Raw genomic sequence first — 57,671 nt, forward strand, 5'->3', positions numbered from 1 at the left:
AGATCAGAAAAGACAGAACTGAATTCTGAGTCTTGGCTGATTTTTTTGCAACAGCCCCCTAATTAGTATGATTTGTTATCAAAGAGCAGCAGGTTGTGGCATTTTAAGTCTCTTTAATTGTAATACTAGATTATTTGTTTTTTAGCGCTGAGTTCTAGAATACTACCTCGTTTACTGCTCATTTTACCCCTATAACACCACACCCATATCGCTCTGCTATCTTTATCAATCCCGATTTTTTTCGTTAATGTCGATCTAATTTTCGAGCAAAAAAGCTAAGAAATCATGATCATCATTTTCCCATACTCCGGTGTCTTTTACGTTTTACGTTTTGGCTTATCGCGCCAGGTTGATTCAAATACGAGATACATGTTAACCAAACATAATACTATGTCGTCCATGTAATAATAATTACTTTAAATTCAACTATTAATGTCAATTGTTTTGAGTTTTTGTTAGTTATTGTTCGGTTATAAATTGTGACTCAACGCATGAGTATTTCCGAGTCGTCTCAGAAAGTTGAACTTGTTACAAAAGGTCAATGGCAATTTGAAAGGCAGTGAATATAGACAACCTAAAAAAAATCAAAAACTCATGAACTAAGACGCGGTAATCCAAGTGTAGGAATTAGTCTGAAATAGGCTAATCGTGTTCTGAGCCTAAATCAGTGATGAAAGTGGAAACCGATAGGTTGAAGTGGATCACTTGTATGATTATTTATTGGCTTGATAGTAGGATCGTCGTCACGCATTTGGGTTATTGTACTACAAATGACGATTCGGAATAACTATAGTGAAGGTGCGGATAAAACTTAAATAAAAAAGGTCTTAAGATGGAACTCAATACTATTATTGTTGGCGTCTACTTCCTATTCTTGATTGCAATAGGTTGGATGTTTAGAACGTTTACAAGTACAACAAGTGATTACTTCCGTGGGGGAGGTAACATGTTGTGGTGGATGGTTGGTGCAACAGCGTTTATGACACAGTTTAGTGCATGGACATTCACCGGTGCAGCGGGTAAAGCTTACAACGATGGCTTTGCGGTTGCGGTAATCTTCGTAGCTAACGCATTTGGCTACTTCATGAACTACGCATACTTCGCTCCAAAGTTCCGTCAACTTCGAGTTGTTACGGTAATTGAAGCGATTCGCATGCGTTTCGGTGCAACGAACGAACAAGTATTTACTTGGTCTTCAATGCCTAACTCTGTTGTATCTGCGGGTGTGTGGCTGAACGCATTGGCAATCATCGCATCGGGCATCTTCGGTTTCGATATGAACATGACTATCTGGGTTACTGGCCTAGTGGTATTGGCGATGTCTGTAACGGGTGGTTCATGGGCGGTAATCGCATCTGACTTCATGCAGATGGTTATCATCATGGCGGTTACGGTAACGTGTGCAGTTGTTGCTGTTGTACAAGGTGGCGGTGTTGGCGAGATTGTTAATAACTTCCCTGTACAAGATGGTGGTTCGTTCCTTTGGGGCAATAACATTAACTACCTAAGCATCTTCACAATTTGGGCATTCTTCATCTTCGTTAAGCAGTTCTCTATTACTAACAACATGCTTAACTCTTACCGTTACCTAGCGGCAAAAGATTCAAAAAATGCTAAAAAAGCAGCACTACTTGCTTGTGTTCTAATGCTGGCGGGCGTATTCATTTGGTTCATGCCATCTTGGTACATTGCTGGTCAAGGTGTTGATTTAGCAGCAGCTTACCCAGATGCAGGTAAAAAAGCAGCTGACTTCGCTTATCTATACTTCGTACAAGAGTACATGCCAGCAGGTATGGTTGGTCTACTTGTAGCCGCGATGTTCGCAGCAACAATGTCTTCAATGGATTCAGGTCTTAACCGTAACTCAGGTATCTTTGTTAAGAACTTCTACGAACCAATCGTTCGTAAAGGTGAAGCTTCTGAGAAAGAGCTAGTAACAGTATCTAAGATCACTTCTGCTGTATTTGGTATTGCTATCATCCTTATCGCACAATTCATCAACTCACTAAAAGGCCTGAGCCTGTTTGATACGATGATGTATGTGGGTGCGTTGATTGGCTTCCCTATGACAATTCCTGCTTTCCTTGGCTTCTTCATTAAGAAGACTCCGGACTGGGCTGGTTGGGGTACACTAATTGTTGGTGGTATCGTTTCTTATGTTGTTGGTTTCGTTATCGATGCAGAAATGGTTTCAGCGGTATTTGGTATGGAAGAGCTAACTAAACGTGAATGGTCTGATGTGAAAGTAGCGATTGGTCTAATTTCTCACATCACGCTAACGGGTGGCTTCTTCATGGCTTCTACATTGTTCTACAAGCCACTGACGGCTGAACGTCAAGCGGACGTAGACAAGTTCTTTGGCAACCTTTCTACGCCATTAGTTGCTGAGTCTGCTGAGCAGAAACAACTAGATAACAAGCAGCGTCAAATGCTTGGTAAACTTATCGCAGTGGCGGGTGTTGGTATCTGTACGATGGCATTGCTAACAAACCCAATGTGGGGACGTCTAGTCTTTGTTCTATGTGGTATTATTGTCGGCGGTGTTGGTGTTCTACTGGTTAAAGCGGTTGATGAAAATACGGACTCTAACGAGTTAGCATCTAACGGCTAAATCGAGTATCACGTAAATCTAAGTACTTATTAGAGTTGAAAGCAGAAGCCTAACCGCTTCTGCTTTTTTTGGTTTACGGACAGGGAAAGCCGCAGTGAAAGATGTTGTATAAATAAGCAATGTCGGTGACAAATTAGACCTAACGCCCGAAATTGTCATAATTTTTTCGTAACCTGAGTGTATAAGTTTGAGCTTTGGTTTACTCTAATGTCAGTTTGAGGTTTGGATGTATTGGGAGACAGTCATGTCCAATGAGTGGGACGACTTCGCTGAAACGTGGGAGCAGAACCCTGCTACCGCGGTATTCGCAGAGCGTGCATTTAATGAGTTAAACAAACTTGTTAGTTTGAAAGGATTAAAAGTTCTTGATTTTGGGTGCGGCACAGGATTGCTGGCTCAACAATTATCACCGATAGTGAAAGAGATCGTGGCTCTGGATACCTCAGAGCAAATGATTGAACAGCTAGACGCGAAAGAACTGCCTAATGTAGAACCTGTAGTAGATAGCCTTAGCCGCGGCCTTGTCGCTTATCATCCTGCATTCCGCAGCCAGTTTGATTTGATAGTCGCATCTTCAGTATGTGGCTTTGTTGATGATTATGAGGAAATTGCTAAGGTAGCGAATTCACTACTCAATGAAGGCGGTTTGTTTGTTCACTGGGATTGGCTCGCTGAAAATAATAAAGCGGGCTCTGGTTTAACAGTGAAGCGCTCTCAGAAAGCCCTTGATGGTGCTCTGTTCAGTTCTGTTGATGTGAATACGCCATTTACCGTTGAAACAGAAAATGGTGAGTTGACGGTATTAATGGGCGTGGCCCAAAAGTAATGAAACCGAGTTGATTTAACCGCGAAAGGCGAGCAGGTAGCTCGCTTTTTTATTGGCTGTCGATTATAGGTTCAATCCATACTTTTGGTACAAATTGGTGATAAACCCATCTCGGTGCATGCTGACCATAGCAAGCTTGAGTTGCAGTATTTTGTTCTTGCTGATGTCGAGATTACACGCCAAGCCACTTAGTGACGTATAAAACACTAACTTGGGCTTGAGCATCATCTGGTCATTGAGCATGTAGTGCTCGGCGTTGATTAGCTCAGAAGCCCATAATCCCACCCGTTTTTTTTGTAATTTCCAAAAACTCTGTTGATTTGTTGACGACGTTTCAACGGTAAATCCATGGCTAGTTAAATAGTCACTAATCCCCGCGCCTCGATAGCTGCCTACTACATAGTGCTTTGCATCTTCCATGGTTTCGATCTTGATATCATCGTCTGGGTGTGCAAACAAGCCAAAACGAGAAACCAGCACGGGGCTTATCCATTGATATTTGGCTTCTCGTTCTTGAGATCGGGCTAGCGGAATGATGCATTGGGTGTCATTACGCTCTACGGACAACAGCGCTCGCTTTAGAGGGACAAATTTCAGTTCGTAGTTGATATTAGTACGAGAAAACATTTCATGAACAATTTCAACTAATAAGCCGGTTATGGCGTCACCGTGCTTTACGGCAAAAGGAGGCGCTTCATAGGTTAAGACTTGGATCGTCTTGGCTCCACTGCAAGGGTACGAAGTGATGACAAGCAGCAGGAAGATAGCTTTCCAGTTACCGCCAAGCATTGATGGCCTCCTCAAACGTTTTCGTTATGCCTTTAACGGTTTTGTTGTTCTGGGGTTTTGGTGAGCCGGGCTGATTTAGCCAGTATTCAGGTTTTCGTATGCCATTGAGTTCTGGGCTACACGGATGCGAATGACTCATGGAAAGGGACAGCAAGTGATTGTCTACATCGTAAGCAAAGTCATCTAGCCCTTGTTGTGTGGTTGTTTGACCTTCTATAATTTTGGATATGTTCTTCCACCACATATTAGAGAGGCCGGGATAGTCAGGAACGTTGGTGCCCGTTGGCGTCCATACGTCTCGTGCGGTGCTTCGGTAAAACTCAACGAGGCCACCCAAAAACGGGGCCTGCTCGGTCATAAATACCGAGTCAATGTCAGATTTTCGTATTGGGGTTAAACCAACCAGCGTTTTACGTAGTGACACGGTTTTTGAAACAACAAATTGCGCATATAGCCAAGCAGCTTGTTGTCGTTTTAGTGGTGTATTTTTTAGTAACGTCCAAGCACCAGTGTCCTGGTATCCTGATTTCATTCCTTTCTGCCAGTATTTTCCCAAAGGAGAGGGGGCAACGCGCCATTTAGGTGTGCCATCGACATTTACAACCGGCAAACTGGGGTGAGTTAAATCGGATACAAAAGCGGTATACCAAAATATTTGTTGGGCGATCACGCCTTTAGCTGGCCATTCGCCAGCTTGGCTAAAATTCAGGTTTACCGCTTCATCCGGAGCGTATTGTAACCATTCTATATATTTATCAATGGCGTAAACGGCAGCAGGACTATTGAGAGCACCGCCACGAGCCACGCTAGCACCCGCTGGGCGGCATCCATTAACGCGGATACCCCATTCATCGACGGGCAAGCCGTTAGGTAAACCTGTATCGCCAACCCCCGCCATTGACAGCCAAGCATCAGACAACCGCCAGCCCAGAGAAGGGTCAGTTTTGGCATAATCCATATGGCCATAGATCCTCTGTCCGTCAATCTCGGCAATGTCTTCTGAAAAGAAAGCGGCAATGTCTTCATAAGCTTGCCAATTTTGTGGAACTCCAAGCTCGTAGCCGTAGATCTCCCTAAACCTGTCTTTAAAATCTTTGCGATTAAACCAATCGTGGCGATACCAATAAAGATTGGCAAATTGCTGGTCAGGCAACTGATACAGCTCGCCATCTGGGGCTGTGGTAAATTTTAGGCCGATAAAATCATTTAGGTCAAGCGTGGGGGAGGTGACGGACTTGCCCTCATTAGCCATAAATTGAGTCAGAGACACGATATGCCCGGAACGGAAGTGAGTACCAATTAAATCGCTGTCGTTGATGTAAGCGTCATATAAATTGTGCTTAGTGATTTCTTGCGCCGTGAGTTTTTTCAACACATCGTCTTCACCAGTCAATTCATGGATGACTTTAATCCCCGTGATATCATAGAAAGCTTTGGCTAGCACACTGGCTTCATACCAATGCGTGGTAATACGTTCAGATGTTACTCTGATTTCCATCCCTTTATAGGGTTTTGCCGCATTGGAAAACCAGCGTAATTCTTGCCTTTGCTCTTCTCTTGATAGAGTGGAAGGGTAGAATTCGTTTAACCAAGGATCTATTGAGGCATCAAGGGCGTCGCTCGCAAACAGCCATAACGGACTGAGCGCGAAGCACATTACAAAGAATTGGCGCCATTTCAACATTAACGATTAACCTATAGATATTATTAGTAATAACTATGGCTCACTATTTTTGATATCGCCAATTGTTATGCTCTTCAGTGAGCTAACACACCTTGGCCTCCCCTAGATGTTTCGATGCTATGTCAATCCAGTAAGGTATGATGCTTTTGTTACATGGTGACTTAACTTGAATTGAGCTTAAATGATGACTATTTTCATAAGTTAAATTGAAATTACTTTAATTACCCTCTATTAGGAGGATTTAAATAATAAAGAAAACACGTTATACCTATAAATTGATCTGTTTTTGTTATTAACAATGAAACGTTTCAAAATTATGAATGACTTTCATGAATAAATGAAAAAAATGCTCAACAAATCTAAACCTCACGTGATTAGTTTCATCTTAACTCATGAAATGAAACCGATTACAGATTCGAGTTTTCAATTTTAATTTAATTAAGTTATTGATTTTAATTTGTTATTGTTATTGTTTTTATTTTCTATTTGTTTCATGGATGAATTTCTTGTCACTCGATGTGAGCCGCATCTGACCTTTCAATCGTTTCAAAAATTACTATAAATCTCGAACCAATAATAAGTGTTTACCTACAAATCGGATTTATAGGAATAAATATGAAAAATTTTAAAATTGTCCCTCTTTCGCTTGCAGTGGCTGCAGCCGTTACGTCTCTGTCTACATTTGCTGCGGATGCAGATATTGATGCATTGACCAAACGAATTCAAGAGCTTGAAACTAAGTTAGAGACAGATTATGTCTATGATCAGCAGCAAGCGATATTAACACCTGATACTGAAGTGCCTCTTGGTCTGGTTTTTTCTGGCTATGCTCGTTACGGTGCACACCATGCCAGTGGCGATAATCGTTACGTACAAGTGGGAAGCTCTGGTGCCGCAGTCGGTCGTTTAGGTAACGAAGCAAACGGTGGTGAAATCCAATTTGCTAAAGCATTTAAAACGGATGCAGGTGCAATTTGGGATGTGGTCTTCATGCTTGATCAATGGGGTGTTGATCAGTGGAGTTCACCTGGCGGCGTTAACTTGAAAAAAGCCTATGCAGGCGTGACGAATGTATTTGCAAGCCAACCAGATGTTTACATGTGGGCTGGTCGTGACTTCCATCAGCGTCCACAACAAGGTCTGAACGACTATTTTTGGATGAGTCATGATGGTCAGGGTGGTGGTTTCCACAACTTTAACTTTGGCGGCGCAAAATTTGATTTAGCCTTTGTTGCTCAAGTGGATTCAGGTGATGGTGGCGCACTCGGTAATGATAACGGCAGATATGCAATTACTTCGAAGCTGCACAGTATTGATGCAGGGATCGGAAATCTAGATATCTACGCGAACTACGGGTTTGCATCAACTGAAGCAGATACGGCAGAAAGCTATGAGTGGGTGTTTAACGACACAACTGGAGCTCCGGAAAAGAAAATCACCGCAGCGACTAAAGTGAGCGACAAAAACACTTGGCAGATTGGTGCAACTCTTGGCTTAGGCTCATCAAACAAGTTGGTTATGAAATACACCGACGGTGGTGATAACTCTGCGTTTGATTTAGCGGGTGACAAAAAAGTGGGTTACGTAAGTATTGAAGGTGGCATTAACCCAAGCGATAGAATGGCGGTTGATTACCTTGCTTCATACAAAACGTTTTCTGGCGAAGATACTGACGACAAAAACGAATACTCTGCAATCGTACGTCCAATGTATAACTGGGATGACGTTCATTCTACTTGGTTAGAAGCAGGTTACGCGATGGAAGATTTTGCAAATGGCGATGAGAAAAATGGTTGGAAGGTGACACTTTCTCAAAATATCTCTATGGGTGGGCTTCCATGGAGCCGCCCAATGCTTCGTTTCTACGCAACCGTGGGTGACGTACAAAGTAAAACTGGCTCAGTTACCGGAAAGAAACAAGACACAGTTAGTGTAGGCGCAATGTGGGAAGCGTGGTGGTAATTAGCGATTAGTTTCTCTGACAGAGTTATAAAATATCTTCACTGTTTTACATCGTTATGGGTGTCCCCCACCCATATGATTATGTCTACTGACATCGTTGAAAGCTCAAGGCAGTAGGGGAATAAAGCTTTCATTAAGTCTCCATTATTTGTGGCCACATTATGTGGCCATTTTTTTGTTTGAAATAAAACAATTTTCACATGGGTGTTGTTATTTTCATTCTTCATAACTAGCAGACCCAAATCCCAAGCCAAATTAGTCGAAATAAGTTCAGTTCCATGAAACAGTTTCATGGCTAATGCTGAATGTACCAGACGACTCAAGCTTTGAATAATTGCGTTTTTTTTGCCAATTTGACTGTGACATGCCTCGCACTATTTCCCACTTAACTCTCTAGAATAAGTTGCATGAAAGCGATTTCGAAAAATCATTCTGAACTGAGATAGGGGGGAACATGTCAACGATTAAAGATGTATCTGATTACGCTGGCGTGTCTCAAGCTACTGTTTCTCGTGTGATAAATGGTACTTGCCGTGTCAGCCATCATAAAAAATTGAAAGTAGAAGCGGCAATTAAAGACCTTGGCTATCAGCCCAACTCTATTGCGCAGGCTTTAGCGTCTCGTCGCACTGGCTCCATCGGCATTGTTGTTCCTGAACTGGGCGGTTCTTTTTATTCAGGTCTATTGCAGTGCACAGAAGAGCAATTGAGAAAGTTGGGTTATCACATTGTCGTCACCGCTGGTTCGAACTCAGAACAAGGACAAATAGACGCGATTGAATTCCTAATGGGACGTCGAGTCGATGGTTTGTTATTGCACACTCAACAAGTGAGTGATGATTATCTGACCAAGCTACACGAAAAAGGCATGCCTTTTGTCGCCTTCAATCGCTTTATTCCTGAAGTGGCTCATAGCTGTATTGATATTGATAACGAGCTTGGAGGCATGTTAGCCACTGAGCACTTAATTGAGAATGGCCATACAAACATCGCCTGCATTACGGGACCTTTAAGTAAATCAGATGCAAGAGCAAGGCTGCAGGGTTACCGGATCGCTTTAGAAAATGCAGGAATTGAATACAACGAATCCATTGTGGTTGAAGCCGGTTTCACGGAAGAAACAGGCGCTTTAGCCATAAATAAATTGATTAAGCGAAATGCGAAGTTCAGTGCCATTTTCTCATCTAATGATGACATGGCGTTTGGCGCATACGAGCAGCTAGGCCGACAAAACTATTCGGTACCTGAAGACATTTCATTGGTAGGTTTCGATAACATCCTTTTCACACGTTATCTCACACCTGCATTAACCACCATAGATTTTCCCGTTGAGCGAATGAGTGCGGAGGCCGTACAACTTCTTGTTCAAAAGCTTAATAAGAAAAAGGAAGACGTGAGATTCAAACTCTCACCTTCACTAGTCATTCGTGATTCTGTACTGAACACCCGGAATGAACTTATATAACAACAAAGGACTATTAACATGAACCTTAAGACTATGACTATTTCAGGAGCGGTTGCTCTTGGTCTTGCTGCAAGTGCTGGCGCTGCGGATTCTTCAATTCGCTTTGATGGCTTCCCTGACTTTGATAGCAGCCTGAAAGTGCTACTGCCTGAATTTGAAAAAGAGTCGGGCATCAAAGTGGATTACCTCATGAACAACCATGGTGATCATCATACTAAATTGACAACCAACCTAGCGACAGGCTCTGGTGCTGGTGATGTCATTGTTGTGGATGTTGAAAAAATAGGTCCATTCGTTGGCTCTGGCGGTTTGGTTAACCTATCAAAGCAGTACGGTGTTGATAAATACGAACAAGATTTTGCCCCGTACGCATGGGCACAAGGTAAAGGCGGCGACGGCGACATGTATGGTATCCCGGTGGATTTAGGCCCTGGTGTTATGTACTACCGTACCGATATTTTTGAAAATGCTGGCATTGACGTAAAAGAAGCCATCAAGGATTGGGATTCATACATTAAAGCAGGTGAAGAGCTTAAAAAACACAACGTACAACTGATTGCATCGGCGGCAGACGTAGCACAAGCCATTATCTTTACAACCGTTCCTGAAGGTGAAGGTCTGTACTTCGATGATAAAGGCAACCCGGTTGTGACATCCGAACGTTTTGTACATGCATTTGAAGTGGCGAAAGAAATCCGTGAGAAAGGACTTGATGGACGCATTCTTGCTTGGTCTAACGAATGGTACGAAGGTTTCCGTACTGGCACGCTGGCGACTCAATTGTCGGGCGCATGGTTACTTGGTCACTTAAATAACTGGATTGCCCCAGATACAAAAGGCAAATGGGCGGTTTCTAACCTACCAGATGGTATCTACGGTAGTTGGGGCGGTTCATTCCTTTCTATTCCAAAGCAATCTAAGCACCAAGACGAAGCGTGGAAGCTGATTGAATACATGACAACCAATGGTGATGTACAGCTTAAGAGCTTTGAAACCATTGCTGCTTTCCCTGCTAACACAACAACGTACGGTGATGACCTGTTCAATGAAGAAGTTGAATTCTTAGGTGGTCAAAAAGCTCGCCAACTATTTGCTGAAGTGGCGAAAAACATTAAACCCGTTCAACCAAGTAAAGGCGACCACGTTGCTCGCTCTATCATCTTGGAAAATGCTCTGATGGAAGTTCTTGATGAAGGTAAAGACATCAAAACAGCACTTAAAGATGCAGAACGTATGATCAAGCGCCGTACACGTAAACTTTAATTCTTTGCTTGTAGTTTGGAGGCACGTTCAGTGCCTCCTGTTTAAGAGGTCGTTATTATGAATCAGGCTACCGACAACGCTATGCAAGTCCCAGCGCGTGAGCCGCTTTTTTCTTTGCAAAATTTGAAAGCGCTTACACCGTACGGGTTCTTATTGCCGTTCTTAGCTATTTTTTCTGTTTTTGGGATTTTCCCGTTACTGTTTTCTGTATTTTTGTCATTCCATGAATGGAACCCGGTCGAAGGCGTTGGTGCCATGGAGTTCGTAGGGTTAGAAAACTACGCTCTGGCTCTGACTGACCCGTGGTTATGGCGCTCGCTCAAAAATACATTCTGGTTAGCCATTACATCGGGTGTTGCGCAGCACTTAGTTGCCATACCTGTAGCGTATATTCTAGTTTCGATGAGTGACCGCTTACGTCATTGGTTGACGTCGGCGTACTTTTTACCGTTCATCACATCAACGGTTGCAGCGTCGCTTATCTTTTTCAATATGTATTCACCAAGCTCGGGCATCATCAACCAAACTTTAATGGCCTTAGCTGACAGCAGTCTATTTGGTTGGGCTTTCTCTTGGGTTAATGATTATCAGCCAATTCGCTGGCTAGATGATGCAGATTTAATCAAACCTTCTATCGCCATCATGGTTTTTTGGAAGTACACCGGTTTCAACATTGTACTTTATACAACAGGGCTCATGACGATTCCGAAAGACATTCTAGAAGCCGCTCGTATGGATGGAGCTAACGCATTCCGTCGTTTCTGGAATATATCGTTACCTATGATTCGTCCATTTGTTTTCTTCGCTATTACCATGACGATCATCGGCAACTTGCAGTTATTTGAAGAACCGTTTGTATTAACTCGTGGTACGGGTGGTACGGGTCAGTCAGGTCTTACGATTTCAATGTACCTCTACAAAGTGGGTTGGGAATGGCTAGAAATGGGTACGGCATCTGCTATTTCATGGTTGCTGTTTGCGTTGATTGCAACTTGTACAACGATTCAATTCTTCTTCTTTGGTAAGAAAGGGTTAGGGGAGTAATACCATGAGTCTTCATGCACTTAAGCCTAATGATAAGGCGATAGAAATTTTAACGAAAGTGGCAATGGCGCTGCTGGCTGCGGTATTGATTACATCAGCGTTAATTACTGTCTTTCCATTTTTTTGGTCTGCGTTACTTTCAACTCGCGATCGTACGGAAATTTTTGGTACAGGCATTAGCTTTGCTATTGGTGACAGCCTTGCGATCAACTATGAAAAATTGCTGCAAATCATGCCATTTTGGCAAGCGATGTTTAACTCGATTTACGTGGCGTTTTTAGGCACGACGATTTCACTACTGTTTTGCAGCATGGGCGGCTATGCGTTCGCGGTATTCCAGTTTAAAGGCAAAAACGTCCTGTTCGGAATGTTGGTTGGCTCAATGATGATCCCACCGGTATTGAGCTTGATCCCTTACTTCATGATCGTGAAATTCTTAGGCTTGATGGATAACCACATTGCGGTGTGGCTGCCGTTCACCGCGACGCCATTTGGTATTTTCTTGATGCGCCAACACGTGATTGCATCAATACCAAAAGAGCTGCTAGAAGCGTCGAAATTAGACGGAGCGGGTGAGTTTAGAACGTACTGGAGTGTGGTTCTACCATTAATGAAACCCGCACTGGCGACGTTGGCTATCGTGCAATTCGTTTTCTTCTGGAACAGCTTTATGAATCCATTGGTTGTGTTAACCACACCAGAAAACTACGTGATCACGCAGGCACTTCGAAGTGTGCAGGGCATACCAAATACCCCTTGGGGCGCGGTAATGCTGGGAACCACGATTTCGATAATGCCATTGGTTGTCACCTATTTATTTGCCTCTAAACAAATGATCAGCGGGTTAACCTCTGGCGCAGTAAAAGGATAGAGATAATGCAAAAGTATCAACTTCCACAAGATTCAAAAATGTTGACGTCCGAGTTTGTGTTTGGCGTAGCAACGTCTTCTTATCAAATTGAAGGTGGCGCAAGCCTGGGCGGGAGAACAGATTCCATTTGGGATACTTTCTGTCGTAAGCCAGGAGCGGTAGCTAACTTCGAAAACGGTGATGTCGCTTGTGATCATTACCATCTTTGGAAACAAGACATCGAGATGATTCATAGCATGGGTGTCGATGCGTACCGTTTGTCTTTGGCATGGCCTCGTATCATGCCAGCAGAAGGCGAAGTGAACCCTGAAGGGTTAGCTTTCTATCAAAACATCATTGACGAGTGCCATGCCAAAGGCATGAAAGTTTACGTTACTTTGTACCACTGGGATTTACCGCAATACCTTGAAGATCGAGGTGGTTGGTTAAATCGTGAAACCGCTTACAAATTTGCTGAGTATGCAGAGGTATTAAGTAAACACTTCGGTGACAGCATTGATGTGTACACCACGTTAAATGAGCCCTTTGTTTCCGCGTTTCTTGGCTACCGCTGGGGCGAGCATGCTCCGGGTATTAAAGGTGAAAAAGAAGGCTTTCAAGCTTCTCACCACCTAATGCTTGGCCACGGGTTAGCCATGCCAATCATGCGCAAAAACGCACCGAAATCACTGCATGGCATCGTGGTGAACGCAACGCCAGCTTACCCTGAGTCTGAAAAAGACATTGGTGCGGCAAAGTATTGCGAAGCAGAGAACTTCCATTGGTTTATCGACCCAGTATTAATGGGGCAATATCCTGCGGTGGTGCTGGAACGTCAAGCGCACAATATGCCACTTATTCTAGCGGGTGATCTGGATATCATCAGCGCTCCAGTGGACTACATTGGCATTAACTACTACACACGCACAGTGGCGCGATTTAATGAAAATGGCGACATTGAACGAGTGCCGCAAACCAACCAAGATCACACGTACATTGGCTGGGAAATCTATCCTCGAGGGTTAACCGATTTGCTCGTTCGTTTCAAAGAACGCTACAGCAACTTGCCGCCGCTTTACATTACTGAAAATGGCGCTGCAGGGGACGATAAATTGGTCGATGGCGTTGTTAATGATGAACAACGAGTGCGTTATTTCCAAGGCCACCTTAATGCGGTTGACCAAGCGATTCGTTTGGGCGTTCGCGTAGACGGTTATTTTGCGTGGAGCTTGATGGATAACTTTGAATGGGCGTTCGGTTACTGCCAACGTTTTGGCATGGTACATGTCGACTATACAACTCAAAAAAGAACCTTAAAAAACAGTGCGATTGCATACCAAAACATGTTGATTGAACGCGCTGAGGAGATGAAATAATGGCTAAAGTAGAATTTAAGCAAATCAAAAAATCATACGGTGACGTAGAAGTTGTTAAGCACTTTGATTTTACTGTAGAAGATGGTGAATTCGTTGTATTTCTTGGTCCATCAGGTTGTGGTAAGTCGACAACGCTGCGCATGTTAGCCGGTTTAGAAAGCATCACAGGCGGTGAGATTTACGTTGGTGGTAAGTTGATGAACAAGATCGACGCCAAAGATCGAGATCTGGCCATGGTGTTCCAAAGTTATGCACTTTACCCCCATATGACAGTATACGAAAATATCGCTTTTGCTTTGAAACTGAAAGGCATGTCTAAGCCAGATATTGATGTAGAAGTGCGCAAAGCAACCAAGATGCTAGAGCTTGATCCCCTGTTGGACCGTAAGCCAAAGGAACTTTCTGGTGGTCAACGTCAGCGTGTTGCGATGGGGCGTGCGATGGTTCGTACACCTAAAGTATTCCTATTTGATGAGCCCCTATCAAACTTGGACGCAAAATTACGTGGTGTGATGCGAGAAGAGATTAAACAGCTTCACCGTGAACTAAAAACCACCACAATTTACGTAACGCACGATCAAATCGAAGCCATGACGTTGGCGGATCGCATAGTGATTCTAAAAGATGGCTATGTTGCACAAGTAGGCACGCCAACGGAAGTGTTCCAACGTCCTGCCAACAAATTTGTTGCTCAGTTCATTGGTAACCCATCGATGAACATGTTGGATGCAACCTTAATCGGCGAGCAGGGTAACTGGCAGATTGAATTAGGCGACATTCGCATTCCACTGCCTGAGCGCTTCCACAAATTGGCGTCTAAAAATCTGGCTTTGCATTTTGGCATCAGGCCGACCGACATTCATTTGCGTGCTGAACAGGTTGACCATGACCGCGTGCTACCTATCCCGGTCAGTATCAAAGACAAAGAACTGCTCGGTGCCAGCATCCTATTGAGAACCAACATTGCAGGACAGCCTTTGATGGTTGAAAGCCAAGCAACGGAAATTGCGCAAAATGACGCAACCTTGTTCTTAGATTTAGATGCCATTCACCTATTTGATGCCCTGAGTGAAAACTCACTAGCGAGCTAAATTGAAGGACGGTTTGTCACAACCGTACCTTATTTAAGACATGTCGGATGATAACGCCTTAACGGAATGTAAGGCGTTTAAGGAACAACAATGAAATTTGGATACTTTGACGATAGCAACAAAGAGTATGTTGCAACCACACCCATCACGCCTATCAAGTGGTGTAATTACGTTGGCACGCTGGATTTTGGTGGTCTAGTTGATAGCAATGGAGGCGTATTAATTTGCAAAGGTGATCCTGCGCTTAATCGCATTACTAAGTACGTCGCCCAGTTGCCTAACTCGGATTTTAAGGGCTCGACGCTTTACTTAAAGGTCACCAATAAACAAGGTGATGTAGAGGTTTTCTCACCGTTTTATACACCTACACTCAAGCCGTTAGACAAGTTTGAAAACCATACCGGTCTTTCTTACACGAACATCATTTCAGAAGCCTTTGGTGTGCGTTGTGAAGCGACGTTCTTTGTGCCAAAGAATCAGCCTGTCTTGCTACAAGACATTAAGATCACCAATATTTCGGATGAAGAACTTCATGTAGACGTAGTACCTGTGTACGAATTCACTCACTTCGATGCGCTAAAACAACTACTCAATGCTGATTGGGTACCGCAGACTATGATGGTGCAGCCGCACACTGAAGAAAGCGGGCACATTGTGCTTGAGCAGTACGCCTTTATGAAGCGAGATTTTGCGGTAAACCTAATGACAGCCGACCGAGTGGCGACGTCTTTTGATGGGGACCGTCAGCAATTTCTAGGTGACTTTGGTTTTGGCAGTTGGGCCGCACCGCAAGCCCTCAACAATCCTGAACTGGGTAACACCGACTGCTTGCGTGGCGATAATATTGGTGCGCTGAATTTACGTCTAGGATGGCTTGCTACTGGTGATACAGAGCGTACAGTGGTTCAGCTTACTCAAATGGAAAGCCTAGAAGCGGCGAAACCATTAATGGCCAAGTATCGCGACCACGCTGAAGTAGACGCGGCGTTTAAGGAATTAGCAGAAGGTTGGGATAGCTACTTAGACATTCTTCAAGTAGACACTCCGGATCCAAGCATGAACTCGATGCTGAATGTACACAACCCTCGTCAGTGTCATACAACCAAAAACTGGTCACGTTACCTCTCGTTATACCAATTGGGTTACGGCGCTCGTGGTATTGGTTTCCGTGACTCTTCTCAGGATACCTTGGGTGTTATCGCTCATATGCCAGAAGAAGCCAGAGAATTCATCGAACGCTTACTGTCAGTGCAAAAGGCCGATGGTTCTGCCATGCACCAGTTCTTTCCATCGACCATGGAAGCCAATGAGGGCGATTCTCGTGAAGAAGAAGATCGTCCGAACTATTACGGCGACGATCATCTGTGGATCATCTATGCCGTAACGCAGTACGTTAAAGAAACAGGCAACGCTGCGTTCTTAGATAAAGAGATTCCATTTTACGAAAAAGACGCCGATGGTGAGCCTGTATCTGCGGCGAGCGTTTGGGATCACTTGTGTCGTTCAATTCATTTCACGTACACCAATACTGGCGCGCACGGCCTGCCGTTACTGGGCTTTGCGGATTGGAATGACACAGTAAACTTACCGACTGGCGCAGAATCTATGATGGTCGCTAACATGTACGGTAAAGCGCTATTGGATATGCTGGACTTATGCGAACTTCGTGATGACGTTGTATTGAGCGAAAAATTTGCCGAGCAATACCAGCAGATGAAAGACGTCGTTAATACTCAAGGTTGGGACGGAGCTTGGTATGTACGTTATTTCGATGAAGCAGGGGCACCTATTGGTTCTCATACTAACGAACAAGGTCAAATTTACACCAACGGTCAAAGCTGGCCTGTAATTTCTGGTTTTGCAACCCAAGAGCGTGCTGCAACGGCGTTGAATTCTGTTTATAGCAAACTGAACACCGCCAATGGAATTAAACTTTCTACGCCAGGATACAACGGGTTTGATCCTAAGCTTGGTGGCGTTTCGACTTACCCTCCAGGTGCGAAAGAAAACGGTGGGATTTTCCTCCACTCGAACCCTTGGGTGATGATTGCCGAAGCCCAAATGGGCAATGGCGACCGTGCCTACGAGTACTATAAGCAAATTAATCCGGCGTCAAAAAATGACAGCTTGGATGTATTCCAGTCGGAACCGTATTGCTACCCTCAAAATATCTTGGGCGATGAGCACAAGCAGTTTGGTTTAGGTCGAAATGCTTGGTTGTCAGGCACTTCTTCCTGGACATACGTCGCGGGTACGCAGTGGATTTTGGGTATTCGTCCAGAAATTGATGGTTTGGTGGTGGATCCGTGTATCCCGGCTAAGTGGCCCGAGTTTAGTGTTCGTCGTCAGTTCCGAGGAGCCACGTATAATATCCGCGTTTCTAACCCACGAAATGTGTGTAAAGGCGTGGCGCAAATGCGAGTGAACGGCGAGGTGATTGTCGGCAATAAAGCCCCTGCCTTTACTTCCGGCGAACATACAATTGAGGTGGTATTAGGCTAACGAAAACGGTGCAGCTTTTGGGCTGCACCTTTCGTTTGGAGCGTTTTCGTTTGAACAATGAATCAACAAGATAAAGCATTAATCGTGATAACGGCCCAAGCATTGCCATTCGAATTCTAGGGTTTGTTTAGGGCTAAGTTCCAGCAAGCCAATGCCATTATTAAAGGCATCCGCAGGGCAAGTCATGGGTTCGATAGCGAGGCTTGATTCTGAACTTGGGGTATACAGCTGAACAAATGGGTAAGCGGAAGATTGCTGAAAATGCAATGAGGCGGAACCGTTTGAACGTGCAAGTGAGATGGTGGTTGGCTCGATACTTTCAAAGACAAAGCAGTCATTGAAGGTGCGGTCATGAAGCGAAATCGGTTGAACAAACTCATCACAATGAGCAAGTTCGCCATTGGGTAGGTCATCACTATGTAGCACTTGCTGGCAAGCTGGCATGCTAAGCAAGCAATCTGATAGCGAGGCATCAAGGGAAAAATAAGGATGCCAAGCATCGCCGAATGGAAAAGTGGTATCACCGGTATTTTCAACGCTTGTCTTGCAGCGCAACGTACCATCAAGCGAAACGTGGTATTCAATGTCTAAACGAAATGAAAATGGAAAACCGTCGCATAGCATTTTATTAGGTAAGGTTGACGTATCGAAACGCAGTCGAACCGAAGCCGAATGAGCGTCTGAATTTTGGGCGATGACTTCAAATGGTTGGTTGTACAGTAAGCCATGAACGGCGTGTTCAGACCAAGTAAAATTAGCCGGTAGCGAGTAGGTTTTCCCAAGGTAGTCGTATTCGCCTTTATTAAGACGATTTGGAAATGGGAATAGTTTTGCAGAGCGAGAAAAAAATGGGTTTTTACTGAGCAGTTCTTCTGCGCTGTGATAGCCAGCAATAAAAGAAAATGGGCTTTGGTTAACAATGTACTTATTGATGATAGCGCCAAAGCCGTGAAGAATTTGAACTTCGATACCATTTTCAATATTTTTTAATGTGATGCAGTCGATATTTCCAAATGTATTTTTAATTATTTTGAACATGTTAATACTCCAGTTGGAGTTATTATTAACAAAACAAAATTATAATTCAATCATAGGATTTAATTATGAGTAATAATATTCCTTACACAAGTTTTTCAGGAAAGTCACAATACTTGTGTGAGCAAGGGAATGCTGTTGAATTTATTCAGCCATGGTACATGCCAATATCAACCACACCAGAAAATACGGGGATGGCGATTGGTGGAATAGGAAATACGTTCACGTTAACAGCATTGGGAAATACCCCTAACTTTAGTTTTATCCCTGGCATATTCATAGATAACAACCAAAACACGATTAATTTTAATGATTTCTATGTTGCCGTGAGCGATGAGCATCAATTAGACGATCTGGCGATTTCCGATTTAGATGGTATGCATGAGTTCATGCGTTTTTATCCAGCCATTTTTGATGGAAGTGAGTTGGAGTTTAATGTAGAACTTACACCGAGTGAGCGAGCGAATTGCGTGTTGACCGCCATCACTCGAGCATTGAGTAGCGGTCAGTTTTATGGTCAAAATCAGGTCAATTTTGTTCGCTGGGACGTTGAATTTACCGGCAATACGCTGCGCAGCATTCAAGCGGACCCTACCTCTATCCGTACTCAAATTTTGGTTGCCCTCGATTTCTTTAACGGGCTTCTCGTTAACTCTACGACTAAAGCGATGTCGCTGACAGCACTGAAGCGCGTAAGTCTTGATGAATACAATATCGAATCTATCGATGCTGAAAACATCGACTACCAAGCCCTATACCCGATGGCGGAGTATCGATATGTGGGTATGCAAGGTATTGAAATTAAGCGAAAAGTGGTAAGCCCCATCGTAAGGGGGGATAAAAAACTGTGCTCGCTTCCCGTTCACTGGAATGACTTTACCGTTAAGAATAACAGCGCTAAAACTCAGTTAGTTACCTTAGTTCAGCCATTACGAAACCTACTTGGTTCTACGTACCAAAAGAGCCGCTCAGGTGTTCAAGATTCATGCTGCGTGTTGTCTGAAAATCCGATAAAACAAGTGCATAGCCATTTAGAGCTGCAAACTGAAGAGTCGGTTTTTACTGGTGTTAGGCTCGGCACAGATTCACCGTATTCCAGCGATATCGATGGTGAAATTGCTTATGGTATTCAAGTCAATCGCCACCTGACGGAACAAGGAAAACTGAGCTGCTCAGTGAAGCCTATGGTCTATCGATCTAATGAGCAAAAATCTGTTTATCAAACCTTGCACACTGGCCGATCAAACGGCTTGTTTGATGCAGGGATTTACACGCAACGCGAAGCCATGTCGGCCATGGTGTCGGTCCAAATAGAGTTGGCAGCTAATGAATCGATAGACGTGCGTTTTGTGCAGGTAATGGATCATAGCAAGATCATGCTTAAAGACTGGCTGAGTCAGAAAGCGTATGCCCAGTTTTATGACAAACAAGATCGTGTGGTGAACATACTTAACGATGTGTTGCCACAAATTGAATCCATTGAAGCGGCGATCGTCTCACAACAAAGCGAATTTCATGCACATTCACAAGCCAATATAGAATCAGACCAGTCGGCATCTCAATATTCTACTATGGCGATGAATACCTTATCATTTCTTGCAGAATCAACCGTTTGGGACGTAGAAGATAAGTTTCTAGTTAAAGAGTGTGTCGATTACCCATTCTTTAACTCGTTAGATGTGTATTTCTACGGATCTTATTCTTTACTGTATTTACTGCCAGAGTTGGATGGCTGTGTCATGCGTCATTTTGCGAAAGCAATTCTGGACTCAGACGAGACAACGCGCCGTTTTTGGGAATACGAAGACAAACCAAGCGCAGAATTAGTCGATGCCAAATACGAGGGCATTCGTGCTATTCGTGGTGCTGTGATCCACGATTTAGGCAGCCCTTTTGACATCCAACCCGACGCTTACAGTTGGCACAATGTGAAAGAATGGAAGGACTTAGCACCGAAGTACATTCTAATGGTATACCGCCACTACCAACAAACCGGTGATGTAAGCGTGATTGTTGATTGCTGGCAGGCTATTGAAGAAAGCTTACAGTATTTGCAAAGCCTTGTGGCAGAGGGCGATGCATTACCGCTGACTCGTGGCACCGACGATACCTTTGATAACTTGGCTTCCCACGGCATTTCTATTTACTGTGCGAGCTTATGGGCGGCGGGTTTGAAAGTCGCGGCTAAGATGGCAAAAATTGTTGAGCTAGACAATCTCGCGAGCCAATACCAACAACAATCAAAAGACGCGTTACAAGAACTTGAAGAAAGCTTGTGGGACGAAGAGAAAGGGTACTTTCACTTTTTCGTTACGCCTATTCAAACCAAGCATTTAACGGGTATTGGGTTTGAGATCCTGACTCAATTTGGTGTTATTTTAACTGGCGACAAAATTGCCGACAAAAACACGTTGAATCATTACCTAAATCAGGTGGACCCGAATCAAGAACTAGGTAAGTTGGAACAGCGTTTGTTGAAAAAACGCCAGCTCGTGGAAGCCGCGCCGTTGGCCTTTACGCCTGAGTATCAAGAAATACTTGTGCTGGATTCCGACAATAGCTTTGGTGATGCCTTGCTAGCAGACAGTTACCTAAAGTTGCTTGGTGATAACGGCCTGTTTAGCGAAGACAAAATCAGCCGAGCGTTAGACTATGTGTATCAGCAGAATTTTAAAGTCAATAGCCCACGCTTAGGTGTTGCAAACATGACACTTGCCGACGGGAACCCACACGAGGCATTTCAAGCACAAGATGTTTGGATAGGAGTGCAGTTCAGCGTGGCGACGGCTTTACGTTTGGCGGGTAAAGTTGATATGGCGATTAGCTTGATGGACACGGTGTACGATGCGTTGTATCAATGTGCCAAGATCCCGTTCGCTGCGCCAGAAGGCTTTAACAGTTCGGTTGCGGTTACTCAGTCTGATGTGATGGTTGCACTCAACATAAATTCAACCACTGCGAACGCTTGCTTGCAAGCATTGATCTCTAATCAAGATTTGTTGGTAGACGGACGCGTTTCACCGAACCTCAGTGACGATTTTTCTGTTTTCAGTGAGCTGCTATTGAAATCCTCTCCTCAACTAGAGTTAACTCAGGAAGATGCGAGATCGTTGCATGATCTGTTGCTGACCACCGGGTTGAAGTACACAGCAGGGCGCTACTTTAGGCCAGGCATGATTTTCGCTTACCTACCGAATACCTTGTGATGTAAAAATAACGAACAAGAACGCAAAAATAGCCACTAAGCAGTGGCTATTTTTTTGTCTCTATTTTGATTAAGTTAGGCTAGGTGCTCGAAGCAGCTCTTACATTATCTATATAAGTTTTATGTTATCGATACAGGGATTTGGTCGACTGCCTAACAATGAGATCAATCGGCGGTACGCGTGCATCATGGCGATCACCACTGAGTAAGTTGAGAATGGAGTTAGCGCATATGGTGCCAATCTCTTCTACTGGTTGGCGCAAGGTCGTTAATGCTGGGGTAAAGTATTGAGAAACAGGTAAGTCATCAAATCCGATGACAGAAACTTGTTCTGGTACTTTAATACCGTGTTCGGTTAACGCTTTTATTGCGCCGTATGCGGTGAGGTCATTAGCTGCAAAAATCGCGCTAAAATGAACGTTAGACTCAATTAACTCAACGGTTTTTTGGTAGCCCAGTTCTGAGCTGAAATCTCCCTCTTTGACCAACTTAGGGTTCACTTTGATCCCTGCTTCTTTGAGCGCTTTCTTATAGCCATTAAAGCGGCTACTTGAATCTGGTTGTGATGCTAAGCCTTTGATGTGAGCGATAGAGACATGGCCCATTTGCAGTAAGTGCAAAGAAGCGATGTAACCGCCTAATTGGTTATCAATACTGATGGATCGAACGTTCTCGCTTTCGATATCATAGCCAACGGCTATGGTCGGGATCCGCTCTCCAAATTCCAAGATTTGTTGCTTGGTAAGGTTGCCCGTAACGATGATGACCCCGTCAACGCTGCTTTTTTCTAAGTAATCTAATGCGTGAGCTTCTAAGCGTTTGTCCCAATTCCCGGTGGCGATGACAGTAGAATAACCCTGTGAAACAAGCATTTTTTCCATGTCGTTTAGAATACGTGAGGTATGAGGGCTATCTGGATGTTGCACCAATACACCTATCGTCATAGAACGACGGTTAGGATTTTTAGGTATTTGAAAGTGTGGCTTATAACCCAGTTGATTGATCGCATCTTCAATGTTTTGACTTTTCTTGTCAGAAACATAAGTGGTGCGATTTAAAAATCTAGAAACAGTACTCGGAGAGACGCCTGCAAGCTTGGCGACATCATATACCGTAGGAGTGCCTTTTTTCTTATTCATGGTTATTTATTATCTAAGTTCATGATGATTAAATATAGCTCGTTATGAGTGTTATTAGTACCAATTAGGCGATGAAATGAGATTTGTGCAAGGTATTGATTGGGATATTTAATCATTAGGAATATTTTTTAATTAATATGGTTATCAATTTGTATTTTTTTAATTTCAAGCAGCTTTAGCTATGAAAAATTGTTCTGATGATGAGGGAATTAGCTAAGGTGGTATCGGATAAATATCGGCATGAAACAGATTCATAGGCAGACATTGTTTCGATAATATAATCACGAACTTAATAATTATCACCTGTTACTGTCACAAACACCTTATCGCTCCATATACCATCGAACTTATCTACTTTATTTTGAAAGAAATCTTCACGGAGGACGTAGTATGAGTAATCGGTTTACATGGGTGATTATGGTTGGGTGCGTGTTAAATGCGCCCTCAATACTGGCTGAAGAAATGATCCGAAACGGGTTGTTTGGTAACGCAATGGATGGCTGGTGGAATGCCGGTGGTAGCGTTGCTATTGGTGATTCCGAAGTCTGTATTGAAATCGGTAACCCCGGCAGTAATACCTGGGACATCATACTAGGCCAAGGTGGGGTTGGGCTCGAGAAAGGTGAAGCCTATGAACTTAACTTTGATGCTCGGTCTAATATTGATACGCAAGTCAAAACTCTCATTCAACATGAGGGGCCTCCCTATACACACCACTTCGTCACCGATACGTTACTTACTCAGCAGCGTCAGTCGTATCACTACAAGTTCATTCAAGAAAATGACAGTGATGCAGGGGCTGAATTCCAATTTCAAATGGGGGCTCAAAAGAAAGCCACGATTTGTGTTTCTAATGTTTCACTGCAAGGAAAGCCGTACACTGAAACGGCTAAAATCTCTCCTATTCGGTTGAATCAAATTGGTTTTTTACCAAAATCGAACAAATTGGTGTTTATTGCTTCAGATTCAACCGAACCTCTTCGCTGGGTGATGAAAAATGCAGATGGCATTAGCACTGATATGGGGCGCACTATTCCTACGGGGATGAACAAGGCCTCTGGGGAGAACCTACATAAGATAGACTTAACCGCTTATACATCGATTCTGACTGGCCTATCGGTTGTGGTGGATGGCGAGAGTAGCTTCCCATTTGATATTAACTCCAGTATCTACCAGCAACTTAAGTACGATGCTTTGTCGTATTTTTATCAAAACCGCAGCGGCATTGCCATTGATAAGCAGTACGTGCAAAGAGACGATTTGGCCAGGCCCGCAGGTCACCCGAGCGATGTCGTAACGTGTTTTGACAAGCAAGATGCGTGGGGGAATCATTGGCCGGGATGCGACTTTGAAGTCGACGTTACCGGTGGCTGGTACGACGCTGGCGACCATGGCAAATATACGGTCAATAGCGGTATTTCAACGTGGACGTTATTAAACCTGTACGAGCGTGGTCTTTGGGTTAATGGTGCCAGCATGCCATTTGATGATGCTCGCATGCCCGAAGAAAACGATGGTGTGAACGGTTTGCTGTCAGAAGCGCGCTGGAACGTTGAATTCATGTTGGCAATGCAAATTCCCCCAGGCAAGCAAGTTTATGCACCTATTGGTGATCAATCGGCCAGTAAAAAGCTGACGCTGACAAAAATTGATGCATCTAACATGGCCTTTCATAAAGTGGCCGATGAAGCATGGACAGGTATGCCGCTGCCTCCACATAAAGACCCGCAAAAAAGGTACGTTGGTCAACCGAGTACCGCTGCAACATTAAACCTTGCTGCGATTGGTGCTCAATGTGCACGTATTTGGCGAGATATCGACGTTAAATTCGCGCAGCGTTGTTTGGCTTCTGCAGAGTCTGCATGGCAATCCGCCCAGCAACACCAAGATATTTATGCCTACAATAATTTCACCGGATCTGGGCCATACGACGATCTAGAATTGGCCGATGAGTTCTATTGGGCCGCGGCGGAGTTATACATAACGACAAGTAATGATGCCTATAAAGATGTCGTTCAATCTTCACCACTGTATCTAAACGTCCCTAAAGGCAATGTCGCGTCTGAAGGCGACATGTTTTGGCAATATACGGCGCCGCTAGGCACCATCAGTTTGGCCATTGTGCCCAATCAATTGGGAAGTGATGCCATTAAGCAAGCCCAACAAGCCATCATTGGTACCGCAGATAACTATCAGTCGCAAATGAAAAATGAGGGATACAACATTCCTTATAGCGTGACTCAATACCCTTGGGGTTCGAATTCCAATTTGGTGAATCGCAGTTTATTTCTGGTTTATGCCAATGACTTTACAAGCGATGTTCGTTACCTAAAATCCGCAGCAAGTGCGATGGATTACATCTTAGGCGCGAATCCAATCAACATCTCGTACGTTACCGGTTACGGAAGCAACTTTGCTAAGAACCCTCATCATCGTTTTTGGGCTAAAGCCGCGGACGAGAACTCTCCGTCTCCTGCTCCTGGTGCGCTTATCGGTGGCCCGAACTCCGTGAGTTTTAGTGACCCAATTGCAGCGAAGATGAAAGGGAATTGTGTCGGGCAAACCTGCTATCGAGACAACATCAATGCTTGGTCTCTCAATGAAATTACCATCAACTGGAATGCCCCATTAGTTTGGGTAAGTGCAGCACTTGATGAAGGGAAATTGAATCACTGAATCGCGAATAATTGAGTCGGGAATATGAGCGCTTTGTGACGTTGAAACATAGGCGTTGTTATTGTCATTAAAACAGCAGTACAGAGAATGGAATAGTTATGAATTCATCCAAATTTGCCCTTACCTATCATTGGCGTCATTCCATTGTAGGAAAGGTGTACCTTGGCTTTGCCATTTTGATTGCGGTTATGCTTATCTCGGCGTGGTTGAGCATTACCAGTAACAATAACGTCAGCAATAAGTTAGTGATGATTGAGCGTGATTCTGCGCCGGTATTACAATATTCATCGGAACTGACTATCAATTTTCTGAACATCAATCGGCGTTTAACGCCTTACTTGAATGTTGATTACATTGATGAATTACCCCCGTACAAGACAGAAATAGACAATGCTCTTTCCCAGTATTTTGAAACATTGGCGTGGTTTGAAAGACGAGCGGAAAAAGACTCAGAACTTGCCGTCTTCGTGAATGATATTGTTGCTAATAATCAACGGGCGTTCGGACACTTACAGCAGGTTATGACGCAATATGAGCACTATTTAGACGGTAAAGATGAGGTGCAAGATAAGCAGTCGCAGTTTTCGATGACCGCCTCTCAATTGGCCAGTCAGTTGAATCAACGAGTAAACCAAGCGGGCAGTACGCAGGTGAAGCAGGCTATTGAGCAGTTTGCGTCTCAAGTGAGCTTAATTGAAAGTCAGTTAAATAAAGCGTTTATGATGGCCGACTCTTTTGAAGTTAAAGCGGTCGAAAGACAAATGAAACAACGTAAAGAGCGTTTTGAAGATGCAGGTCAAGCATTAGATAATCTAGCCCCAGATCTATACTCTAACATCGAAACCACGGTTTATATCTTTAGTCAGCTGGTTTTTTCGAAAGACAGTGTATTGGCTATTTCTCGTCAACAAATTGAGAGTGCAGAATCGATGTCTGAACTCAATCTAGAGTTGGAAGCCGTGATTGATGTACAGCTAGTGGCGATTAGGGCCTTGTCTGATTATGCTCAAGCGATGGCCCAAACTCTTTATCAAGACTCCTATGCTCAGGCAGAGCAAGCGAAAGTCATGTTAGTCACGATCGTTGTAGCCTCAACCGTATTGGCCATTTTGATTGGTTTGATGATAGCGCAGTCGATCAGAAAGCCGAGTAAGTTGGTTAATAACACATTAGATAAAGTGTCCAACAAAGATTTGTCTAGCAAAGTGATATACAGCAAACGCAATGAATTTGGTTTGCTATCGTCGAAAGTTAACTTGGTGATTGAGCACCTTGCGGAGATGATCAATCAGATCAACCGATCTTCTTCTGAGCTGAATCATGCTTCGTTGGAAAATCAGCACACCAGTGAGGAACTGAAAGCCGCTATTCAGCAACAAGCCAATGAAACCATTCAAGTCGCCACCGCAATGGAGCAGATAGAATGCTCGGTAACGGAAATCGCTAACTCTTCAAGTTCGTCGCTGAGTTTAGTGAATGATGCGGTGGCAAAGTCGACCAGTGGGCAATCACAGATGAAGCAAAGCATCGAGTTGATGCAAGAGCTATCAGAACACTTAAGTGGCGCAACAGGGCTTATTGAACAAGTGGATCACGAAAGTCGCAGTATTGAATCGATCTTGGATGTTATTTCTAGTATTTCAGAGCAGACCAATTTGCTGGCCCTTAACGCCGCCATTGAAGCTGCGCGAGCCGGTGAACACGGGCGAGGTTTCTCGGTTGTAGCTGATGAAGTTCGGGTTCTGGCGGCCAAAACGACGCAATCAACTCGAGAAATTCAATTGAAAATTGAACAGCTTCAAGGGCGCTCAGGAGACGCTGTTGCAAAGGTTGGAGAATGTGTTGGGTATATGACGAAATACGTGAAGCAGTCGGACGGTGTTCATATGGAGTTGGTCGAAGTTCATCAATTACTTAATGAAATTGAACAGCAAAGCCATCTTATTGCTTCATCAACGGGACAGCATCAGCTTGCAGCAACGGAAGTGACGAAGAACATCAGCCGAATCCATGAGCTAGCAGATGCCAACGCAAACTTAGCGAATGCTCTGGCAAGCCATGGAGAACAACTTGAGGCCATGGCTCAACATCAGCAAAGTCTGACCGACTCTTTCATAACAGATGCTGCAAAAACGGCATAAGCCGTTAGGTAAAAACGTTAGATAAAGTCATTAGACAAGCCCGTTAGAGCCTGAATAACAAGAGACTACCGCAACGGTAGTCTTTTTAACGTAGCAGGCACAATGAGCTTATGAACAGGAGCCACAAAGAACATATACACTTTGCCGAATGTGTTCTTGACGTGAACAACACTGCTGGCGTGTAAGGTGGCGGTGCCTCCATTCGGCTCAATGAAAAATGAAAGCCGTACATCCAAATGTTTGTCTCTGTCTTCCAAAATTACTTCTTCATGGCTTAATGAGTATATGGAGAAGATCCCGAGCTGATCACCGATTTGATACTCATTACTTGGCTTGTCGGAGCTAAAGTCGGTCATTTTTCCCAAGTGTTTTAACCCCATCTTAGAAACAATTTGATTACGCAGCATCATCAGGCTATTGACCCAGCGCGGTGTGTCTTGGGCCATCAACATGTAGATTTCAAGAGCGGACTGATCTTCATAACGAATGTTGACGTTGTGAGTATCAGAGAAGTAGGCGTTATCAAGCATACTGCTGATCAAAGTGCCTTCCGGGATTGTCATAATACGTCCTTGTTATTGGTACCTATACAAAAATGGATGCTTACTATCAGATCAGTGAAGATCCAAATAGGCTAATTAGTGTCCAAAATAATACTAACATTTCAACAGTAATTAAAAACAAGAAAAATGAGAATCATTTGTAAGTGGGGGTGGGTTTATTTATGCTCTCACCACGAATTGATCAGAATAAGAATGAATACAATGAGTGGGCAACCGTTTTATGAGCACCTTTTTGAGCACTCAGTACAAGTGACTCCGTACTTGAAAGGGGCCATTAATTTCTCACCTAATGAGACTTTAGCCGGATCCACTATTCACGTTGATCTTCCTAGTTCCGAATGCATTCGTGAGCTTTATGAAAGTTTGAAGCGTTCTCACCCGGAAGCAGGGGCGCCATACTGGCTCACTCGGACATGGACTTTGCTTTGCTGGCAACCCGTCTATGTAGCATTCATTGCGATCTATGCGTGTCGGGGCCTACCACCACTTTCTACAATGGGTCAGCAGGTTCATCCTAACTTTGTAGCCGGATATCAGTTTGACTCTGATCACTACACGCAAGGTAGTGAACAAGAACTGATATTACAAGCTGGTCGGGAACTCAGTATTCTGTTCAAATATTATCAACAAGAGATGAGTGAATGGGTTCGGATTCGGCCGGGCTTTACTCGTCATCTTATCGCAGACGGCATACTCGGCTGTCTGGTTAAATTGAGCCAATTTTCTTCTAACTTAACCAAAGACTATCTGTTTGAACAAGCTAAACAATGGTTGATTGCCTGCAACTTACCAGAAAAGCTGATGGCTTCTTTGACTTACAACGAAGAATCAAAGCAGCTCAGCCTAGTGCGAACGAGTTGCTGTTTGGTGATTAAATGTGACGGCAGGAAGTTGTGCTTAGACTGCCCACGGCACCGAGACAATAAACGTTAAGGCAGCCCGCCTGTTTTGGCTGTTTCGGTATTTTCTGATAAGTAGCCAGTGGCAAGAATGAGAACAGAAAACGCGATGCAAAGGTAGATAGGGTAAAGTGGGCTAAGCGTTGACGTAAATGCCAGCAGTGATGCTAAGCCATACCCTATGGTATGAGACATAGAAATGTAACCGGCGACGGTAGCGGGAGCGTCGTTATGTTTTTCCGTTGCCGATGATGTGTAGGCGGGAACAAGCAGCGCTGCGCCAACAGAGGTCACAGCCATCGCAATTCCAAACCCCCAGATGCTAGGTAACAAGAAAAGCGCAAATCCTACGACTAAAAATATCCCACCAAAGCGGTACATAACAAACGGCGTTAACTTCTTCTTTTTTATCACCAAAGCCTGAGTGATGAACGTACACGCTGCACTTATCGTCAGCAATAGGCCAATGCCGTTGCTTAATTGTGCCGTAGACCAGCTCGTTACCGCTAAAATCAGTGGAGAAAAACTGTACTGAAGTAAGGCGATTGCGGCGCACAGCAATAGACCACTCATTAAGAAAGGCGCTAGCGTTCTTTGGGGAAGCCAAGGTGTTGGCAACGTTTGATCTTGAGGTTCAGCGTTCTTGTTAGGCGCGGGCAATAATAGTGTGGTGGCTAACGCAATACAGGGCAGCAAGATCATAATGATCAAAGGTGCGAACGGCGAGATCTTGAGTGCCAAGAGGGAAATGATTGGCCCAACTAAGCGACCAGCACTTAAGCCGATACTGATTGACGTAATTGCTTGAATACGGGCTTTATCACCACAAAGAAGAATCGCCCAATGCTGGCTTGCAGGAACCATCCCCGAAACCGTGCAGCCATAGATAATTCGAGCAACGATTAGCCCTATGAAGCATAGAAGATAAGAAGCTTCGCTATTTTTACTGGCAATCGCAAACCAGCACAGCAATGAAAAGCTGACCGCCATGCCAATAAGAGCCTGAATGATCACCTTTTTGGGGCCATGCTTGTCACTATAGCGTCCCCATAGGGGGGCTGATGGCAAAAACAGCACGCTGCCTATTGCGATGAAAACTGACCAAGTGGGCAAACTGAATGCCGAATGTTCAATAAGAAAAGGCAAAGAAATCAGTAGGCCGTTTTGGCCGATTCCCATCAATGCGGAAACCAGGCTGATGGCGATTAAGTGAAACCGTTTATTTTTTATAACTGACATAGGTTGTGGGTACTACAAAGTGTAAGAAAGCTCATTTATGATTATTTTAGGGTAATGATAAGCTTATTGATTATGTGAATTATTATCATTATAATTTTAATGTGATAACATTAACGTCTATTAGCCGATAACTCAACTTCGTATTTGATATGTACCAGCTTACCAATACATCTTTCGATATCGACGGCAAGACGATTCTTGCTCCGACGAACCTGACGTTTGAACCAAACCAGATAACGACCTTACTGGGTCATAATGGCTGTGGGAAATCCACATTGGTTAAGCTGTTAAGTCGACAAAATACGCCGACTCAAGGCCAAGTACTCTTCGATAATCAGTTAGTTTCTTCGTACAGTCATCTTGAATTTGCGCATCGTGTTGCTTACTTGCCACAACACCCACCAATCACTGATGGTGTGACGGTTAGAGAGTTGGCGTGCTTTGGTCGGTATCCTTGGAAAGGGGCTTTTGGGCGTTACAGTAAAAATGATTACGCCATTGTCGATGACGCCATTGAAAAAGTAGGCCTAAGCGCGTTCGCGAATCGATTTGTCGCAACTTTGTCGGGCGGTGAAAGACAAAGAGCTTGGGTTGCGATGTTGCTGGCTCAACAAAGCCAATGCATTTTGCTTGATGAGCCGACTTCCGCATTGGATGTGGCTCACCAACACGAATTGTTAGCATTAATCCGAGATCTCAATCAGTCACTAGGCTTAACGGTCATCATGGTGCTTCACGATGTCAACATGGCAGCCAAATTCAGCGATCAGTTGGTTGCGCTTCATTCCGGAAATGTGATTGCCTCTGGCACCCCAAAAAAAATGATGACCCCTGACACACTGATGCAAATCTACGGCATGGAACTCGCTCTATTTGAGCACCCCGAAACCGGGCAACCGATTAGCTACATCTCATAAATCCACAATCTTTAATCAAAAGGAATTTGTTGTGAAAAAGCTTATTACGGCGCTGTGTGCCGCCTTCACTTTCAACGTTTATGCGCTTGATGTAACACATGAAATGGGCACCGCTTCTTTCAATACGACGCCACAAAAAGTGGTGGCGTTAGACTGGGCTCTTACAGAAACAGTATTGAGCCTTGGGGTTGAGCTTGAAGGTGTTGCAGACGCAAAAGGTTATCAACAATGGGTTGTTGAACCTGCGCTGAATGCAGAAGTCATCGATGTGGGCTCGCGACGTGAGCCAAACCTTGAATTGCTGACAGAGCTTAAGCCAGACGTTATCTTAATTAGCGCCCATATGGCGGCGGCATACAATCAACTAAACAGCATTGCTCCTGTTCTGGTGTTTAGTATCTACAGTGAAAAGAAACAGCCGTTAGAATCAGCCAAATCAGTCACTTTATCGTTAGGTAAACTGTTCAACAAAGAGAAGCAAGCTGAACAAGTGATTGCACAAACAGATCAGCTGCTGAAAGATAATGGCGTGAAAGTACGAGCGTCAGAAACGTCTAATAAACCACTGTTGTTTGCCCGCTTTATCAATGACAAAACTCTGCGTATTCACAGCCAAGGCTCATTAGCTCAAGCCTCTGTTGATATTATGGGGCTTAAAAATGACTGGCAAGAACCAACAAATTTATGGGGCTTTAGCACCGCTGGAACCGAGAAGTTGGCTGAGCACCAACAGACAAACGTGATGATTTTTGGCCCCCTTAAAGATGAGCAGCGTGAGCAGTTGACTCAGTCACCGTTATGGCAACTTATGGAGTTTACACGTACGGACTCGGTCTATGAGCTTCCTGCTATTTGGACTTTTGGTGGACTTATCGCTGCGCAAAGATTCAGTGATCACATAGCACAACAGCTTACCGGACAAATCACAAAATAATAATGACAACCTCATCGCTCTCAATCCCATCATCTGGGCGGGTCAATTTAAAAACAGCAGCGCTATTATGCGCTGCTGTTTTGGTCATCGGCTCATTACTTCATATTACGGCACCTTACTCTCAAGGAATTGGGCTCATTTGGGATACCCTTTTTCATTTCGACGGGTCAAATTATCAACATCTCATTACTCAGTTAACCTATTTACCTAGGCTGACCGTGGCCTTAATTTGTGGCTTCGCATTGGCGGTAGCCGGGTGTGTGATGCAGTTCGTACTGCGTAACCCTATTGCATCACCGACTACCTTGGGCGTTTCTGCCGGGGCCGAACTTGGCATGGTATTGGGCATTCTATTGTTGCCTGCCAACGTGATTATTCCTGGGTTTGTTCCTGCATTTATCGGAGGTTGTCTTGCTACCGGGTTGGTCTTTGTCTTGAGTTCGGCAAGAGGTTTTTCTCCTTTACATATGGTGCTTGCGGGCATGGTGGTTAGCTTATTTTTGGGGTCGTTAAATACCATGTTGCTTATGCTGCATGAACAACGCTTAACTAGCCTGTTTGTTTGGGGGGCGGGGGCTCTGAACCAGAATGACTGGTCGAGTACTCAGGTTTTACTGCCGTTGGTTTTTGTTCCTACAGCTTTACTGCTGGTGCTGCAGCGTCCGTTAGCGGCGTTACAGTTTGGTGATAACGTCGCCACGTCACTTGGCGTCAATATTAAACAAGTGAAACTGTTGTGTTTATCACTGGCTATTTTTATTACCGCCGCCGTGGTCAGTGAAGTGGGTTTGATTGGCTTTGTTGGTATTGTTGCGCCTGCCATTGCTAGGATGTTGGGCGCGAGAACGTTGGCGAAACAAATCATGATCAGTGGTTGTGTCGGAAGCCTAATGCTATTGCTGGTCGATTTGGTGATTCAGCCTTTCTCAGGAGTTGGAGGGGAGCTGCTACCGACCGGAGCAATGACCGCACTGTTAGGGGCGCCATTCCTCTTGTGGTTGCTCCAAAGAACAAAGCTGCATTCAGATTTAAAAAGCCGCACGGAGCACACAGAGCAATACAAACTTGTTGATACACCCAAAATACTTATTGCTATGTCAGCGCTGCTTGGGCTTGTGTCTGTCCTAGCCGTAACGTTGGGCAAGAATCAATACGGATGGAGTCTGGAGCTAAACCAAGACCTATTTGATCTGCGTGTACCGCGAGTCTTGGTTGCTTTGCTTGCTGGTGTGGGGCTTGCGTTTGCGGGAACAATCATTCAACGGATTTCCAATAACCCCATGGCAAGCCCAGAAATCTTGGGGATTAGCTCTGGCGCGGCATTAGCATTAGTTTTGGGTACCATGTTTGGTACTGCTGTTGGCCGAGAGCAGCAAATGTTGCTCGGCACGTTTGGCGCGGTGGTGGTCACCGTATTGGTGTGGTTAATGGGCCGAAAACACAATTTCGCCCCTACACAAACCTTGCTAACCGGTATCGCATTGAGCGCAGGCTTAGACGCTGTGCTTCGAATTGTAATGAGTTCGGGAAATGACAATGCGACCGCGTTGTTGACTTGGCTCTCTGGTTCAACCTACTTAGTGGCTAACCAAGATGTGGTCTTGTTGGCGATAGGCGTTACTATTGTGGGGGCGCTCGCCCTGTCTTTACATCGCTGGATTGAGCTTATTGGCTTAGGTGACGTTGCAACAACCAGTATTGGCATGAACACCACCGCGGTACGTTTAGTGTTGCTTTTGTTAGTCGCAGCGCTCACCACATTGTGTACTATTGTTATCGGCCCTCTGAGTTTTATTGGCTTGTTAGCTCCTCATATAGCCCGCTCACTTCATCAATATCGAGCCATTCCGCAAATGCTCACCGCCGCCTTGTTAGGAGCCATCATCATGGTCACGGCAGACTGGATTGGTCGAACCCTGTGGTTTCCATGGCAATTCCCAGCAGGGTTATTGGCATCGTTGATCGGTGGCAGTTACTTCTTATACCTCATGAGGCGTTAAGCCTTGGCGGTCGTTGTATTGATGCCTGCGTTTATTGTGTTTTCATGGCAAAAACACAATGTATAGCAATGCACAGCGTTTGTGTTTACCATGGGGTTAAGAGCAATAACTATATTTAAGAATTTCATGGACATGACCGCAATTACCCAACTTCAACAAGATCTGTTATTCAAGGTTGTTGCCAGGCTGAAAGCAGAAAATGCCAGCGCCGGAAGCAGCTTGAACGAGTCCTCATTAGCGCAAGAATTTGAAGTGTCTAGAACACCGCTACGAGCGATGTTAACTCACTTATCTGCACAGGGTATTTGTAAGGCCGTTCCGTATAAAGGCTTTGTTTTGCAGGTTAATGCTGCCGACATCAACATTGAAAGTGGCGGCAGTAATGAGCAAGCTCGGCAAGAGCAGTTGTATCTGCGCGTGCTGATGGATCTGTTTTTTGGAGAACTTGGTGCGTCATTTTCTGAAAAAGACCTACAACAACGTTATCAAGCTAATCGAGGGGAAATACAGAGTGTATTGCGTCTGTTAGAAAGCGATGCCATCTTTCGCCGCAGTCCGGGCTACAAGTGGCAACTCGACGGTGTGTTGAATACACAGGAAAGGCACGCAGAGAGTTACCGATGTCGGTTAATCTTTGAGCCGGCAGGCTTACTCGAGCCCACTTGGAAGCTAGATCTCGTCAAACTTGAACATTGTCGAGATAGGCACACAAAGGCAATCGCCGAGCCAGAGTCCGTTACTGCAAGTCAGCTGTTTAGCCTGAGCGCCGATTTCCATGAACTTCTGGCAAGCTGTTCGGGAAACCGATTCCTATTGGGTGTGATGCAGCAGCAAAATCGCCTTAGAAAAGCGACGGACTTAGTATCAATGCACATTCAGTCGTCGGTGAGTCGTTCTTGCCAACGTCGGTTAGACATCATGGAATTGGTGTTTGATGGCGATAATCAAGCCGCAGCAACCAAATTGGCAGAGTTGCTCGAAAATGACATCCGAGTGATGAAACGCACCTATAAGGATGTGATGAATATTTCACAGCAACAACGTGAGAGCCTCATTAATAGTATTGCTGAAAAGTTAAACTAGTCTTAGTCAGTCAAGCGCTAGAAGCAGCCGAAATTAGGCTGCTTTTTTTCTCTCCAAGATCATTCGTTGATTTACTTTCTTTTAAAGAACATCACGTACTTTTAAATTAATTCTTTATAAACAATTGTTTATTATCATATAGCCCTCTTCGAATACCGCTCCCAAATCTATAACTCTGGCTTTATAAAATAAAACTGTATTTTCATATTGTTTTTTCGATACGAAAAAGCAATAATAATGATTCTTATTTAGAATAAGATTAAAGCAAAGTCTCTCAGAGCGATATCCAAACCATTGACGAGGTGCCTCGCACGCTAATGGGGTAGGTATTTAAAGTTAGAGCACAATCAAATGGTGTTGTGCCGCCTTTCATTGATCAATATAGAGAATAAAATGAAAACCGAAAAAGGACGTTTCAAGCTATCCACTGTTGCCCTCGCCGTTGCCGCAGTAAGCACTGTATTCACAGCTCAAGCGCAAGAGTCGGTATCTGAAGACAAAATGGTGGTCGTCTCTAGCCGAACTCCTAAAGCCATCAGTGATATACCTGGCACAGTCTGGTACATCGACTCTGAAAAAATCGAACAAGAATACCGTGGTGGCAAATCATTGGGAGAAATTCTTGCTGCAACGATCCCGTCTTTGGACATTAGCAGCGGTGGACGCACCAACTACGGCCAGAACTTACGTGGTCGAAAAATGTTGGTTATGATTGATGGCGTGTCACTGCAATCATCTCGCCAAATTAGCCGTCATTTAGATTCAATTGACCCATTTAACATTGAGCGTGTTGAAGTCTTGTCCGGCGCGACCTCTATTTACGGCGCAGGTGCGTCTGGTGGTGTGATTAATATCATTACCAAAAAAGCACAAAGCGATGATTTAGAGTTTGAGTCATTTGTTGGTGGTACGTCTGGGTTTAACTCCAGCGAAGATCTGGACTATAAAATCGGTCAGTCGATTGCGGGTGGAAACGAGCGTGTTCAAGCGCGTACATCGATTGTGTATACCGAAAACCAAGGTTTCTTTGATGCCAATGGCACCATTGTTACCCCTGATATTTCGCAAGGTTCGCTGCAATTTAACAAAACCGTTGATTTCCTGACGACGGTTGGCGTTAATGTTTCGGATACGAAAAAGCTGAACTTTTTGGCACAATACTACGACAGCCAACAAGATTCCCCATATGGGCTTTATATTGTGGGTCGTAACTTTGTGGATGTCCGTAAAGGGTTTGATTCCGATCGTGAACACGGAACAGAGCGAATCATGCTGAGTGCATCTTACGTGGATGAAGAGTTCCTTGGACACCAACTGATTGCCGAAGCGTCTTATCGTAAAGAAGACCAAACTTACACACCTTATTTCCAATCTTCTGGTCAGCAAATTACCGATGTCATTTCGTTAAAAGCAGCGCTTGCTAAAAACTTTGATAAGTTAAGCATCGTTTACGGTGTGGATGCGTATCAAGACAACCTTGATAGCAATCAAGCGCTTTATGATCCAACAATTGCCAATAACTCCGGTAATTTAACCAACAGGATCTATGCGAAAACCGGGCGCTATCCAGGTATTAGCGTGAGTTCCGTTGCTAGCTTTATTCAAGCTGATTACGCGCTCACAGATGATTGGTCTGTTGAAGGTGGGGTTCGCTACCAATACATGACGAATAAGATCGATGACTTTGTTGGCTATAAGCAGCAGAAGAACATCGCAAAGGGAAGTGGAAAAACCGCAGACGCCGTTCCTGGTGGAGAAACCAGCTATAGCGTTGGGTTGTTTAACTTAGGTACGATCTACCATTTGAATAGCGATTCACAAGTGTGGGCTAATTTCTCCCAAGGTTTTGATCTTGCGGATCCGGCCAAATACTATGGCCAAGGGAACTACACACTCGTTGGTGATCACTGGAAACTCAATGATAGCATCAACGTAAAAGACTCGAAGATGTCGGGTATAAAAACTAACAGTCTAGAGCTGGGTTACCGCATCGATACTGGAGATTTAAGTGTGCAGTCTGCGGCTTATTACTCTCAATCTGATAAGTCTGTGAAATACGATAAAAACACCTTACTTATTAAAGAGCTAGATGATAAGAAACGCGTTTACGGCGTAGAAGCTATGGCTTCTTATTGGGTGAACAATAACATTCAAGTGGGGGCATCGGGTCATTACGTTATTTCTGAAGTAAAGGGAGATAACGGCTGGGAAGATTTCACAGCAGGCAAAGCGAGTACGTCAAAAGCGAGTGCGTGGGCTGGTTGGTCTGATTCAGATCTTGCCGTCAAGTTACAAAGCCAGACGATGTTCAGTTATGAAGATGCCGCGAAGAAAAAATTGGACGGCTATACGGTTTTCGACTTGGTCGGAAGCTACCAATTACCAGTGGGCAGTTTAGGTTTCGGTATTCAAAACTTGTTTAATCAAGATTACACCACCATTTGGGGTCAGCGTGCGCAAATCGTTTACGCTGCTCACTATGACGCGGCAGCATACGATTATAAAGGTCGTGGCCGAACCTATACGTTGAACTATCAGGTTAAGTACTAAGAACCAGCAGTAAAATGTAGACGAAAAGAAAAGACACAAAACCCACCGACGCTGGTGGGTTTTGTTGTTTTAGGCCTTTTTATTGATGTTCACCACTGAATACACCACCAGAGCCATGCCGATCCCATGCCAAATGGTGAAAGCTTCACCCAGCAGGGTAATGGCAAATAAGGCGGTAACCGCAGGCCCTATGTTGCTCGTTAGGCTTAACACTGATGGCGTCAAACGTGCCATCGCTGCGGCGACAAAGTAGGAAGGCAATACCGTACAGAACAGGCCGATTGCGATGCCCATCCAAATTAACTCAGTAGACATGTCGGTAAATTGCACGCCTTGAATTTGGTATTGAGCCATGATCACAATACCGGCACTGCCCATCCCAACACTGGTAAACAGTTGCGCCCCCATCTTGCCAATGACTTTCTTGCTCAGCACCAGGTAAACGGCAAACACCAATGCAGAGCCAATTGCCATAATGCTCCCTAGCCACACCTGATAACCAAATGAGCTGAAATCATGTAACACAATCATGGCAACGCCAGCATAACCAAGCGCAATAGACGCGAACGTTCCTTTCCGTGGTGTTTCTTTCATGACTATCCAACTAATGAATACCACGAAAGAAGGAAACAAGAAGATCAACAGTCGCTCTAGTTGTGCTGAGATGTGTTCGAGCGCCAAAATATCGAGTAATGAGGCAAAGTAGTAGCCTAAAATACCAACAAGTGCAGCTTGCCAACCGTATTGTTGCAGCTTGTTGCGGTGGCCTATGTCTTTACACAGCCAAAGCAAAATTGCGATATAGAGGGGGAGGGACGACGCGGCTCGAAGACTCATTATCGTTGTAGCGTCACCACCTGCGGCATAGGCAAGCTTGACCAGTACCGGTTTGATGGAAAACAGCAGAGTGCCGATCAAGGCGTAGATGATCCCTGTTCGATAATCGGATGATTCTTGTGAGGTTGCCGTTGTGTCGTTCATTTATTACTTCCTTGAATGGTATTTAGTTTACTGAGTTCAAGGCTGTGAGATAAACGAAGTCCGGCTGTTCACTCACAGCCGGGTAGGAGTCACTCTACCGACTGATGGGCATAAGGAGGAGTAGCCAGAGTTGTAGAGATTGAACGTTCATAGGTGACTCTTTTTGGTGATGAATTTTTACACTAATGGATTGTAACGGATGAAGCAACCACTATTTTTGGCATCATCATGCGATTAAATTTGGTAGGAATGGATACGTTGTTTTGCATGCTATCGGCTTATTTTATCGATCCATTTTTCTGTGGTTTGTCTCGGGAAAAATAGGCATGCCAGATTCTACTGGCATTTCTACAGGTCAAAGACTTAACCGATAACCCAATCAGTAAGCTCTTCTTTAGCTGGCATTTTTTTATCAATTTGTCTACCCGTAGCGCAGTGGTAAGCCAAGCCTGCGAGTTGATTTTTAAACACACTCTTCATCATTGGTCGCATCAAAAATTGCCCCAATAACCACCCTAACGGTCCAGCTTTTACTTCAAATTCCGTGCTCATGAATAATTCACTTTGCTTGTCATTGATGGCTGTCACTTTGATTTCAGCTTGCATGCTTTTTAGTGGTAGCGTGTAATCTGAAAGTCGCAGTGCGATCTTTTCGTTTTGTCGGTATTCGATGATTTCTTCAACGAGGCTAGTTCCATCATGAAAGGTGCACTTTCGCTTGGTTCCGAGCCCTGATGTAATGTCGCCAATGATAGGAGAAGATTGAATGGTTGCGGCGAAACGCTCTAAGCTGCTGAAATCGTCGAGCACCTGCCAAATTTTGTCGGCGGGTAAGTTAACTGTGATGGTTTTTTCCGTGTAATGTGCCATGTTGATATTCCTTTTTTATGAGTGATGCGGTGTTAGTCGGCGGTTAAGCCTTTGATAATGACCTCAATCGAGCTTGTAAGATCTCGCTTAAAGTCCGGTCTGAGGGCTTGAAATTCTTCAAGCTGATAAATTTTTAAAAGTGCTTCATTGTGGGAGCCTGCTGCCCAAGAGTTTGCGGTGTCTGCATAACTCAGAGTTAAGAATTTAAACGCCTTTTCTCCCGCTATTTTTGGGTAGATTCTAGTGATCTCTTCGGCCAGTTGGAAAAGCAAAGCGATGGATAATCGCTTAAATTCAAGCAGTTGATCATAGGCGCTGTTTTTTTCAAGTGAGGTGAACATCAAGGGGGTTAGATCTAAAAACCTTGGATGTGCAACCAGAGTATTAACCCAATGAGATGCGAAAGTTTCTGGTTCTGCATTGGTCGTTAATGTTTTTAAACTTGTCATACAGTCTGTAAACCAATCATTAAAAAGCTCTGCGAATATGGATAAGAATATTTCGTCTTTCGAGCTGAAATAACGGTACATATTTGATTTCGTGAACCCTGCTTCCGCAGCAATATTATTAAAGCTGACGCCGTCATAGCCGTTTTGTTTAAAAAGCGTGAAAGCAGCCTGCGTGATGGCTTCTCGTCTTTGGTGTTTGGTTTCGTCGGTTCTTGCTCTTTGCCAGTTCATTATTATAAGTGTCCAGTGGTCTCTTATTTCTAATTTAAGAGACCGGTGGTCTTTTGTCAATGGCGAATTAGCAATTTAGTGGATAAAAAGTACGCTTGTTAAAATCGGCTATGTGTCATCAAGAATCGGATCATGCTTATTGTATGGTTTGGATTGAAATGGTAAAAACGGCATTATAGAGATGTTAAAGCTGGCGGTTTGTTGCTTCGTAATTTTGGAAAATTATGGCTCTGTCGTTAAACCCTCCTACGATATTGGAGACCAATACCTCGTAGGTGTCATGATGTAATACTCAAAAGGAAAAAAGATGATTTTTACTACTACAGAAAATATTCCTAATCGTGAAATTGAAGCCATTCTGGGTGTGGTAACCGGAAATGTAGTTCAATCAAAGCATGTTGGTCGAGACATTATGGCTGGTTTGAAAAGTATCGTAGGTGGCGAGTTAAAAGGTTATACGGAAATGCTTGGAGAGGCGAGGGATACCGCTATTCAACGGCTTGTATCCGAAGCGACAGATTTGGGAGCTGACGCGATAGTAGGTATCCGATTTTCTACCAGTGCAATAACGGATGGTTCATCTGAAATCATGGCTTTTGGAACGGCGGTAAAATTAAGGACTTAACGCAGCCTTAGAGGCAGCAACGGGAGTCAGTCCACCCCGCTACCTGCCGCTATAGGACAAGGTAGAACGACGTTTACTCGGTGCAGGGGGGATCGTGTTCGCTTACGTTTTGCTGGTGGTTCAGGGACTTCATCAGAAGACAAGCCACCACTTTCATCCAGATCTAGCGTATCGAAATCGTCAACTAATGGGCCCCTTAATTCGTCTTTCTGCAATTCGCCATCACCGTTTGTGTCCATTTTTTCAATGCTAGGTGGATCCATAGGTTGTCGTTCGTTAGCTGGGGTACAGAATCCCGCCAGTATCAGTCTTAATGAGAGGCTTTTTACTATCTAAAAACCTGCTCAGCCGGCTAACGCAACGCAACATTCCTTACGTGGTATTAATTGGAATGAGTGTTAGTGTGGTAGGGACGAAATGAGTCCCGATTACTTTATCAATGTCTTAATCACCTGAAATACACCAGCATCGCGGTTACTTGGTGCACTAAAGCGTGCATGCTGCTTTACGCCTTCATGGGCATTTTCCATTGCATACGAGTGATAACTCGCTTTTAGCATTTCAACATCGTTAAAGTAGTCCCCAAAGCTCATGGTTTGCTCAAAACTGAAGTCCATAGTTTGTTGCAAATGCTTAATAGCAGCGCCTTTTGAAGCTTGAGCGTTCATTACATCAAGCCAAATTTTGGCACTGATCACCACTTGATGGACATGACCAAACTTATCATTAATGCTGGGATGTACTTTTTCAGCAGAGCCATCAAAGTGACAAATAGCGACCTTGATAAAATCATCTTCAACACTTAGAAGATCTTTGACGTATTCACGACGATGGTAATATTTGGAGATTTCAGCAAGGGCCTGTTCGTCTTGAGTCTCAATGTAGGCGGATTGTTTACCGCATAAAACAATGTGGGCACCGTCTATCAGCCTAACTTGAGCGATGATCTCGTGAATCGCACGCTTTTCAAGTTCGCAACTGTATAATTCTTTGCCCTGATGCATGACTAAGGTGCCGTTTTCCGCAATAAACATCATCTCGTCTTTGAGGGGAGAAAATGTCTCACGTAAACTATGATATTGGCGCCCGGATGCCGCAGCAAAGACGATGCCTTGTTGTTTTAGCTTTGGATAAATTTGGAAGAATTCCGGATTGAGTTGGCTATTCTCGTCTAATAGCGTGCCGTCCATGTCGGCGGCGATGAATTTGATGGTGTGTTGCGACATTTAATCACTCTCTAAACAAAGGCCATTCCATTGTTTGCTTGAATAGCCAACAGCAAAGGCAACATCTTAACCAGACTGATAGAAATTGCCATGATCAAGAATAGGACAATGCACATTATTGGGCTTTTATGGCGGTTTAATATACGGGGAATTTAGAGTAACTTATTGATTTAACTTTAAAGGTTAGAGGGAGTATGGCATTGTTGAGTTATGAAACCTTTCTCGCCTTATCGCGATTTAACCTTTTGTTTAGTCCAAATGGGTTTAGTTGCTCACAACTATAAGCGCGCACTATGTTTACGAGGTAGAAATATGATTCTTTGGCCATGTATTTTCAAATTAGAGGGGGATTCTGAGCTACTGTATTTTGCCTCCGAACTTGAGCTGACCAATGAACTGAATGCTCTAATTTGGGATCAATCAGATCGCTTAATTGATAGTGATGGGCAGGGTTACGTGATCAGAGCGGCAGATAATGGCTACATGTTCGAACCGGAAAGTACTCAATTGTCTTTGGAGTCCGTAACAGCGTTAATTCGAGAGCATGAATTTTCAAAAGCCGAGATGTGTCTTACTAAAATACAGTTTCCATCGATTCAAGAAGCCATTATGTCGCTGGCGTTGGAAACATAGCGTTGCCATTTCAAGTTTTCTTCTTTAAAAAAAACAGGCACCGATTTAGGGTGCCTGTTTTGATTTGCGTTGCCTATCTAGCTTATCTTTACTAGAAGAAGCCTAGCGGGTTGACGTCGTAGCTTATTAGTAGGTTTTTGGTGTTCTGATAATGATCTAGCATCATTTTGTGGGTCTCACGGCCAATGCCTGATTTTTTGTAACCGCCAAATGCTGCATGGGCAGGGTAGGCGTGGTAACAGTTAATCCAAATGCGGCCTGCTTCAATATTGCGGCCCATGCGGTAGGCAAGGTTGGCGTCTCGGGTCCATACGCCTGCACCTAATCCGTATTCGGTATCGTTGGCAATGGCGAGAGCTTCAGCCTCATCTTTAAATGTGGTTACAGCGATAACAGGGCCAAAAATCTCTTCTTGGAAAACACGCATTTTATTATTGCCTTCAAGCACGGTTGGCTGAATGTAGAACCCTCCTCCTAAATCATCACTCTGTTGTGCGACTTCGCCACCGGTGAGCACTTTTGCCCCTTCTTGGCGGCCAATCTCTAGGTAGCTTAGGATCTTATCAAATTGCTCTTTCGAAGCTTGGGCGCCCACTTGGGTGTCGGTATCTAGTGGATTGCCTTGCTTGATGGTTTGCGCACGCTCTACAACCTTAGCCATAAACTTGTCGTAGATGGATTCATGAACCAAAACACGAGACGGACAGGTGCAGACTTCTCCTTGGTTAAAGAACGCGAGTAACATGCCTTCAATACATTTACTTAGGTACTCATCTTCGTGATCAAACACGTCTGGGAAGTAAATGTTAGGCGACTTGCCTCCGAGTTCTACAGTCGAGGGAATTAAGCTCTCTGCGGCGCATTTTAAAATGTGATGGCCAATTTCAGTGGAACCAGTAAACGCGAGTTTTGCGATGCGATTGCTGGTGGCTAACGCTTGTCCTGCTTCACTACCAAAACCATTCACAACATTGAGTACGCCAGCAGGAATAAGGTCACCAATTTTTTCCATCAAAACCAAAATCGAGACCGGAGTTTGCTCGGCTGGCTTAAGCACAACACAACAGCCAGCCGCCAGTGCAGGGGCGAGTTTCCACGCGGCCATGAGCATTGGGAAGTTCCAAGGAATAATTTGGCCTACCACACCAACAGGTTCTGGAAAGTGGTAACTCGCGGTATTCACGTCAAGCTCTGCTGCGCTGCCCTCTTGTGCGCGAATACAGCCTGCAAAATAGCGAAAATGATCAACCACTAGCGGTAAGTCAGCGGCCAATGTCTCACGAACGGGTTTTCCGTTTTCCCACGTTTCAGCTACTGCAAGCTCTTCAAGGTTTTCTTCAATACGGTCGGCAATTTTTAACAAGATGTTAGAGCGCTCAGTCACGCTGGTTGCGGCCCAACTGGCGCGAACAGCGTGCGCTGCGTCTAACGCGAGTTCAATATCGGCTTCAGTCGAGCGCGCAATTTGGCAAAAAGCTTCGCCGTTAACGGGAGAGCTGTTACTAAAGTACTCGCCATTACTTGGTTTTACCCATTCACCACCAATGTAGTTATCGTAGTGGGATTTGAAATTAATGACGGCGTTGTCTTTACCTGGTTGCGCATAGATCATGGAGAGTTCCTTCCTTTATTGAATCTCAATTTCTTTGATATCTGATTGGTATCGAAGAATTTATCGTTATTTTTTAGTCGCAAATGGTTCGCGGTTTAGCGCTGATTCTCATTGCGATTTTCTTGAATATGTTTAATCAATTTGTTTAAAACGCATAGGGCGTCTCGTTCCAAAGACATAGGTAATAACGCAAGTCACAGGCCAAGATGAAAATATTGATGTTAATAAAATGTAAATATATGATTGCAGTAAGGTAAACTTTATCGTGAAGCGATGGCGACTAGCAGTACTTGTTGTTCATCTATGTTCAAGTGTTCCGAAGTGGCACACCTGAACTGTGACAATACGGAGCAGTTATGCAATTACGAAATGAACAATCGAACAACTGGCTAGCGACATCTTGGGATCGCAGCAGCGAAGCAGGGCTAAAGCCTCGCTGTTTACCTGACGATGTTCGTCTTCCCTCATCATTGCTAAAACAAAGGCGTTATCAATCGACTAACTTAATCAAAGCGGTTGAGCATTTAGCCGTGCCTTTGTTTAATCAGATGTTTGCTAGAACAGACAGCCGACTTATCTTGACCGACATTGAAGGAGTTATCCTTGCTAGTTGGGGGCAAGAAACCTTTCGTGAAAAGTTGACCGCTATTGCGTTAAGTTCTGGCTCTTGTTGGTTAGAACAACTAAAAGGAACCAACGCGATTGGTACAGCGATTGTGGAAGCCACCCCGGTGAGTATCTTAGGCGAGCAACATTTTATTCATCAGCACCGTTTTATTAGTTGCTCCGCGAGCCCGATTTTCGATCATCAGGGCCAGATGATCGGCGTGCTGGACGTAACCAGTGAGCAGCTGGAGCACGAAATGCCCGTTCAAGTATTGGTTCAAAATATGGTGCAGCTCATTGAAAATCAATTACTCAATTACATCCCTAATGGCTCGATCCGAGTAGATCTCGCCTGCGAAAAATCCTTATTGAACAGTGGGTGGCAAGGGACATTGATTGCCGATGAGTCTGGGCAGATATTGGCTCAAAATCGAGTGGCGTGTCAGTTGCTTGAGCAGGCTTCAGTGTTAGGGAATTCCATTGATGAATTATTCCAACATCGCAGTGTAGACACACATTTTGTGTTTGAAAAAAAGACGCTTGGGGTGTCCAAAGTGGTGAAAAAGCGAGTGCTACAAACCAGCTGTGATCTGCACTTTGGAGATAGCCAAATAGAGCAATCTTGGCAGCAGGCAAACCGAGTCATCGATAAAGGTGTTAGCTTGTTGATCCTAGGTGAAACAGGGGTTGGCAAAGGAGAGTTTGTTAAAGCGTTGCACAAGCAAAGCCAGCGAAAGGTTGCGCCATTGGTCGCCGTTAACTGCGGTGCATTGCCAAAAGATCTGATTGAATCTGAGCTGTTTGGTTATGCTCCCGGTGCTTTTACTGGGGCGAACGCAAAAGGTTATCAAGGAAAAATCCGCCAAGCCGACAAAGGAATTTTGTTTTTAGATGAAATAGCGGACATGCCTTTGGATGCTCAGTGCCGTTTATTACATGTTTTACAAGATAAAGTGGTCGCGCCGGTAGGCTCGAATCAGACTTATCATGTTGACTGCCAAATCATTGCGGCGACCCATAAAAACTTATCCGAACTGGTTGAACAAGGGGTATTTAGGCAAGACCTTTATTATCGCCTCAATGGATTGATTTTTACGCTACCAAGTTTGAGGCAAAGACAAGACAAGCGTGCCTTGATTGAAGCGATTCATGCTAAGCATCAACAGCATCAACAAACCATATGTCCAATCTTAATGGAAAAACTGGAACAGTACTCCTGGCCGGGAAATATCCGTGAACTCGACAACCTCCTAAAGGTGGCGAGTTTACTTTCCTCGGATGAGCCAGTACTCATGTTTGATTACGTTCCTGCTCATCTTGCTGCGGACATATCTGCGCAATCATCTGTCAACGCCTTGGAAGAGGGTGGCGTTCATCCTGAGCCTGATGGGGAAGTAAATTTAAAAACCACGGTAGAAGAAAACGTCCTACAAACCTATTTGGCCAATAAGAAAAACATCAGTAAAACATCACGGATACTGGGTATTAGTCGTAACACACTTTACCGAAAGCTAAGATCTATTGGTGGTATTTTAAAGGATTAGTACGAGCGGCCACAGTGAAGACGTGGATCTCGTGTGCGGTTTATAAAAATGGGTTTATCAACGGGATTACTGCCCGTTTATCTAGCTGCAATCGCTCAATGCAATCGCCATAGTGAGCATCAAAAATGGGACTGATCCGTTTATCTGTGCAGCGCTGTTGAAGGAATTCTGCTATTTCTGGTTTTGTTGGGTTAACGTAATAAACCAATGGCATAGGATATTGCAGCATAATGTCAGGGGCGATGATGAGATCAGGGTATTCTTCGGAAAACTGCGAAAGTATGGCTTCTATTTCATTAGCCCCAAGAGAAATGTAATCGCAGTGCCCTTTGGATAAATTATCTAGCATGTTTGCTACGTCCCCTTGCTCTAGTACTTCACAACCATTATGACGAAATAGCTCTGCATCGGCCCATGTTGCGGGCACTCCAGATCTCAACTGAGTGAATTTGCTTGTAGAGAATAAAGGCTTTATCTCTGAATAGCGCACTTTGGAGACTAGTAATAATCGCTTACCAAGCAAACCTTGATCCAGAGGTTGCTCTAATTTGATGACATTCCGCTGTGCAAACTTTGGATTACCAGCCACCGTAACGAGCAGGTCCACACTGGTGGCAAAAATATTGCCCTCATCATCTGCGGATGGATAGTCCGTGGTGTTGTTAATTAGAGGACGGCTTATGTTGAATAATGAGCGAGTCAAATCCCACTCGTAGGCCTGACGTGCTTTGGATTTATTACCATTCCAGAAATGCAGTGTGTTCACAATGTTACCTATGATAAGAATCAATTTAGTTAGGATGTCATGGTGTAACTATTAGAGAAAGCGCTTTCTATGGTTTGTGTTTTATATTGTGATCTAAATAGGCTTTATGATTCTATTTTTCTATATTTATCATTGTTTAATAGGTGAACTAGTGGCAAGTTTGTTAGTTGTTTTATTATTGATATAAATAGAAGCGCTTGCAAAATAGGAACGTTACTAATGTGAGTTAAGTTATTGTTATGTCGTAATTTGTTCTATAAGAGGCAGGGTTGAGTACTTTATCCATTCGCAGGTCATTGTGATAGGAGTCATGTTTTGTGTAATCGTGTCTGTGAACTTAAGTTATTGATAAGTCGATAATAACTCATTTTGTGTGAGTGCTATTTTTACGATTTAATCAATTGATATATAAAGCTTTATTATGAGTTTACTGCCTGGTTGGCGTAACTTGTGATCATCGTATTACTTTTCAATAATCTCGCTTGTCGTCGTGCACTTCATTACATAGTATCTCAAAAAGAAAGCGCTTTCTTTCCAAAATTGCTGCCGGAAGAGAGCGCTTATTTCAATCGCTGATTAAGGACAATATGATGCAAAAGAAGAGCAAAATAAGCTTGATGGTAATGGGTGTGATGTTAGCGGCTTCTAGCCAAGCTGCTGAGATCAAGCAAGGGGGCACTCTAACGGTTCCAATTATCAATACTGGTTTTGTTGAGAACTACAACCCATACACAACCAAAGACTTATTGCATGGGATCATGTTCGAGCCGTTACTTGTATTTAACAATATGACCGGCGAGACAGATTTTCGATTGGCTGAGTCATACCAATATTCAGATGATTTAAAAACAATAACATTAGTACTTCGCGATGGTGTTAAATGGTCTGATGGCTCAAAACTAACCGCAGACGACGTGGTATACAGCTTTCTTCTTACTAAAGACGCACCAGCGTTTGATCAGAAAGGCATTTGGTCTGGTAAAAACCTAGCAGAAGTCAAAGCAACCGATGAACGTACCGTTGTATTTGAACTAAACGAAGCGGACTCGACGTTTGTTTGGAACCTAGAGCGTTACCACATCGTACCAAAACACATATGGGACAAAGTAGAAAACCTCACTACTTTTACGAATCCTAACCCAGTGGGCAGCGGCCCAATGACCACGGTCAAATACTTAAAGCCACAACAAATGGAACTGTGTCGTAACCCGCATTACTACATCGAAAATCGTCCATACCTTGATTGTGTCAATCTACGTTCGTACAACGACAACTCTCAAATACAGCCAGCACTTATTAAAGGTGAAATCGATTGGGGTTCTAATTTCATCGCTGATGTTGAAAGTACGTTTGTTGGCGCAGATAAAGAGAACAACCATTTTTGGTATCCAGCCAACGATGCTATCCACCTTTATGTGAATACGAAAGTCGCTCCGTTTGATGATCTTAAAGTGCGTCAAGCGCTATCGATGGCACTCGATCGCGATATGATCGTAGACGTTGCGGCGTATGGCTACCCTACGGCTAACTTCAACGCTGGCGGTATCGGTGAGCTTTATAAGCAGTCTATCAACCAAGATATCAGTGATAAATACAAATCCATCACAACGTACAACCCAGAAAAAGCCAAAGCAATGCTAAAAGAAGCGGGCTTAGTTGACCGTAATGGCGATGGTTTCCGTGACGGTGCAGATGGCAAAACAGTTGAATTTGATATCGAAGTCGTGAATGGCTGGACAGACTGGATTCAAGTGGTGCAAATGGTGACCGAATACTTCGAAGAAGTGGGCATCAAAGCAAACGTGAAAACCGTCGACTGGGCTGTATACGATAGTAACTTGAAAAAGAGTGATTACACCATGTCGATCAACTGGTCGATGGTAGCGACAAACCCAATTCTGGCTTACCAAGAGTACTTCTCGACGTCTCGCATCGGTAAAACTTGGCATGCTGGTCACGGCGTTCACTCAGAAGCAATCGACGATTTGATTGATAGCTTTGGTAAGACGGGTGATAAGCAAACTCAGCAAAAAATCCTAGATGAACTGCAAGAGTTTTCGGCTCAGAACATGCCGTTTATTCCATTGTTCTCCAACCCAACGTGGTTCCAATACAGCAATAAGAAAATTGTTGGTTGGCCGAGTGAGAAAGACCCATACGTTCAGCCAGTTTGGTACGACGGAGGCAAACGCGTCATCATTTTGAACAACTTGCACCTTAAATAAGTGCATCTTAAGTAGTTGACTAAAAAGAGCCGCAGTGAGGCTGTCACTGTTTTACTGCGGTATCTAAGGATTTGTTATGTCGTTTATTTTTCGCCGATTTGGCTTTTATTTTACTGCGTTTTTAATCGCAATCTCCTTCAATTTCATGTTACCGCGGTTAATGCCGGGTGACCCTGTAGATGCTTTATTTGCGGCAGCTCAAGGCCGTATGGATCCCGCGCAAATGGATGCGGTTCGTGAAATGTACGGTTTCCTTGATGGCAATGTCTTTGAGCAATACCTTACTTACATCAAAAGTGTGTTTACGTTGGAGCTTGGCCCAAGTGTGCTGATGTTCCCGATTGATGTCTCTGAAGTGATTGCAATGGCACTACCGTGGACTATGTTTCTAGCGCTAGGTTCACTCATTGTTGCTTTGATCATTGGGGTCAGTATCGGTACTTACGCTTCTTACAATCGTGATGGTTGGTTTGGTAAAGTCGTGCCGCCTATCTTGGCCTTTGTGAGTAACTTCCCTTACATCGTTACTGCGCTACTGCTGTTTTACGTCTTTGGTTTGAAACTTGATTTGCTGCCTTTGGCGTACACTTATGACCCATCTTTAGAACCCGCTTTTAGTTGGGAGTTTATCTCTAGCGTAGCAAAACACGCCATTCTTCCTGTTGGTTCGATGATGCTCGTCGGTATCTCTACTTGGGTGTTCAATATGCGTAACGCCATGATCAATGTATTGGGTGAAGATTACGTCACCATGGCTGAAGCGAAAGGACTAAGCAATTACCGTGTCATGTCTCGATATGCAGGCCGAAATGCAATTCTTCCTGTCGCGACAGCGATTGCCATGGCGATTGGTTTCTCGTTCGCAGGTTCAATCATGACTGAGGTGGTGTTTAACTACCAAGGGCTTGGCAACATTCTGCTGAAAGGCATTGTGGCTCGTGATTATCCGCTTATCCAAGCCATCTTGCTTATTCTTGTTACTGCCGTTCTTACGGCGAACTTCATTGCTGACCTGCTGTACGTATGGTTAGACCCTCGAATCTCAAATTAGGGCTGACTCATGGAAAAGATAATGAATACCGAACTTGTGATTGAACAACAAAAGCCCATGGTGAAAGTGAAGGCGTTTTTTAGCAAATTGTATGCTTTCTTCTATGGAAACCCGCCAGCCATTATTGGTGGCTTTTTACTCACGGTTGTATTGGCTGGGGCGTTATTTGCCCCTGTGCTTTCAACTCACAATCCAGAAAAACGAGTCGCAAGACCGCACGTTGCTCCTAGTGCCGAACACATTATGGGAACGACACGCAGTGGCCGCGACGTTTATAGCCAAGTATTGCATGGAGCGAGAAAATCGCTCAGCGTCGCCATCTTTGCGGGTGCGATTGCAATGACACTAGCGGTACTTGTAGGGGTATCTTCAGGTTATTTTGGTGGAAAAATTGATGAACGTCTTAACTTCTTAACCAACGTATTTTTGGTTTTTCCGCAGCTCCCCTTATTGATCGTACTCGCCGCATTTTTAGGCCAAGTCGGATCATTAGTGATTACCATTTTACTCGGGGTCACGTCATGGCCTTGGGGGGCAAGGGTAATACGTGCTCAGACCATGGCGATTCGAAGCAAAGAGTTCATTATTTCTGCTGAGGTTATGGGAGAGTCTAAATGGCGCATCATCTTAGTTGAAATTCTGCCTAACCTTGTCTCTATCGTATTTGGTGGTTTTCTGGGCGCAGTGTTATATGCGATGGGAGCAGAAGCAGGGCTCGGCATTCTCGGTTTGGGCGATGCAACTGAAGTGAGTTGGGGCTCTATGCTGTACTGGGCACAAACTTCTTCAGCACTTTATACCGGAGCATGGTGGGAAATGATGGTGCCTGCCATTGCGTTGGCGATTACCGGTGGTGCATTGGCTTTGATCAACATGTCTATCGACCAAGTAAGTAACCCGAAACTGCGTACTGGCCCTCACATGAAATTGTGGCGCCAACTTAAAAAACAAGCTGATAAGCGTCGAGGTCTATGATGAGCAATTTACTAGAAATTAATAACCTCTGTGTCGACTACGTTTCACCAAATGGTGTGGCTCGTGCAGTAAACAACGTGAGTTTAAGTATCGCTCCGGGCGAAACACTGGGCATTGCTGGTGAATCTGGATGTGGGAAAAGCACCCTAGCTTTTGCTATCTCTCGTTTGCATAAAGCGCCAGCACTGATTTCTGAAGGGGAAATTTTATACAAAGGTGAAGACGTTCTGAAAATGAACGACAAGCAGCTACGTAATTTCCGTTGGAATGATGTATCGGTGGTGTTTCAAAGTGCCATGAACTCATTAAACCCAGTGATCACCATTGGTGAGCAACTAACAGATGTGATCATCGCTCATAAGAAAATATCGCAGAAGCAGGCAGACGAGCGTGCCATCGAGTTATTGAACATTGTCGGTATTCATGGCGATCGCCTGAACAGCTTCCCACATCAACTCAGTGGCGGTATGCGTCAACGTGTGGTTATCGCTATCGCGTTAGCGCTAGAACCGAAACTGATTATTATGGATGAGCCCACCACGGCACTGGATGTGGTGGTTGAGCGAGAAATCCTAAATGAACTGTATGATTTGAAAACCAAGTTTGGCTTTTCAATTTTATTCATCAGCCATGACTTGAGCTTGATGGGTGAAATCGCTGACCGAATCGGCGTTATGTACGCTGGCAACCTTATTGAGTTGGGCGATGCGAAGGAAGTGTTTGGTAAGCCGCAGCACCCATACACGAAAGGCTTGATTGCCTCTTTCCCGACGATTCATGGTCCGAAAGAGCGCTTGTATGGTATTCCCGGAAATCCTGTCAATTTATTAGAAATCCCGCAAGGGTGTAATTTTCAAGCTCGTTGTACTGAGTGCTTCAAACCATGTTCCAGTGCGGAACCAAGGTTACAAATGACCAATCCTGGCCATCAAGTATCGTGTCATCTGACTGAAGAGGTAGCGACATGTTAGCTAACAATGAAAAAGAAGTAATTCTGTCGGTTGATAATTTGGTGAAGGATTTCCCTGTTGGGTCATCTTCTAAAAAGAACCTGATGCGTGCGGTTAACGATGTTTCATTTGAGCTAAGAAAAGGCGAGGCATTAGCTATCGTTGGCGAGTCTGGTTCAGGAAAAAGTACGGGTGCGCGTATTTTAACTCGCATCTTCGAACACACAGAAGGTGATATTGAATTTAAGGGGCAACCGCTAAAACAATACATTGAAAAAAACGGCGAGCTTGAGTACGCCCGTCAAGTACAAATGATTTTTCAAGACCCGTTTGGCTCGCTAAACCCGGTCCATACGATTTATCACCATATCGCAAGACCGTTACTGATACATAAGCGTGCAGATAAGCATTCAGTGCCACGTTTAGTGTATGAATTACTTGAGCTAGTCGGCTTGTCACCGGTTAAGGAAACAGCAGAAAAGTTCCCACATGAACTGAGTGGCGGACAAAGACAGCGTGTTGCGATTGCTCGCGCTATTGCAGTAGATCCGGAAGTTATCTTGGCCGATGAGCCAATTTCTATGCTTGATGTGTCGGTACGTTTAGGCATCTTGAACTTGATGTCCGATCTAAAAGATAAGCATGGCATTTCGTTTATGTACATTACTCACGACATTGCGACAGCGCGATACTTTGCGGAGAAAACTGCGGTGATGTACGTCGGGCACATGGTGGAGTGGGGCGCAAGTGATAGCGTGACACAAAACCCACAGCATCCGTATTCACAATTACTTCTCTCCGCTGTTCCTGAAGTCGGCAAAAGTGGCCGCCGTGATTTGGCTGTGAAAAAGGGCGAGATCCCTATGTGGAAGCCAGATAGTGTCGGTTGCCCATTCGCGACTCGTTGTCCTAAGGCAAGTGAGCTATGTGAACAAACCATGCCTAATACCGTGAAAGTATCTGATGAGCATTTTGTACGCTGCCATAACATGTAATTAATTATTTAGCGCTCCAAGAAAGCGCTTTCTTGAGGTTTTATCATGCAACATACACACAAGGTAACTGGCGGCTTCACCGAAATGGGTGATGATCGTTATTATAAAATTGAAAATGTCGATTCAATGGCACCATTCTTTATCAGTGTTGTTTCTTCGAGCGATCACTGGTTATTTATTTCATCGACCGGTTGTTTGTCTGCTGGGCGTATTCGTCCGGAAAATGCACTGTTTCCATATCGCTCTGTTGACCATATTCACGAGAGTGCTGAAAACACCGGTTCCAAAACTGTATTTCGCGTACCAACCAAAGCAGGAGTGGTCAACTGGGAACCGTTCAACCCTCAACATGATGGCATCTATAATTTACAGAGAAACTTGTACAAAAATATAGTGGGTGACAAAGTCTTGTTTGAAGAGATTAACCACACTCTGCAACTGCGCTTTTGCTACAGCTGGTCTACGAGTGAGCAGTTTGGTTTTATTCGACGCAGTGAGTTGACGGATCTATCGAGCGTGAGTCGCTCTATAGAAATGTTAGATGGTATACAAAATATTTTACCACCAGGTGCTCCATTACCTGCTTTACAAACACGTAGTGCATTAGTGGACGCGTATAAGTGGAACGAACGAGTTGAACATAGCTCATTGGCACTGTACAGCATGTACGCTATGTTGAGTGACAAAGCGGCACCGGCGGAATCTTTACTTGCAACCAGTGTATTCAGTCTTGGGTGTGACAGTGCCAATATCTTACTTTCGTCGGGTCAATTGCAAGCATTTAGGCAAGGTAAGCCTGTTCAAGCTGAACCACTAACCAAAGGGCTTCGTGGTTCATACCTAATCAATAAAACCGTTGATCTCAAAGCGGATCAAAGTGCTAGCTGGTACATAGTGGCGGATATTGATAAGAGCCATTCTGATATTGCTCGTTTTATGCTTCAGCCGTGCAATGAAATAGACATAGAGCGCAGTATTACCGCCAATAAACAAGAGCTTATCAGCTTAATGTCTGGTGCTGATGCTTGGCAGTTGACCAATAAAGAAGAAACCTGCGTCCACCATTACGCTAACGTACTTTTCAATAATATGCGTGGTGGTGTGTTTGTTGATGGTTATCAGCTGGATATTCAAGACGTTCGAAAAACCATTACACACTCAAATAGCGTTGTAGCAAAAAGACATCAAACGTTTTTTGATCAACTTGACAATACGTTGAGTCACCAAGAACTCATTGCCTTAGCGAAATTACAAGATGATCCGCAGTTATTACGACTGTGCTATGAATATTTGCCATTAACCTTTGGCCGTCGTCATGGCGACCCAAGCCGCCCTTGGAACCATTATGAGATTAAGGTCAAAGATGAAAATGGTGACAGACTGCTTTCTTACCAAGGCAACTGGCGTGATATTTTCCAAAATTGGGAAGCCAGTGCATTAAGTTATCCGGAGTTTATCTCCTCATTCATTGCTAAGTTTACCAATGCTTCGACGATCGATGGGTATAACCCGTACCGCATTACCAAAGATGGCATTGATTGGGAGATATTAGACCCAGAAGACCCGTGGAGTAACATCGGTTACTGGGGCGATCACCAGATCATTTACTTGCTTAAGTTTCTAGAGCTTGCCAACAACTACCAGCAGACCGAACTCATTAAGTTGCTAAACCAAGATTGCTTTAGCTACGCCAACGTTCCTTATGAGCTTTGTGACGAAAAAGGCTTGTTTGCGAACCCGAAAGATACCGTCAGCTTTAATGGAAACACCCAAAAAAGAGTGGAACAAAAAGTAGATGAAATCGGCAGTGATGGACGCTTGATTTTAGATGGCGATGGTGAGGTTTACCTTGTTAACCTGACAGAAAAACTGTTAGTTCCTTTGCTTTCAAAGTTAAGTAACTTAGTGCTAGACGGTGGTATTTGGCTAAATACACAAAGGCCTGAATGGAATGATGCCAATAATGCAATTGTGGGTAACGGTTTATCCATGGTTACGCTTTATTACATGCGTCGTTATGTTGCCTTCATGCAAGAGCTATTGTGTAAAGCGCCGTCAACGGTGTCCTTATCTACCGATGTTCTTGACTGGCTAACGAGTACGGTCAAAATCTTGGAATCTGCTGGTAAAGAGATTAGGCAAAATACCGTGACTAGGCAAACACGCCGGGCAATTCTCACTAAGCTTGCGAAAGCGGCCAATGAATATCGCCAGCGCATTTACCGCACTGGTGGGTTTAGTGGAAAAACTCAAGTGGAGCTTGGAGCGATCACTCAACTAATGGATGTGAGCTTAACGGTTCTTGATGACACTATTGCGAACAACAAACGTGAAGACGGTTTGTTTAATGCTTACAACATCATTAATTATTCGGCTGAAAACCTCGAAGTGAGTGAGTTATACCCAATGCTTGAGGGCCAAGTTGCCATTTTAAGTGCAGGTGTGCTCGAGCCTAAGCAAGCAGTAGAACTGTTAGAGAACTTATTCGCTAGTGACATGTTCAGGGATGACCAGCAAAGCTTCATGCTTTATCCCGATCGTGATTTAGCCACATTTGTGAACAAGAATAACATCCCATCAGATCGATTAATTGGCAATGAGCTAGTGCAAATCATGTTGGCCAAAAATGATATTAGCATCGTCAATATTGATGCTAGTGGTGGTTACCATTTCAACCCAACGTTTGAAAATGTGGACAGCTTGAATGAAGCATTAGACGGATTGGACTATAACCAATGCGATGATGAAGCAAAGCAAGATATTCGAGATACCTATGAACAGGTCTTCAAACATAAGGAGTTTACGGGACGTTCAGGAACCATGTTTGGGTATGAAGGGTTAGGCTCTATTTATTGGCATATGGTTTCTAAATTGCTTCTAGCGGTGCAAGAGAACCACCAAATCGCTTATACGAAAAACTCCGAAAGTAATGAAACCAAACAATTGGCAGACTTCTATTACCGAGTTCGACAAGGCATTGGTTTTAACAAAACACCGGATAATTATGGGGCGTTCCCGACCGACCCTTATTCGCACACCCCAAAACAAGCGGGTGCCCAACAGCCTGGTATGACGGGACAAGTGAAAGAAGAAATTTTAACTCGTTTTGGTGAGTTGGGTCTGCATGTTCATGACGGTGTTATTGCAATTACTCCGTCCTTGTTAAAAGCAGATGAATTTTTGGATTCTTCGCAGTCGTTTAAATTCGAAAATGTAGCCGGTGAATCACAAAGTGTTTGGGTAAGCGAAGACAGCATCGCGTTTACCTACTGTCAGGTGCCATTTGTTTATCAATTGACTGGCGATAACGCGATGTCCATCAAAGTGGAATACAACAATGGAGATACTGAAGAGCGTTTTGGCAGTGAATTAACTGGTGCAGACAGCCAAACTATTTTCGCCCGGAGTGGTGCAATTAAGCAGGTTCGAGTTCAATTGCCGGAATCTTGTTTATTGTAAGCAATTCGACACCAATGAGGTGATCAGTCCACCCTAGTTAGGTGGACTTTTTATTTTCGGATAATCTCCTGTGTTGGTGACGCCATAAATGGAATTATCGATTCATAAAGGACAAAACATGAAAACGAAACAGAGCAGATTAACGATGGTTAGCTCTTTTACGGTACTGGGAATTCTTTCCGGCTGTACTGCTATAAATAATACCGATAGCAGCACCGATGAAGCAGTGGTTCTAGCACAAACACAACATGCGGTTAAGTTGTCTGATGTATCCATAACGCCAAGTGAACACTGGCAATTGGTGTGGAGCGACGAGTTTACAGGAACAGAAATCAACAAAAGAAATTGGTCATTAGAAGAAAACTGTTGGGGTGGGGGTAATAACGAACAACAGTGTTATACGAATCAAGCTGAAAATGCTTATGTGAAAGATGGGTTGCTTCATATTGTGGCGATCAAACAGGAGTACACTGGGCCTGATAACGCACAAGGAGTAATAGGGGGGGCGGAAAAAACACTTCCGTATACGTCAGCTCGTTTACGCACCCTAGATAAACGTGATAGCAAATACGGCCGCTTTGAGGTTCGAGCCAAACTACCATCTGGGCAAGGTATGTGGCCGGCGATCT

Annotated in this window: 42 protein-coding genes (1 of these 42 running past the window's edge); 29 read left to right on the top strand and 13 right to left on the bottom strand. The window is 44.1% G+C overall.

Annotated features, from left to right (window positions below):
- The first annotated feature begins 832 nt into the window (after positions 1-832).
- Both QWZ04_RS00615 and QWZ04_RS00620 read left to right on the top strand, forming a co-directional pair.
- Positions 833-2,611 (top strand): sodium:solute symporter family transporter, encoded by a 1,779-nt coding sequence (locus tag QWZ04_RS00615; protein WP_290323997.1) that lies wholly within the window; start codon positions 833-835, stop codon positions 2,609-2,611.
- 244 nt (positions 2,612-2,855) lie between these two features.
- Positions 2,856-3,437: a class I SAM-dependent DNA methyltransferase gene (locus tag QWZ04_RS00620; RefSeq protein ID WP_290323999.1), complete on the top strand. Its 582-nt coding sequence runs from the start codon at positions 2,856-2,858 to the stop codon at positions 3,435-3,437.
- A gap of 63 nt (positions 3,438-3,500) precedes the next feature.
- Here the strand turns inward: QWZ04_RS00620 and QWZ04_RS00625 are convergent, their stop codons facing one another.
- Both QWZ04_RS00625 and QWZ04_RS00630 read right to left on the bottom strand, forming a co-directional pair.
- Complete coding sequence (locus QWZ04_RS00625) at positions 3,501-4,226, bottom strand: substrate-binding periplasmic protein (RefSeq protein WP_290324002.1); 726 nt, start codon at positions 4,224-4,226, stop codon at positions 3,501-3,503.
- Positions 4,213-5,883 carry an ABC transporter substrate-binding protein gene (locus tag QWZ04_RS00630; protein ID WP_435433575.1) on the bottom strand — a complete coding sequence of 557 codons (1,671 nt, stop codon included), beginning with the start codon at positions 5,881-5,883 and terminating at the stop codon, positions 4,213-4,215. Before QWZ04_RS00630 ends, QWZ04_RS00625 begins: the two co-directional genes overlap by 14 nt.
- 642 nt (positions 5,884-6,525) lie before the next feature.
- Here QWZ04_RS00630 and QWZ04_RS00635 point away from each other — a divergent pair.
- The 8 genes from QWZ04_RS00635 to QWZ04_RS00670 all read left to right on the top strand — a co-directional run bounded on the left by QWZ04_RS00635 (position 6,526) and on the right by QWZ04_RS00670 (position 17,463).
- Complete coding sequence (locus QWZ04_RS00635) at positions 6,526-7,872, top strand: carbohydrate porin (RefSeq protein WP_290324004.1); 1,347 nt, start codon at positions 6,526-6,528, stop codon at positions 7,870-7,872.
- A gap of 454 nt (positions 7,873-8,326) precedes the next feature.
- On the top strand, positions 8,327-9,337 hold the full coding sequence (locus QWZ04_RS00640; RefSeq protein ID WP_290324006.1) for a LacI family DNA-binding transcriptional regulator: 1,011 nt from the start codon (positions 8,327-8,329) through the stop codon (positions 9,335-9,337).
- An 18-nt stretch (positions 9,338-9,355) separates the two neighbouring features.
- Positions 9,356-10,600: an extracellular solute-binding protein gene (locus QWZ04_RS00645; RefSeq protein WP_290324008.1), complete on the top strand. Its 1,245-nt coding sequence runs from the start codon at positions 9,356-9,358 to the stop codon at positions 10,598-10,600.
- 81 nt (positions 10,601-10,681) lie between these two features.
- The gene (locus tag QWZ04_RS00650; protein WP_435433576.1) at positions 10,682-11,644 is read left to right on the top strand and encodes a carbohydrate ABC transporter permease; all 963 of its coding nucleotides are present in this window, start codon (positions 10,682-10,684) and stop codon (positions 11,642-11,644) included.
- A gap of 4 nt (positions 11,645-11,648) precedes the next feature.
- Positions 11,649-12,515 carry a carbohydrate ABC transporter permease gene (locus QWZ04_RS00655; RefSeq protein ID WP_290324012.1) on the top strand — a complete coding sequence of 289 codons (867 nt, stop codon included), beginning with the start codon at positions 11,649-11,651 and terminating at the stop codon, positions 12,513-12,515.
- A gap of 5 nt (positions 12,516-12,520) precedes the next feature.
- The gene (locus QWZ04_RS00660) at positions 12,521-13,870 is read left to right on the top strand and encodes a GH1 family beta-glucosidase (protein WP_290324014.1); all 1,350 of its coding nucleotides are present in this window, start codon (positions 12,521-12,523) and stop codon (positions 13,868-13,870) included.
- Positions 13,870-14,961 (top strand): ABC transporter ATP-binding protein, encoded by a 1,092-nt coding sequence (locus QWZ04_RS00665; RefSeq protein ID WP_290324015.1) that lies wholly within the window; start codon positions 13,870-13,872, stop codon positions 14,959-14,961. The genes QWZ04_RS00660 and QWZ04_RS00665 overlap by 1 nt, the downstream gene beginning before the upstream one ends.
- A gap of 90 nt (positions 14,962-15,051) precedes the next feature.
- Positions 15,052-17,463, top strand: coding sequence for a glycoside hydrolase family 94 protein (locus QWZ04_RS00670; RefSeq protein ID WP_290324017.1), 2,412 nt, complete (start codon positions 15,052-15,054; stop codon positions 17,461-17,463).
- A 78-nt stretch (positions 17,464-17,541) separates the two neighbouring features.
- Here QWZ04_RS00670 and QWZ04_RS00675 read toward each other — a convergent pair whose 3' ends face one another.
- The gene (locus QWZ04_RS00675) at positions 17,542-18,501 is read right to left on the bottom strand and encodes an aldose 1-epimerase (RefSeq protein WP_290324019.1); all 960 of its coding nucleotides are present in this window, start codon (positions 18,499-18,501) and stop codon (positions 17,542-17,544) included.
- A 65-nt stretch (positions 18,502-18,566) separates the two neighbouring features.
- Between QWZ04_RS00675 and QWZ04_RS00680 the strand changes: the two genes are divergently transcribed.
- Positions 18,567-21,704: a GH116 family glycosyl hydrolase gene (locus QWZ04_RS00680; RefSeq protein WP_290324021.1), complete on the top strand. Its 3,138-nt coding sequence runs from the start codon at positions 18,567-18,569 to the stop codon at positions 21,702-21,704.
- 124 nt (positions 21,705-21,828) lie between these two features.
- Here QWZ04_RS00680 and QWZ04_RS00685 read toward each other — a convergent pair whose 3' ends face one another.
- On the bottom strand, positions 21,829-22,842 hold the full coding sequence (locus QWZ04_RS00685; RefSeq protein WP_290324023.1) for a LacI family DNA-binding transcriptional regulator: 1,014 nt from the start codon (positions 22,840-22,842) through the stop codon (positions 21,829-21,831).
- Between the two features lie 390 nt (positions 22,843-23,232).
- Between QWZ04_RS00685 and QWZ04_RS00690 the strand changes: the two genes are divergently transcribed.
- Both QWZ04_RS00690 and QWZ04_RS00695 read left to right on the top strand, forming a co-directional pair.
- Positions 23,233-25,518, top strand: coding sequence for a glycoside hydrolase family 9 protein (locus QWZ04_RS00690; RefSeq protein ID WP_290324025.1), 2,286 nt, complete (start codon positions 23,233-23,235; stop codon positions 25,516-25,518).
- A gap of 98 nt (positions 25,519-25,616) precedes the next feature.
- Positions 25,617-27,659: a methyl-accepting chemotaxis protein gene (locus tag QWZ04_RS00695; protein ID WP_290324027.1), complete on the top strand. Its 2,043-nt coding sequence runs from the start codon at positions 25,617-25,619 to the stop codon at positions 27,657-27,659.
- A gap of 65 nt (positions 27,660-27,724) precedes the next feature.
- Here QWZ04_RS00695 and QWZ04_RS00700 read toward each other — a convergent pair whose 3' ends face one another.
- Complete coding sequence (locus QWZ04_RS00700; protein WP_290324029.1) at positions 27,725-28,222, bottom strand: DUF2867 domain-containing protein; 498 nt, start codon at positions 28,220-28,222, stop codon at positions 27,725-27,727.
- A gap of 201 nt (positions 28,223-28,423) precedes the next feature.
- Here QWZ04_RS00700 and QWZ04_RS00705 point away from each other — a divergent pair, with 201 nt between their 5' ends.
- Positions 28,424-29,155, top strand: a complete 732-nt coding sequence (locus QWZ04_RS00705; RefSeq protein WP_290324079.1) for a siderophore ferric iron reductase — start codon at positions 28,424-28,426, stop codon at positions 29,153-29,155.
- Here QWZ04_RS00705 and QWZ04_RS00710 read toward each other — a convergent pair.
- Positions 29,152-30,360 carry an MFS transporter gene (locus tag QWZ04_RS00710; RefSeq protein ID WP_290324030.1) on the bottom strand — a complete coding sequence of 403 codons (1,209 nt, stop codon included), beginning with the start codon at positions 30,358-30,360 and terminating at the stop codon, positions 29,152-29,154. The two genes, QWZ04_RS00705 and QWZ04_RS00710, sit on opposite strands and share 4 nt — an antisense overlap.
- Before the next feature lie 149 nt (positions 30,361-30,509).
- Between QWZ04_RS00710 and QWZ04_RS00715 the strand changes: the two genes are divergently transcribed.
- The 5 genes from QWZ04_RS00715 to QWZ04_RS00735 all read left to right on the top strand — a co-directional run bounded on the left by QWZ04_RS00715 (position 30,510) and on the right by QWZ04_RS00735 (position 37,844).
- The gene (locus tag QWZ04_RS00715; protein ID WP_290324032.1) at positions 30,510-31,277 is read left to right on the top strand and encodes an ABC transporter ATP-binding protein; all 768 of its coding nucleotides are present in this window, start codon (positions 30,510-30,512) and stop codon (positions 31,275-31,277) included.
- 31 nt (positions 31,278-31,308) lie between these two features.
- Complete coding sequence (locus tag QWZ04_RS00720; RefSeq protein WP_290324033.1) at positions 31,309-32,211, top strand: ABC transporter substrate-binding protein; 903 nt, start codon at positions 31,309-31,311, stop codon at positions 32,209-32,211.
- A 2-nt stretch (positions 32,212-32,213) separates the two neighbouring features.
- Positions 32,214-34,211, top strand: a complete 1,998-nt coding sequence (gene fhuB, locus QWZ04_RS00725) for a Fe(3+)-hydroxamate ABC transporter permease FhuB (protein ID WP_290324036.1) — start codon at positions 32,214-32,216, stop codon at positions 34,209-34,211.
- A 126-nt stretch (positions 34,212-34,337) separates the two neighbouring features.
- Entirely contained in the window at positions 34,338-35,294 is a 957-nt protein-coding gene (locus tag QWZ04_RS00730) for a GntR family transcriptional regulator (protein WP_290324038.1), read from the top strand.
- A 393-nt stretch (positions 35,295-35,687) separates the two neighbouring features.
- The gene (locus tag QWZ04_RS00735) at positions 35,688-37,844 is read left to right on the top strand and encodes a TonB-dependent receptor (RefSeq protein WP_290324040.1); all 2,157 of its coding nucleotides are present in this window, start codon (positions 35,688-35,690) and stop codon (positions 37,842-37,844) included.
- A 69-nt stretch (positions 37,845-37,913) separates the two neighbouring features.
- On the opposite strand, the gene QWZ04_RS00740 is transcribed toward QWZ04_RS00735, so the two are convergent.
- From QWZ04_RS00740 to QWZ04_RS00750, 3 genes are all read right to left on the bottom strand, one after another.
- The gene (locus QWZ04_RS00740) at positions 37,914-38,825 is read right to left on the bottom strand and encodes a DMT family transporter (protein WP_290324042.1); all 912 of its coding nucleotides are present in this window, start codon (positions 38,823-38,825) and stop codon (positions 37,914-37,916) included.
- A gap of 363 nt (positions 38,826-39,188) precedes the next feature.
- The gene (locus QWZ04_RS00745) at positions 39,189-39,695 is read right to left on the bottom strand and encodes an SRPBCC family protein (protein WP_290324045.1); all 507 of its coding nucleotides are present in this window, start codon (positions 39,693-39,695) and stop codon (positions 39,189-39,191) included.
- 32 nt (positions 39,696-39,727) lie between these two features.
- Complete coding sequence (locus QWZ04_RS00750; RefSeq protein WP_290324047.1) at positions 39,728-40,375, bottom strand: TetR/AcrR family transcriptional regulator; 648 nt, start codon at positions 40,373-40,375, stop codon at positions 39,728-39,730.
- Positions 40,376-40,682: 307 nt separating this feature from the next.
- Between QWZ04_RS00750 and QWZ04_RS00755 the strand changes: the two genes are divergently transcribed.
- Positions 40,683-41,000, top strand: coding sequence for a heavy metal-binding domain-containing protein (locus QWZ04_RS00755; RefSeq protein WP_290324049.1), 318 nt, complete (start codon positions 40,683-40,685; stop codon positions 40,998-41,000).
- A gap of 26 nt (positions 41,001-41,026) precedes the next feature.
- Here the strand turns inward: QWZ04_RS00755 and QWZ04_RS00760 are convergent, their stop codons facing one another.
- On the bottom strand, positions 41,027-41,263 hold the full coding sequence (locus QWZ04_RS00760) for a hypothetical protein (RefSeq protein ID WP_290324051.1): 237 nt from the start codon (positions 41,261-41,263) through the stop codon (positions 41,027-41,029).
- A gap of 165 nt (positions 41,264-41,428) precedes the next feature.
- Positions 41,429-42,226, bottom strand: coding sequence for a Cof-type HAD-IIB family hydrolase (locus QWZ04_RS00765; protein WP_290324053.1), 798 nt, complete (start codon positions 42,224-42,226; stop codon positions 41,429-41,431).
- A gap of 312 nt (positions 42,227-42,538) precedes the next feature.
- On the opposite strand from QWZ04_RS00765, the gene QWZ04_RS00770 reads away from it, so the two are divergent.
- Positions 42,539-42,859, top strand: coding sequence for a DUF4144 family protein (locus QWZ04_RS00770; protein ID WP_290324055.1), 321 nt, complete (start codon positions 42,539-42,541; stop codon positions 42,857-42,859).
- Between the two features lie 91 nt (positions 42,860-42,950).
- Here QWZ04_RS00770 and exaC read toward each other — a convergent pair whose 3' ends face one another.
- Positions 42,951-44,471, bottom strand: coding sequence for an acetaldehyde dehydrogenase ExaC (gene exaC / locus QWZ04_RS00775; RefSeq protein WP_290324057.1), 1,521 nt, complete (start codon positions 44,469-44,471; stop codon positions 42,951-42,953).
- Positions 44,472-44,827: 356 nt separating this feature from the next.
- On the opposite strand from exaC, the gene QWZ04_RS00780 reads away from it, so the two are divergent.
- A complete protein-coding gene (locus tag QWZ04_RS00780; RefSeq protein WP_290324060.1) occupies positions 44,828-46,621 on the top strand; it encodes a sigma-54-dependent Fis family transcriptional regulator in 1,794 nt (597 codons plus the stop codon).
- A 40-nt stretch (positions 46,622-46,661) separates the two neighbouring features.
- Here QWZ04_RS00780 and QWZ04_RS00785 read toward each other — a convergent pair whose 3' ends face one another.
- On the bottom strand, positions 46,662-47,387 hold the full coding sequence (locus QWZ04_RS00785; protein ID WP_290324061.1) for an ABC transporter substrate-binding protein: 726 nt from the start codon (positions 47,385-47,387) through the stop codon (positions 46,662-46,664).
- Between the two features lie 590 nt (positions 47,388-47,977).
- On the opposite strand from QWZ04_RS00785, the gene QWZ04_RS00790 reads away from it, so the two are divergent.
- The 7 genes from QWZ04_RS00790 to QWZ04_RS00820 form a co-directional block, all read left to right on the top strand.
- Complete coding sequence (locus QWZ04_RS00790) at positions 47,978-49,612, top strand: ABC transporter substrate-binding protein (protein WP_290324081.1); 1,635 nt, start codon at positions 47,978-47,980, stop codon at positions 49,610-49,612.
- Positions 49,613-49,688: 76 nt separating this feature from the next.
- Entirely contained in the window at positions 49,689-50,663 is a 975-nt protein-coding gene (locus tag QWZ04_RS00795; RefSeq protein ID WP_290324063.1) for an ABC transporter permease, read from the top strand.
- 57 nt (positions 50,664-50,720) lie between these two features.
- On the top strand, positions 50,721-51,638 hold the full coding sequence (locus tag QWZ04_RS00800; protein ID WP_231898001.1) for an ABC transporter permease: 918 nt from the start codon (positions 50,721-50,723) through the stop codon (positions 51,636-51,638).
- Positions 51,638-52,609: an ABC transporter ATP-binding protein gene (locus QWZ04_RS00805; RefSeq protein ID WP_290324086.1), complete on the top strand. Its 972-nt coding sequence runs from the start codon at positions 51,638-51,640 to the stop codon at positions 52,607-52,609. Before QWZ04_RS00800 ends, QWZ04_RS00805 begins: the two co-directional genes overlap by 1 nt.
- Positions 52,603-53,583: an ABC transporter ATP-binding protein gene (locus tag QWZ04_RS00810; RefSeq protein WP_290324065.1), complete on the top strand. Its 981-nt coding sequence runs from the start codon at positions 52,603-52,605 to the stop codon at positions 53,581-53,583. Before QWZ04_RS00805 ends, QWZ04_RS00810 begins: the two co-directional genes overlap by 7 nt.
- 45 nt (positions 53,584-53,628) lie before the next feature.
- The gene (locus tag QWZ04_RS00815) at positions 53,629-57,042 is read left to right on the top strand and encodes a 1,3-beta-D-glucan phosphorylase, GH149 family (RefSeq protein ID WP_290324068.1); all 3,414 of its coding nucleotides are present in this window, start codon (positions 53,629-53,631) and stop codon (positions 57,040-57,042) included.
- Between the two features lie 118 nt (positions 57,043-57,160).
- On the top strand, positions 57,161-57,671 hold the beginning of the coding sequence (locus QWZ04_RS00820; protein WP_290324070.1) for a glycoside hydrolase family 16 protein. It continues 1,106 nt past the right edge of the window; only the first 511 of its 1,617 coding nucleotides appear in the window; its start codon is at positions 57,161-57,163; the stop codon falls past the right edge of the window.

The organism is Vibrio tapetis subsp. quintayensis, from assembly GCF_030409945.1.
Classification (GTDB): Bacteria; Pseudomonadota; Gammaproteobacteria; order Enterobacterales; family Vibrionaceae; genus Vibrio; species Vibrio quintayensis.

What these genes read in the sequence shown, in the direction of transcription:
- QWZ04_RS00645 (WP_290324008.1), top strand. Translation starts at nt 9,356, where the DNA reads ATGAACCTTAAGACTATGACTATTTCAGGAGCGGTTGCTCTTGGTCTT.
- QWZ04_RS00615 (WP_290323997.1), top strand. Translation starts at nt 833, where the DNA reads ATGGAACTCAATACTATTATTGTTGGCGTCTACTTCCTATTCTTGATT.
- QWZ04_RS00665 (WP_290324015.1), top strand. Translation starts at nt 13,870, where the DNA reads ATGGCTAAAGTAGAATTTAAGCAAATCAAAAAATCATACGGTGACGTA.
- QWZ04_RS00730 (WP_290324038.1), top strand. Translation starts at nt 34,338, where the DNA reads ATGGACATGACCGCAATTACCCAACTTCAACAAGATCTGTTATTCAAG.
- QWZ04_RS00710 (WP_290324030.1), bottom strand. Translation starts at nt 30,360, where the DNA reads ATGTCAGTTATAAAAAATAAACGGTTTCACTTAATCGCCATCAGCCTG.
- QWZ04_RS00760 (WP_290324051.1), bottom strand. Translation starts at nt 41,263, where the DNA reads ATGGATCCACCTAGCATTGAAAAAATGGACACAAACGGTGATGGCGAA.
- QWZ04_RS00810 (WP_290324065.1), top strand. Translation starts at nt 52,603, where the DNA reads ATGTTAGCTAACAATGAAAAAGAAGTAATTCTGTCGGTTGATAATTTG.
- QWZ04_RS00705 (WP_290324079.1), top strand. Translation starts at nt 28,424, where the DNA reads ATGAGTGGGCAACCGTTTTATGAGCACCTTTTTGAGCACTCAGTACAA.
- QWZ04_RS00765 (WP_290324053.1), bottom strand. Translation starts at nt 42,226, where the DNA reads ATGTCGCAACACACCATCAAATTCATCGCCGCCGACATGGACGGCACG.
- QWZ04_RS00680 (WP_290324021.1), top strand. Translation starts at nt 18,567, where the DNA reads ATGAGTAATAATATTCCTTACACAAGTTTTTCAGGAAAGTCACAATAC.
- QWZ04_RS00715 (WP_290324032.1), top strand. Translation starts at nt 30,510, where the DNA reads ATGTACCAGCTTACCAATACATCTTTCGATATCGACGGCAAGACGATT.
- exaC (WP_290324057.1), bottom strand. Translation starts at nt 44,471, where the DNA reads ATGATCTATGCGCAACCAGGTAAAGACAACGCCGTCATTAATTTCAAA.
- QWZ04_RS00700 (WP_290324029.1), bottom strand. Translation starts at nt 28,222, where the DNA reads ATGACAATCCCGGAAGGCACTTTGATCAGCAGTATGCTTGATAACGCC.
- QWZ04_RS00650 (WP_435433576.1), top strand. Translation starts at nt 10,682, where the DNA reads ATGCAAGTCCCAGCGCGTGAGCCGCTTTTTTCTTTGCAAAATTTGAAA.
- QWZ04_RS00655 (WP_290324012.1), top strand. Translation starts at nt 11,649, where the DNA reads ATGAGTCTTCATGCACTTAAGCCTAATGATAAGGCGATAGAAATTTTA.
- fhuB (WP_290324036.1), top strand. Translation starts at nt 32,214, where the DNA reads ATGACAACCTCATCGCTCTCAATCCCATCATCTGGGCGGGTCAATTTA.
- QWZ04_RS00735 (WP_290324040.1), top strand. Translation starts at nt 35,688, where the DNA reads ATGAAAACCGAAAAAGGACGTTTCAAGCTATCCACTGTTGCCCTCGCC.
- QWZ04_RS00780 (WP_290324060.1), top strand. Translation starts at nt 44,828, where the DNA reads ATGCAATTACGAAATGAACAATCGAACAACTGGCTAGCGACATCTTGG.
- QWZ04_RS00740 (WP_290324042.1), bottom strand. Translation starts at nt 38,825, where the DNA reads ATGAACGACACAACGGCAACCTCACAAGAATCATCCGATTATCGAACA.
- QWZ04_RS00660 (WP_290324014.1), top strand. Translation starts at nt 12,521, where the DNA reads ATGCAAAAGTATCAACTTCCACAAGATTCAAAAATGTTGACGTCCGAG.
- QWZ04_RS00695 (WP_290324027.1), top strand. Translation starts at nt 25,617, where the DNA reads ATGAATTCATCCAAATTTGCCCTTACCTATCATTGGCGTCATTCCATT.
- QWZ04_RS00640 (WP_290324006.1), top strand. Translation starts at nt 8,327, where the DNA reads ATGTCAACGATTAAAGATGTATCTGATTACGCTGGCGTGTCTCAAGCT.
- QWZ04_RS00790 (WP_290324081.1), top strand. Translation starts at nt 47,978, where the DNA reads ATGCAAAAGAAGAGCAAAATAAGCTTGATGGTAATGGGTGTGATGTTA.
- QWZ04_RS00795 (WP_290324063.1), top strand. Translation starts at nt 49,689, where the DNA reads ATGTCGTTTATTTTTCGCCGATTTGGCTTTTATTTTACTGCGTTTTTA.
- QWZ04_RS00755 (WP_290324049.1), top strand. Translation starts at nt 40,683, where the DNA reads ATGATTTTTACTACTACAGAAAATATTCCTAATCGTGAAATTGAAGCC.
- QWZ04_RS00770 (WP_290324055.1), top strand. Translation starts at nt 42,539, where the DNA reads ATGATTCTTTGGCCATGTATTTTCAAATTAGAGGGGGATTCTGAGCTA.
- QWZ04_RS00625 (WP_290324002.1), bottom strand. Translation starts at nt 4,226, where the DNA reads ATGCTTGGCGGTAACTGGAAAGCTATCTTCCTGCTGCTTGTCATCACT.
- QWZ04_RS00800 (WP_231898001.1), top strand. Translation starts at nt 50,721, where the DNA reads ATGGTGAAAGTGAAGGCGTTTTTTAGCAAATTGTATGCTTTCTTCTAT.
- QWZ04_RS00675 (WP_290324019.1), bottom strand. Translation starts at nt 18,501, where the DNA reads ATGTTCAAAATAATTAAAAATACATTTGGAAATATCGACTGCATCACA.
- QWZ04_RS00750 (WP_290324047.1), bottom strand. Translation starts at nt 40,375, where the DNA reads ATGAACTGGCAAAGAGCAAGAACCGACGAAACCAAACACCAAAGACGA.
- QWZ04_RS00805 (WP_290324086.1), top strand. Translation starts at nt 51,638, where the DNA reads ATGAGCAATTTACTAGAAATTAATAACCTCTGTGTCGACTACGTTTCA.
- QWZ04_RS00620 (WP_290323999.1), top strand. Translation starts at nt 2,856, where the DNA reads ATGTCCAATGAGTGGGACGACTTCGCTGAAACGTGGGAGCAGAACCCT.
- QWZ04_RS00745 (WP_290324045.1), bottom strand. Translation starts at nt 39,695, where the DNA reads ATGGCACATTACACGGAAAAAACCATCACAGTTAACTTACCCGCCGAC.
- QWZ04_RS00635 (WP_290324004.1), top strand. Translation starts at nt 6,526, where the DNA reads ATGAAAAATTTTAAAATTGTCCCTCTTTCGCTTGCAGTGGCTGCAGCC.
- QWZ04_RS00670 (WP_290324017.1), top strand. Translation starts at nt 15,052, where the DNA reads ATGAAATTTGGATACTTTGACGATAGCAACAAAGAGTATGTTGCAACC.
- QWZ04_RS00685 (WP_290324023.1), bottom strand. Translation starts at nt 22,842, where the DNA reads ATGAATAAGAAAAAAGGCACTCCTACGGTATATGATGTCGCCAAGCTT.
- QWZ04_RS00630 (WP_435433575.1), bottom strand. Translation starts at nt 5,883, where the DNA reads ATGTGCTTCGCGCTCAGTCCGTTATGGCTGTTTGCGAGCGACGCCCTT.
- QWZ04_RS00690 (WP_290324025.1), top strand. Translation starts at nt 23,233, where the DNA reads ATGAGTAATCGGTTTACATGGGTGATTATGGTTGGGTGCGTGTTAAAT.
- QWZ04_RS00815 (WP_290324068.1), top strand. Translation starts at nt 53,629, where the DNA reads ATGCAACATACACACAAGGTAACTGGCGGCTTCACCGAAATGGGTGAT.